General features: G+C 63.7%; 65 protein-coding genes, 1 tRNA gene and 2 pseudogenes (1 of these 68 only partly in view). 27 read left to right on the forward strand and 41 right to left on the reverse strand.

Annotated features, from left to right (window positions below; translation table 11 throughout):
- From HV742_RS19000 to HV742_RS19015, 4 genes are all read right to left on the reverse strand, one after another.
- A partial coding sequence (locus tag HV742_RS19000) for a hypothetical protein (RefSeq protein WP_175146131.1) occupies nt 1–406 on the reverse strand: 406 nt, incomplete at its 3' end.
- Entirely contained in the window at nt 396–1,037 is a 642-nt protein-coding gene (locus HV742_RS19005) for a hypothetical protein (protein ID WP_175146132.1), read from the reverse strand. The genes HV742_RS19000 and HV742_RS19005, both read right to left, overlap by 11 nt.
- Nucleotides 1,038–1,054: 17 nt before the next feature.
- Nucleotides 1,055–1,534 carry a hypothetical protein gene (locus tag HV742_RS19010; RefSeq protein ID WP_175146133.1) on the reverse strand — a complete coding sequence of 160 codons (480 nt, stop codon included), beginning with the start codon at nt 1,532–1,534 and terminating at the stop codon, nt 1,055–1,057.
- Nucleotides 1,531–2,640 (reverse strand): DUF1376 domain-containing protein, encoded by a 1,110-nt coding sequence (locus HV742_RS19015; protein ID WP_175146134.1) that lies wholly within the window; start codon nt 2,638–2,640, stop codon nt 1,531–1,533. The genes HV742_RS19010 and HV742_RS19015 overlap by 4 nt, the downstream gene beginning before the upstream one ends.
- A gap of 142 nt (nt 2,641–2,782) precedes the next feature.
- Between HV742_RS19015 and HV742_RS19020 the strand changes: the two genes are divergently transcribed.
- The 3 genes from HV742_RS19020 (at nt 2,783) to HV742_RS19030 (ending at nt 4,959) form a co-directional block, all read left to right on the forward strand.
- The gene (locus HV742_RS19020) at nt 2,783–3,787 is read left to right on the forward strand and encodes an HNH endonuclease (RefSeq protein WP_175146135.1); all 1,005 of its coding nucleotides are present in this window, start codon (nt 2,783–2,785) and stop codon (nt 3,785–3,787) included.
- 153 nt (nt 3,788–3,940) lie between these two features.
- On the forward strand, nt 3,941–4,432 hold the full coding sequence (locus HV742_RS19025; protein WP_175146136.1) for a hypothetical protein: 492 nt from the start codon (nt 3,941–3,943) through the stop codon (nt 4,430–4,432).
- 257 nt (nt 4,433–4,689) lie between these two features.
- Nucleotides 4,690–4,959: a hypothetical protein gene (locus HV742_RS19030; RefSeq protein ID WP_175146137.1), complete on the forward strand. Its 270-nt coding sequence runs from the start codon at nt 4,690–4,692 to the stop codon at nt 4,957–4,959.
- On the opposite strand, the gene HV742_RS19035 is transcribed toward HV742_RS19030, so the two are convergent.
- Entirely contained in the window at nt 4,925–5,266 is a 342-nt protein-coding gene (locus tag HV742_RS19035; RefSeq protein WP_175146138.1) for a hypothetical protein, read from the reverse strand. The two genes, HV742_RS19030 and HV742_RS19035, sit on opposite strands and share 35 nt — an antisense overlap.
- A gap of 89 nt (nt 5,267–5,355) precedes the next feature.
- Between HV742_RS19035 and HV742_RS19040 the strand changes: the two genes are divergently transcribed.
- From HV742_RS19040 to HV742_RS19085, 10 genes are all read left to right on the forward strand, one after another.
- Nucleotides 5,356–5,616, forward strand: coding sequence for a hypothetical protein (locus HV742_RS19040; protein ID WP_175146139.1), 261 nt, complete (start codon nt 5,356–5,358; stop codon nt 5,614–5,616).
- A 313-nt stretch (nt 5,617–5,929) separates the two neighbouring features.
- Nucleotides 5,930–6,301 (forward strand): helix-turn-helix domain-containing protein, encoded by a 372-nt coding sequence (locus HV742_RS19045; RefSeq protein WP_175146140.1) that lies wholly within the window; start codon nt 5,930–5,932, stop codon nt 6,299–6,301.
- 155 nt (nt 6,302–6,456) lie between these two features.
- A complete protein-coding gene (locus tag HV742_RS19050; protein ID WP_175146141.1) occupies nt 6,457–6,807 on the forward strand; it encodes a hypothetical protein in 351 nt (116 codons plus the stop codon).
- Between the two features lie 41 nt (nt 6,808–6,848).
- Nucleotides 6,849–7,196 (forward strand): hypothetical protein, encoded by a 348-nt coding sequence (locus HV742_RS19055; protein ID WP_175146142.1) that lies wholly within the window; start codon nt 6,849–6,851, stop codon nt 7,194–7,196.
- A 1-nt stretch (nt 7,197) separates the two neighbouring features.
- Nucleotides 7,198–7,575 carry a hypothetical protein gene (locus HV742_RS19060; RefSeq protein ID WP_175146143.1) on the forward strand — a complete coding sequence of 126 codons (378 nt, stop codon included), beginning with the start codon at nt 7,198–7,200 and terminating at the stop codon, nt 7,573–7,575.
- Between the two features lie 94 nt (nt 7,576–7,669).
- Nucleotides 7,670–7,867 (forward strand): hypothetical protein, encoded by a 198-nt coding sequence (locus tag HV742_RS19065; protein WP_150100115.1) that lies wholly within the window; start codon nt 7,670–7,672, stop codon nt 7,865–7,867.
- A gap of 2 nt (nt 7,868–7,869) precedes the next feature.
- Nucleotides 7,870–8,847, forward strand: coding sequence for a YqaJ viral recombinase family nuclease (locus tag HV742_RS19070; protein WP_175146144.1), 978 nt, complete (start codon nt 7,870–7,872; stop codon nt 8,845–8,847).
- The gene (locus tag HV742_RS19075) at nt 8,844–9,866 is read left to right on the forward strand and encodes a recombinase RecT (RefSeq protein ID WP_175146145.1); all 1,023 of its coding nucleotides are present in this window, start codon (nt 8,844–8,846) and stop codon (nt 9,864–9,866) included. The genes HV742_RS19070 and HV742_RS19075 overlap by 4 nt, the downstream gene beginning before the upstream one ends.
- Before the next feature lie 116 nt (nt 9,867–9,982).
- On the forward strand, nt 9,983–10,324 hold the full coding sequence (locus HV742_RS19080; RefSeq protein ID WP_254601182.1) for a hypothetical protein: 342 nt from the start codon (nt 9,983–9,985) through the stop codon (nt 10,322–10,324).
- Between the two features lie 37 nt (nt 10,325–10,361).
- Nucleotides 10,362–11,153, forward strand: a complete 792-nt coding sequence (locus HV742_RS19085) for a ParB/RepB/Spo0J family partition protein (protein ID WP_155868071.1) — start codon at nt 10,362–10,364, stop codon at nt 11,151–11,153.
- 86 nt (nt 11,154–11,239) lie between these two features.
- On the opposite strand, the gene HV742_RS19090 is transcribed toward HV742_RS19085, so the two are convergent.
- On the reverse strand, nt 11,240–11,545 hold the full coding sequence (locus HV742_RS19090) for a hypothetical protein (RefSeq protein WP_131728078.1): 306 nt from the start codon (nt 11,543–11,545) through the stop codon (nt 11,240–11,242).
- A gap of 63 nt (nt 11,546–11,608) precedes the next feature.
- Here HV742_RS19090 and HV742_RS32535 point away from each other — a divergent pair, with 63 nt between their 5' ends.
- The 3 genes from HV742_RS32535 to HV742_RS19105 all read left to right on the forward strand — a co-directional run bounded on the left by HV742_RS32535 (nt 11,609) and on the right by HV742_RS19105 (nt 14,491).
- On the forward strand, nt 11,609–11,839 hold the full coding sequence (locus tag HV742_RS32535) for a DUF4224 domain-containing protein (protein WP_080944967.1): 231 nt from the start codon (nt 11,609–11,611) through the stop codon (nt 11,837–11,839).
- Complete coding sequence (locus tag HV742_RS19100; RefSeq protein ID WP_254601184.1) at nt 11,805–12,734, forward strand: tyrosine-type recombinase/integrase; 930 nt, start codon at nt 11,805–11,807, stop codon at nt 12,732–12,734. The genes HV742_RS32535 and HV742_RS19100 overlap by 35 nt, the downstream gene beginning before the upstream one ends.
- Before the next feature lie 575 nt (nt 12,735–13,309).
- Complete coding sequence (locus tag HV742_RS19105; RefSeq protein WP_175146148.1) at nt 13,310–14,491, forward strand: acyltransferase family protein; 1,182 nt, start codon at nt 13,310–13,312, stop codon at nt 14,489–14,491.
- Nucleotides 14,492–14,496: 5 nt separating this feature from the next.
- Here the strand turns inward: HV742_RS19105 and HV742_RS19110 are convergent.
- Both HV742_RS19110 and HV742_RS19115 read right to left on the reverse strand, forming a co-directional pair.
- Nucleotides 14,497–15,642: pseudogene (locus HV742_RS19110) on the reverse strand (MFS transporter); the annotation flags it as partial.
- Nucleotides 15,643–15,879: 237 nt separating this feature from the next.
- Nucleotides 15,880–16,170 (reverse strand): hypothetical protein, encoded by a 291-nt coding sequence (locus HV742_RS19115; protein ID WP_068980501.1) that lies wholly within the window; start codon nt 16,168–16,170, stop codon nt 15,880–15,882.
- Nucleotides 16,171–16,330: 160 nt separating this feature from the next.
- Here HV742_RS19115 and HV742_RS32540 point away from each other — a divergent pair, with 160 nt between their 5' ends.
- Both HV742_RS32540 and HV742_RS19120 read left to right on the forward strand, forming a co-directional pair.
- Entirely contained in the window at nt 16,331–16,516 is a 186-nt protein-coding gene (locus tag HV742_RS32540; protein ID WP_367647952.1) for a CrpP-related protein, read from the forward strand.
- A gap of 121 nt (nt 16,517–16,637) precedes the next feature.
- Complete coding sequence (locus tag HV742_RS19120; protein WP_175146187.1) at nt 16,638–16,931, forward strand: hypothetical protein; 294 nt, start codon at nt 16,638–16,640, stop codon at nt 16,929–16,931.
- A 64-nt stretch (nt 16,932–16,995) separates the two neighbouring features.
- On the opposite strand, the gene HV742_RS19125 is transcribed toward HV742_RS19120, so the two are convergent.
- The 4 genes and pseudogenes from HV742_RS19125 to HV742_RS32305 form a co-directional block, all read right to left on the reverse strand.
- Nucleotides 16,996–17,214 carry a hypothetical protein gene (locus tag HV742_RS19125; protein ID WP_175146149.1) on the reverse strand — a complete coding sequence of 73 codons (219 nt, stop codon included), beginning with the start codon at nt 17,212–17,214 and terminating at the stop codon, nt 16,996–16,998.
- 144 nt (nt 17,215–17,358) lie between these two features.
- Nucleotides 17,359–17,517 (reverse strand): hypothetical protein, encoded by a 159-nt coding sequence (locus HV742_RS32595; protein WP_437340595.1) that lies wholly within the window; start codon nt 17,515–17,517, stop codon nt 17,359–17,361.
- The gene (locus HV742_RS19130) at nt 17,459–17,860 is read right to left on the reverse strand and encodes a hypothetical protein (protein WP_175146150.1); all 402 of its coding nucleotides are present in this window, start codon (nt 17,858–17,860) and stop codon (nt 17,459–17,461) included. Before HV742_RS19130 ends, HV742_RS32595 begins: the two co-directional genes overlap by 59 nt.
- A 9-nt stretch (nt 17,861–17,869) precedes the next feature.
- Nucleotides 17,870–18,165, reverse strand: a pseudogene (locus tag HV742_RS32305) (hypothetical protein); the annotation flags it as partial.
- A gap of 99 nt (nt 18,166–18,264) precedes the next feature.
- On the opposite strand from HV742_RS32305, the gene HV742_RS19135 reads away from it, so the two are divergent.
- The gene (locus tag HV742_RS19135) at nt 18,265–18,450 is read left to right on the forward strand and encodes a hypothetical protein (RefSeq protein WP_175146151.1); all 186 of its coding nucleotides are present in this window, start codon (nt 18,265–18,267) and stop codon (nt 18,448–18,450) included.
- Between the two features lie 2 nt (nt 18,451–18,452).
- Nucleotides 18,453–18,659, forward strand: a complete 207-nt coding sequence (locus HV742_RS19140) for a hypothetical protein (RefSeq protein ID WP_175146152.1) — start codon at nt 18,453–18,455, stop codon at nt 18,657–18,659.
- Between the two features lie 30 nt (nt 18,660–18,689).
- Here the strand turns inward: HV742_RS19140 and HV742_RS19145 are convergent, their stop codons facing one another.
- The gene (locus tag HV742_RS19145; protein ID WP_175146153.1) at nt 18,690–18,911 is read right to left on the reverse strand and encodes a hypothetical protein; all 222 of its coding nucleotides are present in this window, start codon (nt 18,909–18,911) and stop codon (nt 18,690–18,692) included.
- A gap of 185 nt (nt 18,912–19,096) precedes the next feature.
- Here HV742_RS19145 and HV742_RS19150 point away from each other — a divergent pair, with 185 nt between their 5' ends.
- Nucleotides 19,097–19,327, forward strand: a complete 231-nt coding sequence (locus HV742_RS19150) for a hypothetical protein (protein WP_175146154.1) — start codon at nt 19,097–19,099, stop codon at nt 19,325–19,327.
- Between the two features lie 42 nt (nt 19,328–19,369).
- Here the strand turns inward: HV742_RS19150 and HV742_RS19155 are convergent, their stop codons facing one another.
- Nucleotides 19,370–19,798: a hypothetical protein gene (locus HV742_RS19155; RefSeq protein ID WP_175146155.1), complete on the reverse strand. Its 429-nt coding sequence runs from the start codon at nt 19,796–19,798 to the stop codon at nt 19,370–19,372.
- Between the two features lie 220 nt (nt 19,799–20,018).
- Here HV742_RS19155 and HV742_RS32470 point away from each other — a divergent pair, with 220 nt between their 5' ends.
- Both HV742_RS32470 and HV742_RS19160 read left to right on the forward strand, forming a co-directional pair.
- Complete coding sequence (locus tag HV742_RS32470; protein ID WP_024069489.1) at nt 20,019–20,147, forward strand: hypothetical protein; 129 nt, start codon at nt 20,019–20,021, stop codon at nt 20,145–20,147.
- A complete protein-coding gene (locus HV742_RS19160; RefSeq protein WP_175146156.1) occupies nt 20,144–20,377 on the forward strand; it encodes a hypothetical protein in 234 nt (77 codons plus the stop codon). Before HV742_RS32470 ends, HV742_RS19160 begins: the two co-directional genes overlap by 4 nt.
- Before the next feature lie 245 nt (nt 20,378–20,622).
- Here HV742_RS19160 and HV742_RS19165 read toward each other — a convergent pair whose 3' ends face one another.
- Entirely contained in the window at nt 20,623–21,264 is a 642-nt protein-coding gene (locus HV742_RS19165; RefSeq protein ID WP_175146157.1) for a hypothetical protein, read from the reverse strand.
- A 244-nt stretch (nt 21,265–21,508) separates the two neighbouring features.
- Here HV742_RS19165 and HV742_RS19170 point away from each other — a divergent pair, with 244 nt between their 5' ends.
- Entirely contained in the window at nt 21,509–22,174 is a 666-nt protein-coding gene (locus tag HV742_RS19170; protein ID WP_254601185.1) for a ParB/RepB/Spo0J family partition protein, read from the forward strand.
- Nucleotides 22,175–22,207: 33 nt separating this feature from the next.
- On the opposite strand, the gene HV742_RS19175 is transcribed toward HV742_RS19170, so the two are convergent.
- Nucleotides 22,208–22,849, reverse strand: coding sequence for a hypothetical protein (locus tag HV742_RS19175; RefSeq protein WP_175146158.1), 642 nt, complete (start codon nt 22,847–22,849; stop codon nt 22,208–22,210).
- 70 nt (nt 22,850–22,919) lie between these two features.
- Here HV742_RS19175 and HV742_RS19180 point away from each other — a divergent pair, with 70 nt between their 5' ends.
- A complete protein-coding gene (locus HV742_RS19180) occupies nt 22,920–23,183 on the forward strand; it encodes a phage tail protein (RefSeq protein WP_175146159.1) in 264 nt (87 codons plus the stop codon).
- On the forward strand, nt 23,180–23,599 hold the full coding sequence (locus tag HV742_RS19185; protein WP_175146160.1) for a hypothetical protein: 420 nt from the start codon (nt 23,180–23,182) through the stop codon (nt 23,597–23,599). Before HV742_RS19180 ends, HV742_RS19185 begins: the two co-directional genes overlap by 4 nt.
- Before the next feature lie 225 nt (nt 23,600–23,824).
- Here HV742_RS19185 and HV742_RS19190 read toward each other — a convergent pair whose 3' ends face one another.
- From HV742_RS19190 to ndk, 21 genes are all read right to left on the reverse strand, one after another.
- Nucleotides 23,825–24,208 carry a site-specific integrase gene (locus HV742_RS19190; RefSeq protein ID WP_254601187.1) on the reverse strand — a complete coding sequence of 128 codons (384 nt, stop codon included), beginning with the start codon at nt 24,206–24,208 and terminating at the stop codon, nt 23,825–23,827.
- Between the two features lie 319 nt (nt 24,209–24,527).
- Nucleotides 24,528–24,606 (reverse strand) — tRNA-Ile (locus HV742_RS19195).
- A 7-nt stretch (nt 24,607–24,613) separates the two neighbouring features.
- The gene (gene rpoD, locus HV742_RS19200) at nt 24,614–26,881 is read right to left on the reverse strand and encodes an RNA polymerase sigma factor RpoD (RefSeq protein WP_049075163.1); all 2,268 of its coding nucleotides are present in this window, start codon (nt 26,879–26,881) and stop codon (nt 24,614–24,616) included.
- An 856-nt stretch (nt 26,882–27,737) separates the two neighbouring features.
- Nucleotides 27,738–29,801 (reverse strand): DNA primase, encoded by a 2,064-nt coding sequence (gene dnaG / locus HV742_RS19205; protein ID WP_175146161.1) that lies wholly within the window; start codon nt 29,799–29,801, stop codon nt 27,738–27,740.
- 19 nt (nt 29,802–29,820) lie between these two features.
- A complete protein-coding gene (gene rpsU / locus HV742_RS19210; protein WP_006218592.1) occupies nt 29,821–30,033 on the reverse strand; it encodes a 30S ribosomal protein S21 in 213 nt (70 codons plus the stop codon).
- Nucleotides 30,034–30,517: 484 nt separating this feature from the next.
- Nucleotides 30,518–31,060 carry a phosphoribosyltransferase gene (locus tag HV742_RS19215; RefSeq protein ID WP_006387865.1) on the reverse strand — a complete coding sequence of 181 codons (543 nt, stop codon included), beginning with the start codon at nt 31,058–31,060 and terminating at the stop codon, nt 30,518–30,520.
- A gap of 82 nt (nt 31,061–31,142) precedes the next feature.
- Complete coding sequence (locus HV742_RS19220) at nt 31,143–32,438, reverse strand: adenylosuccinate synthase (protein ID WP_049075168.1); 1,296 nt, start codon at nt 32,436–32,438, stop codon at nt 31,143–31,145.
- Between the two features lie 76 nt (nt 32,439–32,514).
- Nucleotides 32,515–33,672: an ATP phosphoribosyltransferase regulatory subunit gene (locus HV742_RS19225; RefSeq protein ID WP_049075169.1), complete on the reverse strand. Its 1,158-nt coding sequence runs from the start codon at nt 33,670–33,672 to the stop codon at nt 32,515–32,517.
- Nucleotides 33,673–33,941: 269 nt separating this feature from the next.
- Entirely contained in the window at nt 33,942–34,844 is a 903-nt protein-coding gene (gene hflC, locus HV742_RS19230) for a protease modulator HflC (protein WP_049075172.1), read from the reverse strand.
- 18 nt (nt 34,845–34,862) lie between these two features.
- The gene (hflK, locus tag HV742_RS19235; RefSeq protein WP_049075178.1) at nt 34,863–36,167 is read right to left on the reverse strand and encodes an FtsH protease activity modulator HflK; all 1,305 of its coding nucleotides are present in this window, start codon (nt 36,165–36,167) and stop codon (nt 34,863–34,865) included.
- Nucleotides 36,133–37,239 (reverse strand): GTPase HflX, encoded by a 1,107-nt coding sequence (gene hflX, locus HV742_RS19240; protein ID WP_049075180.1) that lies wholly within the window; start codon nt 37,237–37,239, stop codon nt 36,133–36,135. The genes hflK and hflX overlap by 35 nt, the downstream gene beginning before the upstream one ends.
- A gap of 84 nt (nt 37,240–37,323) precedes the next feature.
- Nucleotides 37,324–37,560, reverse strand: coding sequence for an RNA chaperone Hfq (hfq, locus tag HV742_RS19245; protein WP_006218585.1), 237 nt, complete (start codon nt 37,558–37,560; stop codon nt 37,324–37,326).
- Nucleotides 37,561–37,721: 161 nt separating this feature from the next.
- Nucleotides 37,722–38,789: a histidinol-phosphate transaminase gene (gene hisC, locus HV742_RS19250; protein ID WP_175146162.1), complete on the reverse strand. Its 1,068-nt coding sequence runs from the start codon at nt 38,787–38,789 to the stop codon at nt 37,722–37,724.
- Nucleotides 38,790–38,792: 3 nt separating this feature from the next.
- Nucleotides 38,793–40,148: a ribosome biogenesis GTPase Der gene (gene der, locus HV742_RS19255; RefSeq protein ID WP_054417793.1), complete on the reverse strand. Its 1,356-nt coding sequence runs from the start codon at nt 40,146–40,148 to the stop codon at nt 38,793–38,795.
- 25 nt (nt 40,149–40,173) lie between these two features.
- Nucleotides 40,174–41,331: an outer membrane protein assembly factor BamB gene (gene bamB / locus HV742_RS19260; RefSeq protein ID WP_049075185.1), complete on the reverse strand. Its 1,158-nt coding sequence runs from the start codon at nt 41,329–41,331 to the stop codon at nt 40,174–40,176.
- A gap of 5 nt (nt 41,332–41,336) precedes the next feature.
- Nucleotides 41,337–41,975, reverse strand: a complete 639-nt coding sequence (locus tag HV742_RS19265) for a YfgM family protein (protein ID WP_049075186.1) — start codon at nt 41,973–41,975, stop codon at nt 41,337–41,339.
- A gap of 1 nt (nt 41,976) precedes the next feature.
- Entirely contained in the window at nt 41,977–43,263 is a 1,287-nt protein-coding gene (gene hisS, locus HV742_RS19270) for a histidine--tRNA ligase (protein ID WP_100508805.1), read from the reverse strand.
- 56 nt (nt 43,264–43,319) lie between these two features.
- Nucleotides 43,320–44,606, reverse strand: coding sequence for a flavodoxin-dependent (E)-4-hydroxy-3-methylbut-2-enyl-diphosphate synthase (gene ispG, locus HV742_RS19275; protein WP_049075188.1), 1,287 nt, complete (start codon nt 44,604–44,606; stop codon nt 43,320–43,322).
- Nucleotides 44,607–44,621: 15 nt separating this feature from the next.
- Nucleotides 44,622–45,122, reverse strand: a complete 501-nt coding sequence (locus HV742_RS19280) for a helix-turn-helix domain-containing protein (RefSeq protein ID WP_024068348.1) — start codon at nt 45,120–45,122, stop codon at nt 44,622–44,624.
- The gene (rlmN, locus tag HV742_RS19285) at nt 45,119–46,273 is read right to left on the reverse strand and encodes a dual-specificity RNA methyltransferase RlmN (RefSeq protein WP_049075192.1); all 1,155 of its coding nucleotides are present in this window, start codon (nt 46,271–46,273) and stop codon (nt 45,119–45,121) included. Before rlmN ends, HV742_RS19280 begins: the two co-directional genes overlap by 4 nt.
- A gap of 41 nt (nt 46,274–46,314) precedes the next feature.
- The gene (ndk, locus tag HV742_RS19290) at nt 46,315–46,740 is read right to left on the reverse strand and encodes a nucleoside-diphosphate kinase (RefSeq protein WP_006387851.1); all 426 of its coding nucleotides are present in this window, start codon (nt 46,738–46,740) and stop codon (nt 46,315–46,317) included.
- A 411-nt stretch (nt 46,741–47,151) separates the two neighbouring features.
- Here ndk and HV742_RS19295 point away from each other — a divergent pair, with 411 nt between their 5' ends.
- Entirely contained in the window at nt 47,152–50,046 is a 2,895-nt protein-coding gene (locus tag HV742_RS19295) for a valine--tRNA ligase (RefSeq protein ID WP_175146163.1), read from the forward strand.
- 98 nt (nt 50,047–50,144) lie between these two features.
- Here HV742_RS19295 and HV742_RS19300 read toward each other — a convergent pair whose 3' ends face one another.
- From HV742_RS19300 to HV742_RS19315, 4 genes are all read right to left on the reverse strand, one after another.
- Nucleotides 50,145–51,434 (reverse strand): NAD(P)/FAD-dependent oxidoreductase, encoded by a 1,290-nt coding sequence (locus tag HV742_RS19300; protein ID WP_175146164.1) that lies wholly within the window; start codon nt 51,432–51,434, stop codon nt 50,145–50,147.
- Nucleotides 51,435–51,443: 9 nt separating this feature from the next.
- Nucleotides 51,444–52,175, reverse strand: a complete 732-nt coding sequence (locus HV742_RS19305; RefSeq protein ID WP_049075199.1) for an amino acid ABC transporter ATP-binding protein — start codon at nt 52,173–52,175, stop codon at nt 51,444–51,446.
- Nucleotides 52,172–52,825 (reverse strand): amino acid ABC transporter permease, encoded by a 654-nt coding sequence (locus HV742_RS19310; RefSeq protein WP_006393967.1) that lies wholly within the window; start codon nt 52,823–52,825, stop codon nt 52,172–52,174. The genes HV742_RS19305 and HV742_RS19310 overlap by 4 nt, the downstream gene beginning before the upstream one ends.
- A gap of 119 nt (nt 52,826–52,944) precedes the next feature.
- A protein-coding gene (locus tag HV742_RS19315; protein ID WP_024068344.1) for an ABC transporter substrate-binding protein crosses the window boundary here: on the reverse strand, nt 52,945–53,523 show its 3' portion. It continues 174 nt past the right edge of the window; only the last 579 of its 753 coding nucleotides appear in the window; its start codon lies off the right edge, out of view; the stop codon is at nt 52,945–52,947.

Consider the following 53,523-nt stretch of genomic DNA (forward strand, 5'->3'; position numbering starts at 1 on the left):
CCGACAGGTCACGAATACGCGGTCGACCTCGTAGTATCCGGCAAACAAGCATATCGGTCACCAAGCGCTCCCGCCCCTTGGCCGAGGGGTTAAGCCACTCGGAAACGGCGCGGGCGCTCTCGGCACCTTCCAGGCCCGTCCCATACTGCGTCCGCAAGATGTGGAAGCCCACGCTCTCGCCCAGCGTCCGCTCCATCAGCTTCACGATGAACACGGCCTGCGCATGCCACTCATGCGGCGTCAGCCCTGACAGCGCCTTCCGCTCGTACTCCGCATCGAAGCGCTCGCGCAGGGCCTCGCAGACCAACTGCGTCGGGTTCTTCGGCTCGATGGGCATGGCCAGCATCAGGTAGGCCACGGCGATCGCGTGCTCGGGGCACGAAAACGATCCGGCTTCACGCGGCATTCTTTACTCCTTTCAAATTCTCCAGCTCACAGCCTGGCTGTATCGGCCCGGTATAAGGCTGGCGCCCCGGCATGCGCATACCGGCTGGGAAAGCGTCGACGTCGACTAGGCGGTCCATGGTCATGGGCCGAGCTCCTTCTAATTCAGATGCGTTACGATCACCGCCATCACTTTCGGAGGAACAATGAGCACGTGGACCTACAAAACGAACAAATCCTTCTGTACTGACGTCAAGAAACAGTGGATAGGTTCCTTGACAATCTTTGCCCCAGACGGCTCCAACGATGGGCCCAGGTACACGACCGAAGGCTATGCCACCGAGGCGGAGGCTGACCGAGCTGCGGCGGATCTCGGCCAGACAGAGACAGACAAGCGCAATGCGAACCCCGGCCTCTATCCGGCCAAAGTCAAAGGGAAACCCTTCTAACACCCAAATCATGTTGCACGTCCCTGCTCGAGCCGGTTTTGTCGGAAACAGGGTCGAACGCCAGAATGCCGCGGCCCGCCGGAACGGCCACACGGGGTGCACAAAGCTGCCCGGGGCGCAGACAAGGCAGCCATCGCAGCCGCGGGCCTGGCACTGCATCACCATCCAGGCCAGCGTTTCGCCCATCGGGTCGTAGGTGCCCATGAGGTTCCGTGAAGTCTTCATGCCAGGTCACTCACCAAATCCACGGCCCTAAACCAACTCCCAAGGCCCGCACCGGCCGATGCTCCAGGCTGGTCTCCGCGCTGCTGCGGCGACGCGCATTCGTCGCCAAGCACCCGCAGCATCAACGCGCCCAGCGCCTGCGCGGTCACGTTCCCGCTCGCCGCTTCCGCGAAGTCCACGCGGTTGTGCCGGCGCAGCCAAGGAATCACGCTGTCAGGCACAGGCTGGCCAGGCAACGCCGCCTTCAGGCGCCCAGCCAGGATGAACAGGCTTCGGCGGTTGTGCATGCGAGCTGTGATGCCCGCCTGCTCCGCGTAGGCCGTGCCGTGGTGCAGATGGCAGTACCAGTCGGACACCCCCGTGGTGGTGTCAGCGATGGAGCCGGCCAGCATGCAGCCCCTGACGCAGCACATGCCGTAGCCCTGGACCGGGTGCTGGTGGCGGGTCACCGCTGCGGATGCTTCGGCGTAGCTCATGCGCCTCGCTCCTGCTCGTCACGCCGGCGACGCAGCTCGGCAAAGATCCGATCCTTGAAGGCCGGGTAGGACTCGCCGCCGCGGGCGAACATGCCCAGTTCACGGCCTTTGCGGTCGATACCACCGTCGGACGCCCACCACCGGTCCGCGTCCTGCGCGGGCTTGTCGGCAACCTTATCCGGCTTGGCGGGTACGGCCTGTGCGGCTTGGCGCGCTCTGGTCAGCACCTTGGCCAGGTACGGCCAGGGTATCGGCTCCGGGGCCGGCTTCGACTGTCGCGCAGCCTCGACAGCCGCCAACGCTTCGCCCTCGGTCAGACCTTTCTCGACCCATTCGCGGAAGTCGGGCCGACCTGGAGCGACGTCAACGCCCTCAGCGCGAAGTCGCTTGGCCAGGACGCCGCAGGGCGTCGGGTCCGGCAAGTAGCCGGGCGAGTTATCCACAGTCGGAGGCTCGCGCGCGCTACCCCCCCCTTCTTTTATATATGTCCCTGTCCCTGTCCCTGTCTTAGCCGTGACACCCCCGTGACTTTCCGTGTGACTTCCATGAGGTGTCACAGTGACAACCTTGTGTCCCTCCGTGACGACGATGGATATTCCGCGTGACGCCGCGACCTCGCGCAGATGTGACGTACTGGTTCCCTTAGCCGGCAGAATCAAGCCAACGTCACGTAGCGCCGCAAAGAGCAGCTTGCGGTCTTGGCGCTCCTCGCGCTTGCGTTCGTTATCGCCATCCTTCGCGGCCTGGTGCTCCTCCCGTTTCGCCATAGCCTTGATGGCCTCCTCCGCGATCACCGGGTGATAGAGCCGCCCGTCGGAGCACTTCACGAAGCCGCGCAAGGCCATGTCCTTCACCTTGCGCCAGGCGGACAACTCCTTGCCGGCCAGGTGGGCCAAAATCCTGTCGTCGTCAGGTAGCGATGCCGCGGGCTCCTGGTTCCAACTCTTGCACCACAGCCGCAAAGCCGTCTTGAACTCTTCGCCCGAGGAAAGCGCCATCATGTCGCTGTCCAGTAGGCGCTCGGTGTGCAGAGGCATGAACGGCAGGCCGCGCAGGTTGCAGTCTGGCGGTGTCAGGGGCGCAGGTAGCTGCTCAAAGTCTGTCATAGGTCACTCGCACACGTGTCGGGGGACACCGACCGAAAGGGGCCGTAGCCCTGCCGCTCCAACGCCATGAGCGCGGTGACAGTGCTATCCTTCCCGTCGAAGCGCGATACATCTCGCAACATCCCCTAAACCAGACCGCCCTATGTTGACGAAGACTGCGAAAAAAATTGCCAATTCGACGGACTTGCGTCGCTCGCAACGTCTGACGAGTTCGGATATATCGCCCAACTACTGGTGGGTGAGCCACAATCAAATGCATCGCCGAGAGCTCAGCGGCGGCTACATCTGGTGTCCCCAAACCAAGAAAGGCGGCGGGGCGAGAGAAACCTGGACCAACGTGTCCCGCGTGCGACGGGGAGACATCGTCTTTTCCTACGCAAAAACGAAGCTCCAAGCCGTTGGCGTTGCGCTTGGCGATGCACAGGAGGCAAGTGCCCCCAGCGAGGCGTATCACTCGTGGAACGATGCTGGATGGCGCGTGCAAATCCAGTGGGAATCCCTTGGATCCCCGTTGTCTCCCAAAGAGCATTGGGACGAAATCGGCGACCTTTTCCCTGCTGTCCATTCGCCACTGCGCGAGGATGGCGGCGGAAACATGACATACCTGGCGGCGCTGAGCGTGCCTCTGGGTTTGAAGCTGCTGGACCTGATCGGCATGACGGACGACGACGCCCTCGCGAACGTTGATCGCGAGATGGTCAAGGTGTCTGGCGTCGATAAGACCGAAGTTGAGCGGGTCTACCAGGCGCGTATAGGCCAAGGCACGTATAGAAAGAACGTCATGTCCGTCGAACGCTCCTGTCGCGTAACGGGTGTCAGCAATGTGGATCTGCTCATCGCGAGCCACATCAGGCCGTGGCGTCAAAGCTCGAACCAACAACGTCTCGACGGCAATAATGGCCTGCTTCTCTCGCCTCACGTCGATAAGTTGTTCGACTCGGCCTGGATATCGTTTTCCAATCAGGGAGAGATCCTGGTTGCCAGCGGCGAGGTTCGAGAAGTGCTCATCGCCTGGGGCATTGACCCAGACATGAACGTAGGACGATTCAATGAGGACCAAGAGAAGTACTTGGCCTACCATCGGGACGTCCTTTTCTCGGAAAAGGCTGAGCAACCAGCCCGGTCCCCCAGGCTTGGCAGCACTTGAACCGACGGGCCCATCCAGGCCAACGCCCGGTGTTGCGCTACTGTTATGCGTCTCAAAGAGACGCAGGCCGTCGACCAACATTCGCACCGTAGAGTAAAGACAATAGCTGCACTGAGAACAATCCAACCATCTCACGTAGATCCGCCACCAGCGATGAAACTCGACCGCGCCGTACAAAAAGTGATTCTGGATACACTCGCCTCGCGATATCCGGACTGGATGGGCCTTGACGCGCTGCTCTCCCATCTTGACTTCAACCTCGAGCACCAGCACAGGTTGGCCAACGTCTACTATTTGGAAGGTCACGGGCTTGTGGAAGCCAAAGGGAATCCCAAGGGAACGGAGGGCCAGGGCCTGCGCATCACCGCAAAAGGCCTCGATTTCCTTGAAGATGATGGCGGAATCAGTGCCATCCTTGGCGTGGTGACCATCAAGCTGCATGATGACACCATCAAGCATTTGATAGAGGCCAAGATCCTGGCATCCGATCTCCCTGCGGAGGAAAAAAAGCGATGGACCGATCAGCTTCGATCTCTGCCCGCCAAGACCATAGAGCACCTGGTCATGAAACTGGTTGATAGGGGCCTTGATTCGGGGTCCGGAGTGCTCGCTACCGTGGGCGCCTACCTCGGGATTTCCCAGTAAAACCCCAATCAACTCTTTCCGAACCGGCCCGATGGTCGGGGCAAACGCAACTTGAACATGCGCAAAAGAAACAATGGTGCGACTCACAAGCCCGATGCCAGAGTTGCAATTTCCGGCGTCAAGCATGTCCGCCCCATCCCTGGTCGAACACGTCGGGACAAATCCGCAACCTAGAATTGCCAACCAATTTGGCGGCCAGTTCCAGCCATATATGATCGGGATTCCCCAACCCCAACCATGTGTGGAAGGAACTGACCATGACGACACAAACAGGACTCCAACGCAGAATCCTCGACACGCTTGCACGCGTGAGAGTGGGTACACCGAGCGCTCCAGCCGATACCGAGACGGCATGGGAAGAAATACAAACGTTCGCAGGTGATGACGAGGTCATTACAGCTCTGCTGGAGCTGGAAGAGAAAGGCCTGATACGCAGCGGCGTAACGCGAGGAGTGGACGGCGAGTGCGCCATAAGTACGGGCGTGCTGGCCATCACGGATTACGGTCGCCAAAGTCTGGCGCGCTGAATTTCTTACCCCAGCCGATCACGAGGTAGCCAAATGGTCGGCTCCACTCCGTCACACCGGCTGGCGGGATCGCGCCAGGAATAATCTCGGCCAACTCATATGTGAATCGCCCTGCGGCATCGCCAACGGGCCGAAAGGTGGCATAACCAATGTGGTTGCCGGCGCCGTCACGTAGGCGCATGCCCAAGAGTGTCGGAGCTTCAGGGCGCATTTTCGGCCCCTCAAGCACCAGTCGAACGCCACCGCGGCCGGCAGGCTCGAGCCAGGTGTTGATATCGAGGTCAGCGTAGGTTTGGAATTCACGCATGGGAGGCTCCTTGCTGCGAATGGGCGCCCTGCCCCTCCCCCTTAAACTGGCTGCTCTCACACAAACCGTTCTTGGGAAAGGAGCAGGGCATGAAGGACCACAACGGCAACGACATAGACTTCAGCGACAAGGATTTCGGTATCACGCTCGATGCTCCTTTATCGGTTGGAATCGATCCGGAATCGGGCGCGCTTCGGCTCTCCGCGCCGCAGCTGCAAATGTTCGGCGCAACATTCCACGTTTCGCTCTCGCCGGGCGCCTCTGCTCAACTGGCGTCGACCCTGAAGCAAATCGAGTCCTGGCTGGGAAAGCCAATCGAGGATATTGCGAAGCCGGATTCCGTCCAGTGATGTCACGCATGGCTCGGCTCCTGCGGCGCGGCCGTGGCCAGCTCGGCCGGCGGCTCGAAGGCCCCGGGCCGCACAGCCTGCAGGTACATGCGGCGCGCAGGCGGTATTCCTTCCTTGCGCCAATCGGAGACCGATGGCGGCTTCACTCTGCACAGGCGGGCGACGGCTACGGTGCCACCCAGCGCGTCGATAATTTGGGAGTCGGGGTGTTTAGTGTTCACTCCACAATTATTAGGCTTGCCTTAAATATAGTCAAGACATGCCTAATGAAATTAAAAGGCATGCCTATTCATTTTCCACTTAGGATTGCCGAATGAGCACACTCGCACAACGTCTCAGAGAAGCAATGGACCAGACCGGCGTAAAGCAGGTGGACATTGCTCGCGCAGCGAACATCAAACCGCCCTCGGTGGCCGACTGGCTCAACGGAAAGACCAAGAACATTCGCGGTGCGAATTTGGTTAGCGTTGCACAGCTGCTCAATGTGAGTGAGGCTTGGCTGGCAGACGGCAAGCTGCCCAAAGAGCGAATGCTCGATTCAGATTGGCCATTTCCGCGAATCCCCAAAGAGCTGTATTACCAGCTCACCGTATCGCAGCGCGATGGGATTGAAGAATGGGTACTCAAGCAAGTCGAAGCTTACGTTGGAACGCCGTCCGCAGAATCGAAGGCACAGAGCGCATGAGCTATGCCTCATTTTTTGACTGGTAAGTAGACATAGCCACTTCTGAGTGGCTTTCTTTTCGTCTTAAAATTAGGCATGCCTATTGAATGGTTGTTAGGCTTGCCTTAATTTCTCCTCAACACCTCCCCACCCCGGGGAGGAATGGGAGAAACAGCATGGCAAGCAATCTGATCCTCACCACCGCCCAAGCCCAGGCCGTGTACAGCGCCATGTGCGCGCTGAATCAGGTCGGCGGCGGACAAGTTGAAGCCTACGTAGACGCCGCGTTCGCGTTGGTGCGCGAACACCTCTCGGGATGCGTGCGCGTCGTGTCCATCCGTGAGAACGACAAGCGCGAGGAATACGCCGATCAAGCCGCCTTCGCCGCCGCCTACGGCCTGCCCGTGGCCGCGCCGGATCTGGTTGCCGCGCTGCGCGTCGCCTACAGCGATATCCAGCGCCTGCCCGGACACACCATCGACATGCTCGGCCGTATCGAGGCCGCCATCGAGCAGGCCTCCGCCTGACCTTCCCCACCCGCCCCGGGTACCGGGGCAAGGAGACCACCATGGAAGTTACCCAAACCGTCAGCGCATGGCTGACGCCCACCAGCCTGATCTCGCCCGACGAGATCACCGATCCAAACAAGATCCGCCTCGGCGACCTGTCCTACACCAACCTGGACATGACCGAGTGCGGCTACACGCTGATTGGCAAGGCCCGCATCACCCTGGCACTGCCTGATCGCGAACGACTGATCGACTCCAAGGTGGCGTCGATGCGCGCGGAAGTAAAGAAGATCCGCGCCGAGGCCGAGGCGAAGGCCTGCCACATCGAAAACCAGATCAGCAACCTGCTGGCGATCGAGCTCAGCCCGTCGCCGGCATCGGAATCTGACCGCGCCGAGGGGAACTGACATGTCCAGCATGACGATTCCCACCCCGTGCGGCACGGCCGCGATTCTGCGCGTCTACAACGACGAGGAACGGCGCGCAGAGCTGATGCAAGACCTCGGCGGCGACGTGCATCTGGCACTGTGCCGCGATCAGGTGATCCACCGCGAATACGACTTCAGCCAGCGCGCCGCCGAAGCGCTCTATGCCGCAACCGAAGGCAATCAGTTGGCCGAGGATGCATTCGCGCTGGTGGTGCGCTCGGTCGTGGCGCGAGACCCGCTGGCGGTGGTGGGGCTTCTGTTTCGCCAGTGGCTTGATCTGGCGGTCCGGCAACTGACCGCCGATCTTGCGGACCGCTGCGAAGACGGCCAGCGCGTGACCTTCGGGGCCCGCCAATGACAGCCCTGCTCCTGTTCATCCTGGGCGGCCTGTGCGCCGCCTATCCCCTGGGCCTGCTCGGGGACGCCTGGATGGCCTACCGGCGGAGGTCTGCATGATCCGCCGGCTGCGCAACCTCTGGCACCGCGCCCGACTTTCCGGCCGAGACCTGGACTTCGCCGGCGTCGCCGCGATCTTCGCCGGCGCGGTGGTGCTGCTGGCCAGCGGCATGGTCGGCCCGACGCGGGATGCCCACTCCCCCACTCCCACCGCCCATGACGGGCGCCCGACGGCATACGCCGCTAAGGACTGATCGTGAACGCTATTTCTGAACCTATCGCCCTGGATCGCACACGCTTCCTCGGCGGCACCGACATGGCCGCGCTGTACGGCGTCAGCAAGTGGAAGACGCCCCTGCAGGTGTGGGCCGAAAAGACCCATCGTGATGCCTACCGCGAAGACGACCCGGCCAAGACGAAGGTGCTCAACCGCGGCAAACGCCTTGAACCAGTCGTGGTAGCGATGCTGCGCGAAGACTACGGCCTGGACGTTGTCGCCGTGAACGAACGCTACACGCACCCCGAGCACAGCTTCCTGTCGGTCGAAATCGACTTCGAGTGGCGTGTCACCGAGCAGGCCCTAGCAGCATTCCCCTGGCTCGCGCCGCTCGAACTGGGCTCGATCCAGAACGGCGAGGTCAAGACCGTGCATCCGTTCGTCGCCCACGAGTGGGGCGACATGGGCACCGATGACGTGCCGATTCACTATGCGGCGCAGTCCATGACCGGGTTGGCTGTCACCGGCCGCGAGGTGTGCCTTTACGCCACGCTGGTAGGCGTGGACGACCTGACCTTCTACGCGGTGCGTCGCGATCAGGAGACGATCGACGCGATGGTCGCCAAGGCCGTGGACTTCTGGACCAACCACGTCCTGACCGACATCCCGCCCGATCCCGAAACGTTCGACGACCTGAAGTTTCTCTACGCCCGCGACAACGGCCAAGCGATCGAGGCAACCGACGAGATCCTGGTCCAGCTTGCCGAGTTTCGCGAGCTCAGCGACCAGGCCAAGCGCATCGAGGAACGCCGCGACGAGCTCAAGTTCGGCATCCAGACGTTCATGGAGCCCAACGCCATTCTGACGGCCAAGGGCGAGCCGGTCGCCACCTGGAAAAGCCAGTCCGCCAGCCGCCTGGACGGCAAGGCCCTGGCGCTGGCTCGCCCCGATATCGCCGCCGCCTACCGCACCACTTCCGAAACCCGAGTCTTCCGCCTGAAAGGAGCGAAGAAATGAGCGCATCCAAATTGAAAGCCGTGGCCACCGGCCAGGCACAGTCCCAGCAGCTGGCCAGCATGAAGCCGAAGGACCAGATCGCCCACCTGCTGGAAAAGCGCAAGGGCGAGATCCAGAAGATGCTGCCCAAGCACCTTTCCGCCGACCGCCTGCTCAAGGTCGCGCAGATCGCCGCCACCACCACGCCGGCCCTGGCTGAATGCGACATCCCGTCGCTGGTGGGCGCCATCGGTCAATGCGCGCAAATGGGGTTGGAGCCGAACACCGTCCTCGGCCATGCCTACCTCGTTCCCTTCAACACCAAGCGCAAGGACGCCGGCGGCAATGAGCGCTGGGTGAAGTCGGTGCAGGTGATCGTTGGCTACAAGGGCCTGATCGACCTGGCCCGCCGCTCCGGACAGATCGTGAGCATTGCCGCCCACGAGGTCTGCGAGAACGACACCTTCGACCTGGTGTATGGCCTGGACGAGAAGCTGGAACACCGCCCGGCCATGGGCGAACGTGGCGCCGTCACCGGCTTCTATGCCGTGGCGAAGCTCGTTGGCGGCGGTCACGCCTTCGAATTCATGAGCCTGTACCAGATCGACCAGATCAAGGCGGCAACGCAAAGCAAGGGCGCCTACGGCCCCTGGAAGGACAACTTCGTGGAGATGGGCCGCAAGACCGTGATTCGCCGGCTGGCCAAGTACCTGCCGCTGTCCATCGAATTCCAGAAAGCGACGGCCCTCGACGAGATGGCCAGCAGCGGCCGCGACCAGCATCTGGACGACAACACGCTCGACGGCGATTTCATCTTCGCCCAGCCCGAGCCGGGGGCCGACCAGGCAGAGGAAGCCGCTGGCGCGCCGCAACAGCTTGCCTATGACCCGGCGCCTGTGCTGGCGCAGATCACGAGCGCCACAAACATCGACACCCTGGACCTGGTCGCGGACGGCTTCCGCGACGCGCCGGACGAGCACTACGACGCGCTCAAGAAGGCCTACGACGCCCGCCGAGCGGCGCTGGATCCGGCCGCTTAACCGCTCTCCCTGGGCGGCGCCTCACCAAATGGAGGCCCCCCTGGCGCCGCCCGCCCCATTACCCAGCGATATCAAAACCCATAGGTGAACACATGGGAGCATTTTGCGTATACGGAATGACCGAGCAGCTCGCGAAGAAAGCCGCCGAGCGGGCTTGGGAAAAATATAAGGAATCCATGACCGCGGATGTTCGCGCATGCCTGCGGCCATCCGACCAGGCCGACTGGATCAAGGTCAAGACGGAGTACCACCTGGCCAAGGGCAATCCTGTGCAGCTATCGGCACCGTTCGATGCGCCACAGTTCGCCCGCGAGTTCATCAAACTCACCGTGGCCACCGGCCGGACCTCCCGGCTGTGCATCATGCAGCGCGGCCCGAAGCTCGACAAGCACGGAGCGCCACGTATCAGCAAGGCCACCAAGCGCCCGATGATCACCTGGGTTCCATATCCGCGATAGCGCACACAACGTATCACCTATCCCTATCGGAGCCTACATGGCCAAGAAATCCAAAGACGTGTACGGCGCGGACGGCCAGAGCAATCTGCTCAATTTCGACCCCGCCAAGCTGACTCTCGTCACCGACGAATCCAGCCCACTCTATGACAAGCGCGTGCATCTGCCCGTGAACGAGGCGCTGGCGCGAAACATCGACTATCAGGGCGTGCTGGAGCCCGTGGCGGTTTCCAAGAACCCCGAGACGGGCGACACCGAGGTCGTGTTCGGCCGGCAGCGCGTGAAGGCCGCCGTGCTCGCCAACCAGTGGCGCCGAGAACGCGGTGTGCCGGAGCGACTGATTCCCGGCATCGTCTACACGGGCAAGCGCGAGAACGCCCTGGACGCGATCGTCAGCGAGAACGAAGCCCGCACCGCTGATACGCCGCTGGGGCGCGCCGAGAAGATGCGCCAGCACCTTGCCCTGGGCAAGGGAGAAGATCAGATTGCGGTCATTTACAACTGCACGGTCGCCACGGTCCGCGACACCCTGGCGCTGCTGGATAGCCCCAAGGCCGTGCAGAACGCCGTCGAAGCGGGTCAGATCACCCTGACCCATGCCAAGGCACTGGTGAAGCTCAAACCCGATGAACAGCGCGCCAAGGTGGCCGATCTGGTGCGGGCCGGCCAGGGCGCCAAGCCTCACGAGCGCAGCCGCAAGCAGGCCGCTGTGATGGGTGAACGCCCTCGCGTGAAATCCCGCAAGCAGATCCTGGCAGCGCTGGAACAGGCCCAAGGCGACTATGCCGCCGCCCTGCGTTGGGTTTTGGGCGAAGTAGAAGATGTCGCCTGATGAACAATCCAGCCCCGATATTGAGCACGACAAGGATGGCTACGCTCCCCCCAGCGAACCATTCTTCTCAAGCCACTTCTACTTGCTCAAGCAATTTTTCTAATGACTCGGATACCCGTGGGCGGACTCAGCACCTCTACCTCATAAATGCCCGAATAACCCGGGTAGCTTCGTATGAGCCCAGTCGCGCTGTACATCGCATCATCGGACTCCTGCACACGCTCGCCTCCAGCGATGATGCCTCCCATCTCAACAACAACATAAATCCCGGGCTGGAGATACGGTCCAAGATTGAGCACCTCTTTTTCTGTCAATGCACGGTCCGATAGCGCCATATCAATCTCACCTTTCAAAAAAATATGCGAAGGCCGAGTGTACTCGTAGGCGCCCACCAATCCGTTCGGTAACGCTCTCTTTAGCCCCGATATTGGAGTTATGCAAAAGGATCTCACGCAATGCTTACCCTATCAGCCAAAGAGCTCGTTGCGGTTACCGGTAAGTCCAGAAAGTCCGCACAAATTGTCGTCTTGAGGAATTTAAATGTTCCCTTCAAAATCAGGCCTGACGGTACCCCTGTCGTATTGCGGGCAGCGTTGGAGGCCGCGTTAGGCCATGCGCCCAAGAACCAAGGACCGACACCTCCCCGCGTGCGTGTACCAGAAGCACGGCGCGTACTGGTACGTTAAGGGCGGAAAGTGGCGCAAGATCGGCGCCGATCTACACAGCGCGTTGACCGAATATGCTCGTATCGTCTCCGCCCCAAAGGACGGCATGCCGGCATTGATCGATGACGCCCTTCCGATACTGACAAAAGACGTCGCCGCCTCGACTCGCAAGCAATACGAATACTGCGCAGCTCAGCTCAAAGAGGCTTTCGTCGACTTCTATCCGAACCAAGTGCGCCACGGCGACGTTGTGGAGCTGCTGGACGGCTACGCCGATCGAAGAGCCCTGGCCAATCGAATGCTGACCGTACTGAAGCTGGTCTTCCAGTGGGCCTTGGACCGCGGCCGGGTAGAAGCCAATCCATGCGTCAGCGTGAAGCGCTTCGTTCAGAAGCCGCGAGACCGGCTAATCACGCCCAAGGAATACGCAGCCATCTACGAGGGCTGCCCACCTTGGCTCCAATGCGTCATGGATCTTTGCTACTTGACCGGCCAGCGCATCGGCGACGTGCTGAAGATCGAGGATGGCCACCTTCGTGACGAGGGGCTGTACTTCGAACAGCAGAAGACGGGAAAGCGCCTGGTGGTCGCATGGACACCGGAATTGCGCGCAGCGGTGCATCGCGCCCAGGAGCTCCGCGTCGCCCCCACCAGAACGCCGTACGTCCTCGGCGGCCGCGGTGGCAATCTCCGACTCCATTCCAATGTCTGGCGCATCTTCAAGGACGCCGCGGTCAAAGCCAACGTCCCCGACGTAACCCTGCACGATTTGCGGGCAATGGCGGGCACAGATGCTGAATCCCAAGGTATAGACCCGAGCGCCCTGCTCGGCCACTCGGATCCCCGAACGACCCGGATCTACCTGCGGGACAAGCGCCCCAAACTCGTGAAAGGTCCAACCAGAAAGGCTGTATAGACACACAGTCCAGGGCGTCGAGTTTTAGACATCTAATTGACGACCGAGCGCAAAGCCTTTGTTTATGCGGTTCTCCGGTCTATAGATGTATTCCGTCATGCCCTGTCCGGCCTGACGCCTCAGATATCCCGACACTGCCGCTCTCCCCACAAGATGAAACGAGGATCCAGTGTCCGCGCTCCCACACCGCGCGCCAATTCGCGGATACCGAGCTGGATAAATGCGTCACATCACCTTGACGGCGGCCTCCCGGCATGGGCACGACACGATCCGCAAGCCCGGCACGCGGCACGGGAAAATGTTGTAACCCCCTAATATCTATCGGGTTTTCCCTATTGCCCGCCCTCTGGACCGGCAGTAGATTGGAATTGCCGGGCTGTCTGACACCCATCGCGTGCGAAGCCGGGCAGGAGCGCCTCAGACTCATCTAGAGCTGGGGCGCTCTTCCATTTTGCGACCCGCCAGGCACCGGCGCGGCGCGGTGGCGGCATTAACAAAATCCATACAGAGTCGCCCAATCCCCTCACAGCACGCTGGCTAGTATTGCGTCTTTCCGTGCCAGGACTGACCGACCCATGCTTGTCCAAGCCCAACCGCCGTGGGCCGCCCGCCCCGAGCAGGGCCCTGCCCATACTCCCGCCATCGACGCCCTGCGAGGACTGGCAATCTTGTGCGTCGTGCTGCTGCATGTGCAGATCCACATTCCCCAGGAACAGAGCCTCCTGGGCAAGGTGCTGCCCGCCGCCCTCTTCAATATCGTGTTTCGCAGCGGCTACTACGGCGTCATCATTTTCTTCGTGATTTCCGGGTTTCTGGTCACGCGCGCGTCCATCGTGCGTTGGGGCGCTCTCGAGGCCGTGCCCTGGCGCGCCTTCCTGCGGCGCCGCTTCGCCCGCATCTATCCCAGCCTGTTGCTAGTGGTGTCTCTGCTGGCCTGCCTGCATTGGGCCGGGGTGCCCGGCTTCGTCATCGACAACGCCAGCCTCGGACGCGCCGTGGCCGGCGCACTGGCGCTGCACCTGAACTGGCTGGAGGCGCAGGTCGGCTACCTGCCAGCGGCTTGGAACGTACTGTGGTCCCTGTCCATCGAAGAAGCGTTCTACCTGGCGTTCCCGCTGCTCTGCCTGCTGTCCTTGATGGCGGGCCGACGCGTCCTGGTCCTGGCCTTGTTGCTGTTCGTGGTGCTCGGACCGTTCGCACGCGTCGCCTTCAGCGACAACGAGATCTGGGCCGACCACGCCTACCTGTCCGGCATGGACGGCATCGCCATCGGCTGCCTGGCGGCGCTGTATGCCGCGCGCTCCACGCCCTCGCGCTCCCCGAGCCGTCCACTGCTGCTGGCGGGAACACTGCTCTTCGTGCTGGTGTTCTTCCTGCGCAAGGCCACTGCCATGCTGGGGCTGACGGCGTTGGGCCTGAACGTCACGCTGCTGGAGATCGGCGTGGCCTGCCTGCTGATCGGCTGGACCCGGCGCTCGCGTCCTCTACGCCAGACCCCGCTCCTGGCCGCATTGCGATGGGCCGGGCGCAACAGCTACGAAATCTACCTGACGCACATGTTCCCCGTGCTGCTGTTGGCCACGGCCTCCTGCCGTAATTCCGGCGGCGCGATATCGACCTGGTGGCGCGCGGGGGCATTGACCGCCGCCGGCGTGTTGACGATCCTGCTGTCCGTCATGCTGGGCGGACTGGTGGCCCGCTATTATTCAACGCCCATGCGGCGCTGGCTGGCGGGGCCGGGCCGAGCCCGCCGGTGATCGGGTCAGCCAGCCGCCGCGCGCCCGCTCGCGCCATTGAGGCGATCGGCATCCAGGCGCCGGAACACCAGCGCCGACAGCAAGGTAATGGCGCCGACGCACAGGAAGGTCAGCGTGAAAGCGAGGCCCGGCAGCGCGTTGTCGCCCCCCCCGAACACGCCGACCAGCCCGCCGCCGATGGTCACGCCCAGGCCAATGGCCAGCATCTGCACCATGGAGAACAGGCTGTTGCCGCTGCCGGCGTCGCGCGTGCTCAAGCCTTTGAGGGTGACGCTGTTCATGGCCGCGAACTGCATCGAGTTGGCCACGCCGAACACCGCCAATTGCGCGATCTGCCAAGACAGCGGCCAACCGTGCCCGATCACCGCGAACGACATGATGGCGGCACCCACCAGAACCGTATTGGCCAACAGGAACGTGTCGTAGCCAAACCGCCGCACCAGCGGCGCGATCCAGGGCTTGGAGATCGTGCCCGCGATCGCGGCGGGGAGCATCATCAGCCCCGATTGCAGCGGCGTGTAGCCCAGCCGCAGTTGCAGCAACAGCGGCAGCAGGAACGGCACCGCGCTGCTGCCGACGCGGCACACCAGGTTACCGACCAGGCCAACGCTGAAATTCGGTTCACGGAACAGCCGCAGCTGGAACAAGGGGTTCTCGCGCCACCGCGCATGCACAACATACAGCAGCACCGTCAACCCGCTCAGCGCGAACAAGGCGGCCGACCAGGCCATGCGCCCCTCGCCAGCGGGCAGATCCAGCGCCAGCGAGAACGCCACCATGCACAGCGACAGCAGCCCACAGCCGAGCACATCGAACGGCGCGACATCGGCCAGCGCATCCTCGGGCAGATAGCGACGCACGGCAAACAGGCCCGCCAGGCCGATCGGCACGTTGATCATGAAGATCCAATGCCAGCTGGCCGCCTGTACCAGCAGGCCGCCCAGCGTCGGCCCGAAGATCGGCCCGACCTGGCCCGCGATGGAGACAAACGCCAGCGCGGAAATGTACTGGTCGCCCGGCACCCGCCGCAGCACCGCGAGGCGTCCGATCGGCAGCAGCATCGAGCCCCCCACGCCCTGCACCACGCGTGCAATCGTCAACTGCGTCAGACTCTGCGCCAACCCGCAGAAGATCGATCCCAACGCAGATACCGCATCTGTATGTGCCCCGAACAGGCGCCTTAAACGATGAAGATGAACGACGGCCGGACGCCGCGCGCGGGCGTTCAGAGCGCGGCCACGCGGCCCAAAATGGCAAAAAGGGGAAAGGGCTAAGGCGCGGACTGCAGGGTTGCTCAGATCGACAGGCACTTCATATCAGAACCTGTAGCCGAACATCAGGACCCGCAGCCAAACAGGCGATCCGCCGCAATCAGGAAGAGGCCCTGCTCAGAACAGACAGGCCTTCTGCGAACACTCGATCAGGAAAAGCGCCACCCTGGCAGCCGGATACAACACGACCGCCGCCGTCAGCAACACCCACCAGCGCCGGTGGCGGCGAACGGCAAGCACGACGCTGACGAACCACACCAGCACCAAGGCCCAATAAGCAGGAAAAACCGGCCCCAGCCCCACCGTCAGCCAGTCGTTCCACAGCAACAGCAACGCCACGGCAAGCAGAATCCCGAGGATGAGCAGGGTCGATCGGTTGTCGGCGCGCGCGGGTACGGCGGTGGGCATGGATGGAAAGAGAATCCGTGAGGGATAAGAAGTCGCATCACCGCAGGCGATGACCGCGTAGAGGCGGTCAATCTCCTGCCGCGGACCATTCTACCTGCGGGCAGGAACACAAGCGCGAATTCACCAGAATAACGAGAGGCTCAGCTTTTGGGAGGATCCAATGTATGACGATATCCGGCAAGAAGGCAGGCTAGCGGCAGCACAAGGTATCTGGAAGCTAGGTTGCCCGTATCTTCGAAGGGACAAACTGCCCACCTATACCCACGAACCGCTGGGGCGTTGGTTGGCCAACGTGCGGGCGTGGGAGGATGGCTGGAAGGCTGGCCAACTGCCCCTACAGCATTAGCGCCGTCACCAAGGCCCCGAATGGGGCGATATCTTTGTAGCGTCCCCGAATGGCGAAATCCGGGCCGAATTGCGCGAAATCCAGGTTTGATTAAACTGTATTTTAATACAGTATTTTAGCCATACCTTTCCGCAACCCTCTCTCCGCCGAGCGGCTGCGCGCCATCCGCGAGCGCCAGCCCTGGAACCCCGATGTGATCGCCCTGCTGTGGGAGGTCAAGCGCCTGCGCTCGGTGCTGCTGCGCCTGCATCAGGTATCAGGCGACCTGAAGCGGCCGCCCAGCCTGATGGGCCAGATCTACGACGACCTGATGGAAGGCCTGGCCGCCGAGCCCTGTGTGATCGAGCGCGACCGAGACACGGCCGAGCTGCTGGAAGAGCCGCGCAAGCTGCGCAAGGGCATGGCGCCGAGGTAGACGGCGCCGTCGCACTAATGCGGTGGGGCGATACGCGGTATGCGCCCCACCGCAGCCAGTCGGCTTAAGTGTTCAGCGATGGAAAGTCTTGCTGAAACCTGGCCAGAATGTCGGCCTTGATCTGACCGAGCGTCAGCGCATCAGCCGCCACTTCCGAGGGATACCCCGCCGGGACAGTGAACTTCGCGCCGGTACCGTTCAGATAGTTCACCATCGTGCCCGACACGCGGTAGCCTTCCGGGGCCCCGGGGTCAAACGAGATTTCGGTCAATTGCAGTGCCATGGAAAGTATCCTCAATCTACATAGTTATGGAAACTTCATGGTATCGACGGCCGCGCCTCGGGTCGATTCTGCCGTGTCGCAGGACGTTGGATCGCTGCACAGGATGTAGCAAAAGGCTTTCAATGCGCGCGCAACCTACTCGTTTTAGGGCTTGGGCCATCCCTCGACTGTGGCAAGGTGCCGCGCCGCGCACTGCCCATACTGCACCGTGAGCGCCATGTAGCTGCGGGCAAAGTCGTCCCAGCTAACGCTGGTCACCTCTGGCACCGGCGGGCACGGCTGGGCCAGGTTGGCCGGCAGAATTGGCCACGCGGCCGGCTTCGTTGATGTGCTGCAGCCGGCCAGCGTCAATACGACAGCCAGCAGGCAAAGGGCTTTGGACTTCGACACGGGTGTACCTCTCGATAACCTTGGGCTCGGCGCGGCGCAGCTCAGCGACGCTCGCCTCGAACGTGGTGGCGATGCCGGCCAGCCGGCCGGTCTGAGTCTTGAACTCGTTGAGCTCGGCCAGCGCGTGATCGGCGTTGGTCTTGTCCACGCCGGCGTCATAGCGACTGGATCCGTACAGCAAAACGCCAGCGCCGATCGCCATCAGCACCGCCGCGCCGCCGATCCAGGGCGCGGCCATCTTCCAGAAAGGGTTCATGGCCGCACCTGCGACGGCCTGGCGGTAGAGAACCGGCCAGCTATCGGGCTTGGGCTTGCCCGGCCGCCAGGTGCGCAGGTACAGCGCCCAGCCGGCGTCTGCATCACCGACCGGCGGCAGCGCCTTCGGGTCCGTCCAGAGCAGTAGCGCGCCACACCGGCCGCCAGCACGTCGTCATACTCCAGCGCCGCGTAGATCGCATCCGGGTCGCAGGACACACTGCGGGCCTTGCAAATGGCCGCCAGGCGGTCCTTGCTGGCCGGGTGCAGGAACACGCCCCACACGCCGCCGCGGCTGGCGTGCGTGACTGCCCGCGCCTATGCCGACCAACACGTAGGCTGGACGTTCAAGACCCCCGCCTGACCTTCCCCACCGGCCCCGGGTGCCGGGGCAAGGAGACCACCATGGAGAACACCGAAGCCCTGTCCCGGGCAATCTCCGTACAACTCGCCGCCGCCGTCGCCATCAACACCAGCCACGGCGATATCCCCCTCGATGACGAAATGCGCGTCGCAGTCGACAACGCAGTCCGGCCCATCCTCAAGCGCCGCTTGAATGCGCGCCTCGCCGACAACACCCCGAAGGAATGACCATGCCCGTAAAGAAGCGTGAAGCCATGCGACAAGCGATTCTCAACGCCGCCGCGCTGGTTGAAGCGATGGATCTGGAACAGTTGTTCGGCGAGTTCTACGCCGAAGTGGGAGGCGATGCGAACGCAGAGCAAGCTTTAACGGAAGCGCAATCCAAGTTGGTAGGCCGGATTCGCGCACTTGATCGCAAACCAGCACCGGGCCGCTGAGGCTCAGCGGCCCAGAGATCTGGGCTGGTGTTACTTCACCTTAACTTGGCGCCCTTCAGACTCCATCAGCTCCGCGAACTTTTCCCACGACATGCGGCGCTTGTTGACGGAGTTGCCCGCAGGAAGCCATTCCACATTGCCCTTACTGACCAACACGGTTCCCAACTTCTTTTTATCTTTGCGAACCTCAATTTCCACATCTTTGTGCAAGACAAGCTTGTCATTGATGTTCATGCTGACTTCATGGGCCATCTCATAACTCCAGAATTAAGAGGGGGAGATGTAAATGTAACTTATGAATCAAAGTTGTACTAAATAAATCCGGAGTTCTCATGATCAAGTTCATCGAGGCCCTGCTCGACATCCTCGCGCCCATTCTCAGCGTGCTGGACCGCAACGGGAAGCTGTAATTCCCTCGATATTGGAAGAACACAACCATGGAAGAAGTGACCATTCACGAAGCGGGCGCGCTACTCGCCGCCACCGGCCGCATCATGATGCGCCACGGTGTGCATTTCGACGTTCTGATCGGTGACTGCCGCGACGATTGCAGCGATAGCGACTTGCTGGAAATTATGGGCAATGCAGGCGTGCCGGAAGAACGGGCCCGCGAACTGCTTCGCATGGACCTCAGCGACGTTGTCGCCGATCTGCACTTCGGCACCTGACAGCCCCGGCTCATGCCCAGCGCGCAGCGCCGACTACCAGCATTACGAGACCGACGCCAGGCATTGCTTGCCAAGCTCTTCCATCCGCCTGGCGACGGCCTGAAGCGATTGCCATTCGATAGGAAGCTCGCAGAACCAGCGAAAGCTGACAACGTTGAAACCGCTAGTGAATTCCAGAGAATAGGTCTCGCCGTCGACGCCCGCGACGACAGGCGACACTACTTGCACGGATGCCTTTGCCAATAGTTCGTAAAGCTCAAGCCCGGAAGCAAGCTCAAGGTCGATAGTTGGGAATGCCTGTCCCGGCGTGCCCCATGGATCGGGCTGCATCCAATCACCGATTAGAAGCTGCGCTGAAACCCGGCAGACGGACGGATGTGCGGCAAATGGTCCCATGAGCTGGGCAGCGACTCCTTCGCCCATCGCACGATTTACGGAGAAATTGAGCAACCAGTTTTCGGGTGTCTTCATATGAGAACAAAATCGAAGCCGGTTTTGCCCAGCGATTTCCACTATGGAAGAGTGCGGGCAAGTATAGCTTTGCCAGTCCCCGCACGCTGGGGCGGCTTCGGAGAGCAGGCCGGCGCCGCTTCGCCACCGGCGCAAAAAGTGACCTTCCCCTGGAAGTGAACTGATCGGGCCTCCGGCCTGCTCTCCGAGGCCTCACCACCGCGCATTCGCGCAAATCCCCATGACCTACATCGAAACCCTCGCCTGGGGCCTGGGCCTGTTCGCGTTCGCGCGGCTGGTGCTGGCGCCCCTCGGCGACTACCTCTCACGCCGCTACGTCGCGGCCGATCCCTGGAGCGCTACCCAATGAACACCATCAGCGCAAGCGCGCCCCCGGCGCGCATCCGCCCCCTGCGCATCGCCGCCAAGGCGCCCCGCAAGCTGGGCGACCTCATCGCACCGCGGGACCACGCCGGCAAAGGCAACTGGAGCCAGGATGCGGATATCCCGTGGTGGGCATGGCCCGCCGCCGCGGTCTTGGCCGCGTTCTTCCTCTTCGGCCCGCAGCCGTTGGGCTGGATCCTGCGCAGCGTCTTATGAACGGAATTGACTCATCCCGCGTGACCGCGCTGGGTGGATTCCGCCCGTGCCATTGCCTCGGCGTCGGGCACAGTGGGAAGACCCAAAGGCCGAACCGGCGGTACAGGCCGAGAAAATCGGGATTTTCCAGACCACACGCGGGCGACCGGCCACTTACGACCTGGCCAATGCTACGGCGTGTCTCCGCAGACCATTAGCAATATATGGCGCCGCCAGGGGACCATGCCCAATGAACCTTGAACTACTCAGATAGGTAACTTCGGCCTTTCGCCGCGCTCGATTGACGTGAGAGCGTGCCGAAAGATTTGCAGCGTTTGGGCGACAGATTCCTTCGCCAACTTTGCCGCGAGTAGCTCATGGCGCCACTTAGTACCCTGCAGATCGTTGCGCCACCTATTAGCAGCGTGACGCAGTTGAACCTCCATCTTCCGCAATACACGGCATACGTCGATGAAGTATGCACAGAGATATCCAGTGGGTAGCTGATGAACGTTGACACGGTCCATAGCACCCAGCAGTGCGCCCACGTCATCAATGATCACGTCCGTTCGCAAGACCTCTTCAGCAGGCACATAGCCATCAAGGACATCTTGTATGTAAGCCATCAACCAATGCGCTTGGCCGATGAGGCTGCAAATCGGCTCGAAAGCGTCAATTCGCTCCTCAATCCTAATCTGTGAGTCGCGCCTCATTTGCAAAGTGTGCTGCCACAGGACAAAGCCCGCTCCCGACACAATTGCCACGACTGAGAAGATGGCCTGAATCCATGCTGGCGCTCCCTCACTATGAAACAGAGCTTGACCCCATGGGGAAAGCGCGCCACCGATAAGGAGCATTCCCATCAGTAAGGCAAGTATTGCCCACTCATACCACTTGAAGTTCTTCAATTGCAGCTCCCGTTGGAATTCTGCCGCGCATCGTATCCCAACCCTCCAAGGGTGTCAGCCGTCCCGCCCCGGGCGGCCCGCTCCCCTTTGTCCACTCACTTCAATCTGAACAGACCATGGCAAAAAATCGAAAGACGTTTATGACGCAGAAGGCCAAAGCAACCTCCTCAACTTCGACCCCGCCAAGCTGACCCTCGTCACCGACGAAAATGGCCCGCTCCACGACGCACGTGTCCATCTGCCGGTGGACGAAGCGCTGGCCCGCAATATCGACTACCAAGGCGTGCAGGAACCCATCGCAGTCTCCAAGAATCCCGAGACCGGCGAAACCGAGGTGGTGTTCGGGCGCCAACGCGTCAAGGCTGCCCGACTTGCCAACGAATGGCGGCACCACCGCGGCGAGCCCGAGCGACAAATTCCGGCAGTCGTGTACCCAGGGAAGTGGCAATCAGCTCTGGACGCCATCGCCAGCGAGAACGAAGCCCGCACGGCCGACAGTCCGCTCGGCCGCGCCGAGAAAATGCGTCGGCACCTGGCACTGGGCAAAGGTGAAGACCAGATTGCCGTCATCTACAACTGCAGCGTCGCCACGGTACGCGACACGCTGGTCCTGCTGGATAGCCCCAAGGTCGTGCAGGATGCCATCGAGGCCGGGCAAATCACCCTTACCCATGCCAAAGCCCTGGCGAAGCTCAATCCAGAAGATCAGCGCGCCAAGGTGGCCGAACTGGTCGCAGCTGGCAAGGACGCGACGCCCCACCAGCGCAACCGCCAGCAGGCCGCAGTCATGGGCGAGCGCCCCCGCGTGAAATCCCGCAAACAAATCCTGGCGGCGCTGGAGCTGGCGCAGGGAGACTACGCTGCGGCTTTGCGCTGGGTGCTAGGGGCAGAAGACGGTGCCATAGCATAATCCCTGTTCGCTGGCACCCATATCCCGTAGGGATTAGGCAGTGGAGCTGACCTCTCGCTTTAGCAACTGATAGCCGCTCTCCGATAACGACTCAATCAGCGGCATTGCAACTTTAATTCCCTGTTGCATGAATTGGACAACCTCAAGTCGCCCCGCCCGAGTCTCTAGCGCTTCATCCACCGCAAAGCTCACCATTGGGTGCAATTGCGAAATAACAAGTGCCATTTCGTGGGCAAGCGATTCCCTTAGTGGAAGGAGTTGTTTGGGCGCGGGCAAGTCTGCCATTCGGTAAGCGTCCTGAATATCGGATATGACTGCCCTTATGTCTTTGACACTCAGATCAACTTTTTCCACACCATCGATGGTGTTGGAACATTCGATGAGCACGGCATGGAAGCCTGCCAATCTTGGATAGGCCTCGCCAATCACAAGTACAGCCTCCGCGTATCGCTCCATACGCTGCGTCCGATACTGCCAACTAGCAATGGCGACGGCGGCGACCGTGGCTCCGACAGTACCAATCGCGGTCATAGCCGCAAGCAAGCTGACGTTTGCCAGCGCCCCGGTTCTATCGCGCCAACTCCAGCCAAATACAAACCCAGCAATTGCAGTTGCTGCTGCCACGGCTACCCAGAAGACCGTTAATCGCCAGTCTTCGAACTTCACATCTTTCATATCGCCCCCCCTCGCGGGCGCCCTCTCTGGCGCAATCGCGATCGTATCTCATTGAGCAGGAGCCATTTATATGAACCGTAGCCGCAACATCGGCGGTGTGGCCAAGGGAATCAAGGAGTATTCCCTGCGCGTGACCGTGCCGATTCCCTTTGACGATGACATCAAGTGGGCCGAAATCTTCGGCGCGACCATCACGGTGTTTCCGTCCTCGCCCGGCGGCAAGCGCGAAACCTACCTGGACTGCTGCACGTCCGAAGTTGGCAAGCAATACACGGTCGACAACGAAGCGCGCCGTACCCTCACCATGTTCGCCGTCAAGAAGGTGGATGAATGACCAATGCCAACCATCAAGCGCAGACGCGCGCTGTCACGCAACCGGACAAGGAAGTCCTGGCTACCGGCACGCTGGTCTACGGCGTGCCGTACCAAGGCCGCCGGCACTACAACTTCGCTATGCGCCTGCCGACCATGGGCGACAACATCGACGCGCTGGAGACCCACCCGGACGCATCGGTCGCGCGCATCGACTTGGCCATGTTCGCCGCGTGCATGCAGCGCCTGGGTGACATCCCCGAGGATGACATCACCTTTGAGCTGCTGGCCACGATGGTCCCCACGGACCTGGACGTGATCTATGCGGAGATGAGCGAGGCAAAAAAAAGCTGCTGTTGCCGAACGTCGCCTGCGAACCTTCCGAAAACTCATCCTCGTCCTCGGAAAACACGGCATCTCAGAGGACCGCGTCCGTAGCCTGACCTTTGAACAGGTGCAAGGCTACCTGGAATCCCAGGCTGAACTGAACGGGACAGCCAGGGATTCCGGCAATTCGACCACTCGCCGCATCGTCAGCCAGCGGCGTATCAAACCCAAGAAGCGGGGCAGACCGACGCACGCCGCCAGGTCGTCGTCGCAGACCATGTAGCAAGAGGTCCACCGTGTCCAATACCAACATGAAGGCTGCCCTTGAGATCGTCGTCAGCGACCGGGGCAGCCGTGACGCCGCTCAGGCTGTATCCGCTGTTGCGCAGAAGAAGCAGGAGGCTGGTCGAAACCCCAGTCCTTGCGAATCACCTTGTAGACATGTGACAGGAAGGCCATGCGCCGCGCCACGGTGGCCGGCGCTCGGTCCTTGAGCCATTCGTCGCGCAACTCCGTCAGGTCGGAGCTACGGATGCGGTCGACCGGGCGGATGGCCAGGCGCGTGGCGCGCCAGATACGCGCGATGGATTTACGCGCGATGGATTGTTCGGAGACGTGGCCCTTCTTGGTGGCGGAAACCTCGGCCAGATAGCACGTGAGCGCGTCGGCAAGGGTCGGGGCGGGCTTTCGGCGAGGCTGACGGCGGGACCAGGGTTTCATGGCTCGGCAGGGGCGTTATAACCGGGCAGTATCCCCGATTTACCGCCCCAGCCGCAGGCCGGGTTGAGGGCCAAGGTGGTGGGGGGATGCCTGCCTTGCCCCCTGATCGCGCGTCCTGGGGCGTTTTGGCGGGTCTCAGCGGTATCAAATGACGCACCGATCCGTCTCAAACGACGCGCCGCGCTACAGTACGCCCACCTTGCCCCGACGCACCTGGCCGCACACGCTGAGACGGTCACGTTTTGGTCACAGCGGGCGGCAGAAACGAAACAGCCGCCATTGCTGGCGGCTGTAAATACCTGATTTACCGGGTATTTTTTGGTAGGCCCCCCGAGAGTCGAACTCGGCACCAACGGATTATGAGTCCGCTGCTCTAACCAGGCATGAGCTAGAGGCCCAGGAAACTTATTGCCCTTCCAGGAAGCTCTTCAGCTTGTCGGCCCGGCTCGGGTGACGCAGCTTGCGCAGCGCTTTAGCCTCTATTTGGCGGATGCGCTCACGCGTGACGTCGAACTGCTTGCCCACTTCTTCCAGGGTCTGGTCGGTGCTCATTTCGATACCGAAACGCATGCGCAGCACCTTGGCTTCCCGCGGGGTCAGGGAGTCTAGCACTTCCTTGACCACGTCGCGCATGGAACCATGCAGCGCGGCGTCCGAAGGCGCCAGGGTCGAGGTGTCCTCGATGAAATCGCCCAGGTGCGAGTCGTCGTCGTCGCCGATCGGCGTTTCCATGGAGATCGGCTCCTTGGCGATCTTCAGGATCTTGCGGATCTTGTCCTCGGGCATGTCCATCTTCTGCGCCAGGGTCGCGGGATCCGGCTCGGCGCCGGTTTCCTGCAGGATCTGGCGGCTGATCCGGTTCATCTTGTTGATCGTTTCGATCATGTGGACCGGAATACGGATGGTGCGCGCCTGGTCGGCGATGGAGCGGGTGATGGCCTGACGGATCCACCACGTCGCGTAGGTCGAGAACTTGTAGCCGCGACGGTACTCGAACTTGTCCACCGCCTTCATCAGGCCGATGTTGCCTTCCTGGATCAGGTCCAGGAACTGCAGGCCACGGTTCGTGTACTTCTTGGCGATCGAGATCACCAGGCGCAGGTTGGCCTCGGTCATTTCGCGCTTGGCCTTGCGGGCCTTGGCTTCGCCAGTGGCCATGCGCTTGTTGACGTCCTTGAGGTCCTTGAGCGGCAGCACCACGCGGGTCTGCAGGTCGATCAGCTTCTGCTGCAGTTCCTGCACGGCGGGGATCTGGCGCTCCAGCGTTTCGGCGTACGGATGGCCGGCGGCCACTTCGTCGACGACCCACTGCAGATTGGTTTCGTTGCCCGGGAACACCTTGATGAAATGCGTGCGCGGCATGCCGGCACGGTCCACACACGTGTGCAGGACGGCGCGCTCGAGCTGGCGCACTTCTTCCACCTGGTTGCGCAGCGTGTCGGCCAGCTTCTCGACCATCTTGGCGGTGAAGCGGATGCCCATCAGTTCGTTCTGGATCGACTCCTGCGCGCGCACGTAGACGTCCGACTTGTAGCCGTCCTTTTCGTACGACAGGCGCATCTTGTCGAACTGCTTGCCGACCTCGTCGAATTTGGCCAACGCCTTCACGCGCAGGTCTTCCAGCTGCTTGCTGGACATGCCGCCAGCGGGGCCGTCATCGCTCTCGTCTTCATCGGCGGTGACGCCGGCGCCGGCATACTCTTCGCCGTCTTCCGGATCGACCAGGCCGTCGACCACTTCGTCGATCTGCGCCTGGCCTTCACGCACGCGCATGACGTGAGCGAGGATTTCGTTGATGGTGGTCGGGCAGGCCGAGATGGCCATGACCATGTGCTTCAGGCCGTCTTCGATGCGCTTGGCGATCTCGATTTCGCCCTCGCGCGTCAGCAGTTCCACCGAGCCCATTTCGCGCATGTACATACGCACGGGGTCGGTGGTGCGGCCGAAGTCGGAGTCCACGGTGGTCAGCGCGGCTTCGGCTTCGTCTTCGACGTCATCGTCGTTGGACGCAACCGGCGCGTTTTCGCTCATCAGCAGCGTTTCGGCATCGGGCGCCTGGTCATAGACCGCGATGCCCATGTCGCTGAACGTGCTGATGATGCCGTCGATGGCTTCGGCGTCGACCAGGTCATCAGGCAGATGGTCGTTGATTTCGCCGTAGGTCAGGTAGCCGCGATCCTTGCCCAGCTTGATCAGCTGCTTGAGGCGGTTGCGGCGGGCTTCGTATTCTTCGGCCGAGACGGGGCCGCGGGCGATCAGATCCTTGGGATCCGCCTTGCCGCGCTTGCCACCGCGCTTGGGCGGCTTCAGGTCCGGCAGGACCTCGCCTTCGCCGTCCATGGTGTCGTCGAAACCGTCGGAATCGTTGTTGGCGTTCTTGGCCGGGCGACCCGGGCGGCGGCCGCTGGGGGCCGGACGCGCGCTGCCGACCAGATCGGCCAGCTTGTCCTCGGCCTTCTTGGCACGCGCCTTGGTCACCTTCTCGGGCTTGTCTGCCGCCGCCGTCTTGGCAGCCGCCTTCTTGGCGGCCGTCTTAGCGGCAGGCTTGGCGACCTTCACCGCCGTCTTGGCGGGCGCTTTTTCCGCCGCCATGCTGACGACACGCTTGGCCTTGGTGGCCTGGGTGTCGGTCGCATCAATTGCAGAGGAGGATTTGCCGGTGGATTTGGTCATAGTCGCTTCCGTGGTCGTCGCAACCCGTTCGGGCATGTGCACCGCATGAAACCGCTGCCGGGCAAAGGCCCATCGCGGCATCCATGCGGGTAAAACTGGTGAATCGGCGGAAGCCCTGCGGCTGCGTTGTTCGCGGCACAAGCTCTTGCGAGCCCGCCTGGCGTCATTGCGGTCCGTGACCGGCTGAACGCCTGGCGTGCATGGTTTCATCCAGCCGCGGACTCCCGGCATCGAGGGGGGCTGTCTGCCTATAAATAGGCGTTGCTTGCCTGGCGGGCCTTGCCCTTGGCAGCTAAATAGACACAGCACCCAAACCTCAGACGCGACGCGAAGATAACCGCCGCCGAACTGCGTGATTCACCACTCAGCTATAGTAATTAACTATGTAACAAATTTGATGCGCACGTCCGCTTTTTTTCGCGCTGGCGCTCGGGGCTTATCCACCCCAGACCGACCCGTTCAACCGGTATCCGCCTTGCCCGCCAGCCCGGCATCGCTTCAGCCGACCTGCCCATCAAACCCTAAAACTATTAGATTCCAGCAGCGGAAATAGATTCCGTCCGCCGTTCTTTTTCCTGCCGCTTGCGCAATCGTTTTCGCGCAACCGTGCCCCAACACTGGCGCGATAACGAAGGATTCATCGCAATACCGCGCCTGCGCGCCTACAAATACCGCGCCTACGCGCCCTGCATCCCGCCGGCACAGATTCAAGGCCGATTCATTCAACCGGCTTTCAGCCTGCATTCAACATCGCGGGATCCTGGCGCCGACAGGTCATCGCCATACAGCCAACAACTACCGCCACAAAACGGTTTGCGGCAATGCCGCGGCGGGAAAACCCTTGATTTTACCGCATTTAGCGTATGCCGGCACCTTTGAGCACCAGCATCCGGCTCGACAGCTCCAGGTAGCGCTTGCGCGCCTCCTCGGTTGCCAGGCCGGCCGCGGCCAGCTTGGCCATTTCCGCCTTCGCCGAATCGAATTCGATGCGCCGCAGCGCATCGTCCCATTCGGTTTGCGGATCCGGCAGATCTTCCTGGGACAAAATGTCGACCCGCAGCCCCTTGAGCACTGTCGCAAGATCCGAGTCCGGCTCGGCCGCTTCCAGCAGGGCGCCCACATGGCGCGCACCGCTGGATTGGGCCAGCATGATCAGATCCCTTACCAGTCCTAGATGGGGGCCGTGGTCGATGACTTCAAGCTGCTGGTCGCCCATCGAGTCGACCAGTTCCGGGTGGGCCAGCAACAGACTCAACAGGCGCTTGGCCAGCGAAGGCATGGTGCGGCGCCCTTCGAAGCCGCCGACGTCATCGCGCCTGCCCTTCCAGTTGCCCTTGCCGCCTTTCCAGTCGCTTTTGCCCTTCCAGTCGCTCTTGCCCTTCCAATCGCCCTTGCCTTTCCAGTCCTGCTTGCCACCGCCGCCACTCCAGCCGCCCGATTCGCCGCCTGGCGACGAGAATTGGCCATAGTCCACGTACTCGCCATCGTCGGCGGGAATGTCGTGGAAATCGTGGCCTGCGAAGTCGTAGCCGCCTTCGTGTGGCACGCTACCCTCTTGCGGCGCCGGTGCGCCGGCGATGCCCGCCTCGCCCGCGGCCGGCTTGGCCGGCGCGCCGAACGGCTTGGCGGGTTGCTGCGCCAGCACCTGCGCCATTTCCTCCGGCGTCAGCTGCACCAGCTTGGCCATCTCGCGTTCGATCTGCACGCGCAGCGCGCATTCCGGAATCGACGCCAGCAGGGGCTTGGCCTCATGCAGGCAGCTGGCGCGCCCTTCGGCTTCGTCCATGTTATGGCGCGATGCCAGCTCGTCCAGCAGGAAGCGCGACAACGCCACCGCCTCGCCCAGGCAAGCACGGAACGCTTCGGCGCCCAGTTCGCGCACATACGAATCCGGGTCATGCTCGGTTGGCAGGAACAGGAAGCGGATGGCGATGTCGTCGCGCAGCACCGGCAGGCACGCCTGCAGCGCGCGCCACGCGGCCCGGCGGCCGGCGCCATCACCGTCGAAGCTGAAGATCACCTTGTCGCTGGTGCGCAGCAGCTTCTTGACGTGATCCGGGGTGGTCGCGGTGCCTAGCGTGGCAACGGCATTGGCGATACCCTGCTGCGCCAGGCCGACCACATCCATGTAGCCTTCGACCACGATGACCTGACCTTCCTGGCGGATCGCCTGACGCGCTTCCCACAGCCCGTACAGCTCCTGACCCTTGGAAAACAGCGGGGTCTCGGGCGAATTCAGGTACTTGGGCTCGCCCTTGCCGATGATGCGGCCGCCAAAGCCGATCAGGCTGCCGCGCGCATTGCGGATCGGGAACATGATCCGTTCGCGGAAGCGGTCGTAGCGCCGGCCGTCCTCGGACTCGATGACCAGGCCCGACTCCACCAGGGTCGGATCTTCGTAATTCGGAAAAACCTGCGACAGCCCATGCCGGTCCGTGCCGGACCAGCCCAGGCCGAAATGCGCCGCGATCTCGCCGGTCAGGCCACGTTGCTTCAGATAGCGGATCGCGGCGGGCGATGCGCGCAACTGCTTCAGATAATGGGCTTGAGCGGCGTCCAGCACCTGCGTATGGCGGGACTCCTCGGCCTTGCGGCGCGCGGTTTCCTGCTGCTGGCGGGGACTGCGATTTTCTTCGGGGACCGTCATTCCCGCCGAAGCCGCGAGCGTGCGCACGGCCTCGGGGAAACTGGCGCCCGTATGTTCCATCAGGAAGGTGATGGCACTGCCGTGGGCGCCGCAACCGAAGCAGTGATAGAACTGCTTGGTGGGACTGACAGTGAACGACGGACTTTTTTCGTTATGAAAGGGGCACAGGCCAAGCAAGTTGGCCCCACCCTTTCGCAACTGCACGTATCGCCCGACAACATCGACAACGTCGACCCGGGCGAGTAGTTCCTGGATGAATGATTCTGGAATCAATAGATTCGGGAATCAGAAATCAATACAGGCGCGGGGGCAGTTGCTGGCTACGGATGCGCTTGTAGTGGCGCTTCACAGCGGCGGCGTGCTTGCGCTTGCGCTCGGCCGTGGGCTTCTCATAGAACTCGCGCGAGCGCAGTTCGGTGAGCAAACCGGTCTTTTCGATGGTGCGCTTGAAGCGACGCAGAGCGGCTTCAAACGGTTCGTTTTCCTTCAGTCGAACGATAGGCATAAAGTGATTGGCCTGCTTGTAGGGTAACAAAAGTTGATGACAAACCTGGCTTGCTTACCAGCAACGCCACGTGGTTCCGGACGGCGAACCGCCTGTAAGCTCAGGCCGCAGACTACGCACGCAACAATAGTAATCGCGCATGCTGTCCGGACCAAGAGTTCAAGAGCCCCGCGCACAGGATTCCCTGCCCGCCGACCCCTTCGCTTCCAGGCGCCAGCGCCAAGAGCCTTGCAGCGCTAAAGTCCTAAAATCGGCTGGCTCTAGGGCCGGCTGGCTGCTGACTGGCAAAAGTCTCCAGGGCCGGTTGCGTTACCCAAAGACTACCTAAAGAGTAACAAGCCAAGTTCGGTTTAGCGATAACCAGCGATTCTAGCATGGTCATGGCTATTTTGACTACCGGGGGAACAGTCTGGCACCCTGCCCTCGCACGATCGTGCCGCGCATGGGCGGCGGGGATCGCCAGACCATCCGTCCCCCTATGATTTCAGCCCTTCGAACCCTTGCGGATCCAGGCTTCCAGCTGGTGCGGACGCAGGCTGTCGTAATCCTCGAACGGCTGATGGATCCAGGGGTTGGTCGGCAACTTGTCGACGTAATAATCGGGCTGCGCCTGGGAATGCCCCTTCCACCACAGCACGGCGCTGCGCAATTCGGTGATGTCGGCGAACTGGCTCTTGAGGTGGTCGTACACCTTCATGAACGTCTTGCCGGTATCCACCATGTCGTCCACCAGCAACACCCGCCCGGACAGCGTGCCGCGCGTGATGGTGATGAACTGCGCGATATCCATATCGCCCTGCTTGGTGCCCGCGGCTTCGCGGTAGCTGCTGGTCGCCAGAATGCCCAACGGCACATCAAAAATACGGGACATAACGTCGCCAACGCGCATGCCGCCACGCGCCAGGCACAAAATCTTGTCGAACTCCCAACCGGACTGATGCACCTGCAAGGCCAGGCGCTCGATCAAGCGGTTGTAGTCGTCCCACGTCACCCACAGATGGCTATCGTCACTGGTTGGCGCGCTCATAGGCAAGGATCTCCTGCGTGAAAATACGAAAAGGCCGCCGCCGGTATGAGCCGGCGGCGGCCTTGCGAATGATAACCCGATGTCAGCCCTTCAGGGGATGACGCAGCACAATGGTTTCGTTGCGGTCGGGACCGGTGGACACCAGGTCGATCGGCACGCCGCAGACTTCGGCCACGCGCTCCAGGTAGCGACGGGCGGCCTCGGGCAGCTTGTCGTACTCGGTGATGCCGACGGTGGATTCGCTCCAGCCAGGTAGCTCTTCCAGCACCGGCTGCGCTTGCGCCACGGCATGGGCGCCGTAGGGCAGCACGTCGCGGAATTCACCGTTGACGCGGTAGCCCACGCCCAACTGGATGGTTTCCAGGCCGTCGAGCACGTCCAGCTTGGTGATGCACAGGCCGGTGATGCCGTTCAGGCGGACCGAGCGCTTGAGCGCGGCGCCGTCGAACCAGCCGCAGCGGCGCGGACGGCCGGTGACCGAGCCGAATTCCTTGCCGATGGTGGCCAGGCGGGTGCCGATCTCGTCGACCAGTTCCGTGGGGAACGGGCCCGAGCCGACGCGCGTGGTGTAGGCCTTGGTGATGCCCAGAACGTAGTCCAGCGACTGCGGACCGACGCCCGCGCCCGCCGAAGCGGCGCCGGCGACGCAGTTGCTGCTGGTGACGAACGGATAGGTGCCGTGATCGACGTCCAGCAGCGCGCCCTGCGCGCCTTCGAACAGCAGGCGCTTGCCTTCCTGCTGCATGGTGAACAGCGTGCTGGAGACGTCCGCGACCATCGGGGCGATCGCCGGCGCCAGCGCCATGGCCTGATCACGCACTTCGTTGGCCGAAACGGCTTCGGCGCCCAGGTACTGGGTCAGCACGAAGTTGTGGTAGTCCAGCACTTCGGCGAGCTTTTCGTCGAACAACGCGGGGTTGAACAGATCCTGCACACGCAGCGCGCGGCGCGCGACCTTGTCTTCGTAGGCCGGGCCGATGCCGCGGCCGGTCGTGCCGATCTTGCCATCGCCCTTGCGCGCTTCGCGGGCCTTGTCGACGGCCACGTGGTACGGCAGGATCAGCGGGCAGATCTCGGAAATGCGCAGACGCGAGCGCACGTCCAGGCCGGCGGCCTCGAGCTCTTCGATTTCCTTGAGCAGGGCCTCCGGCGACAGCACCACGCCGTTGCCGATGAAGCAGGTGACGCCGGGATGCATGATGCCCGACGGGATCAGGCGAAGAATGGTCTTCTTGCCATTGATCCACAGCGTGTGGCCGGCGTTGTGGCCGCCCTGGAAGCGGACCACGCCCTGGACGGATTCCGCCAGCCAATCGACGATCTTACCCTTGCCCTCGTCACCCCACTGGGTGCCGATTACGACTACGTTCTTGCTCATGTTACGAATCAATATCGAGTTTCTCGGGAAATCCGGAAATCTCCCCGCGGCCCTCTCGTTGCCGAGAGGGAGTTAGTCACAGCGTTCTGACCGTCCAGGCGCCATCCTGCAGCGCCAGCTCGCGATCGCAAACGAATTCGTCCTGATCCTGCTCGTGACCGGGCAATACCTGAACGACGATTTCCCCTGACCGGCGCAGGCGGCGGACCGCCTCGACCAGGGCGGGGGCTTGCCCCCAGGGCGCGCGAACCGCACGCGCCCGTTCCGCCGGCGGCAAACCCGCCGCCAGCTTGCGTAAATCCAGACTGAAGCCGGTGGCCGGACGGGCGCGCCCGAACGCCAGGCTGACGTCGTCATAGCGGCCGCCGCGCACCAGCGCGTCACGCCAGCCTTCGGCGTACAGCGCGAACTTGATGCCGGAGTGGTAGCCGTAGCCGTCCACATCCGCCAGGTCGACACCGAAGTCAACGTTCGGCTGGCCATCCACCAGCACCTGCAGCGCATCCAGCGCGGCGACGACGCCAGGCAGCAGCGGCAGATCGTGGCGGGCCCGCTTCAGCACCTCGGGACCGCCGTAAAGCTTGGGCAGCAGCTGCAACGCCTTGAGCGTTTCAGCGCGCATGCCGGGGGTGCGCGCGGCCAGTTCGGTCAGGCCAGGCACGTCTTTCTCGCGCATCAGGCGGATGACGTCCTGCGAGACCGCGGCAGCGGCCGGATCGGCTTCGACGATGCCGCGCAGCACGCCCGGATGGCACAACACCAGGCGCGGATTGCGCACGCCGGCAATGGCCACGGTTTCCAGCACCAGCTGGATGATCTCGAGGTCGGCCTCGAAACCGGCATGACCGTAGATTTCGGCGCCGATCTGCAGCAGCTCGCGGCTGGACAGCAGGTCCGCCGGGCGCGCATGCAGCACGTTGCCGCAGTAACACAGGCGGGTTACGCCAGCGCGGTTCAACAAGTGCGCGTCGATGCGCGTGACCTGGGGCGTCATGTCGGCACGCACGCCCAGCGTGCGGCCCGACAATTGATCCACCAGCTTGCAGGTACGCAGATCCAGATCGCTGCCGGTGCCGGACAGCAATGAATCGATGTATTCGACCAACGGCGGCGCGACCAGCTCGAAACCGTAAGTGCGGTACAGATCGAGAAGTTCGCGGCGCACTTCCTCGATGCGCCGGGCCTCTGCCGGGAGTACGTCGGCAAGGCTCTCGGGCAGCAACCAGTTACCCATGAATGTTTACCTGAATAACGCCTAGAGATGCGTGGGCGTCGCCCAAACGAAAAAGCGGCTGAGGGGGCGTAAGCCCGCTCAGCCGCTGCGGAATGTTTTCTAGCTTACGGGGTATTGTACATGGTTCAGCCGACAGCGCCAGCCGGGAAAGCCAGCGGCGCAACACCGTCCCCGATTGCCGAACCACCGCGGGCGACCCGGCCTGGCCGCCAGGAAAAAGCCCCTTGGCGCAGGCCAAGGGGCTTGGGGATACCGCCTGCGGCGCCGCCTTATTTGGCGGGCACGGTCACCGGGGCCAGGGCCTGACCGGTGGGGTCCTTCATGAACTGGAAGAAGCTGGAACTGGGGTCCACCACCAGCACGTCGCCCGGCTTCGAGAACGAAGCGCGGTAGGCCTCCAGGCTCTTGTAGTACGTGTAGAACTGCGGGTTCTTGCCGTAGGCCTGCGAATAGATCGCGGCGGCCGCAGCATCGCCCTCACCCATGATCGTCTGGGCCTTGGCATAGGCCTGGGCCACGATCACTTCGCGTTGGCGATCGGCTTCGGCGCGGATCTTCTCGCCCTCGGCGGCACCGATCGAGCGCAGCTCGTTGGCGACGCGGGTACGTTCGGCTTCCATGCGGCGATACACCGACTCCGAGATCTCGGGCGCGAACTCGATGCGGCGCAGACGCACGTCGACGATCTGCACGCCCAACGGCTCGGCGCGCTTGGCGACGTTGGTCAGGATTTCGGCCATGATCTTGTCGCGTTCGGTCGAGACCACGTCGCGAACCGTGCGCACGTTGACCGAGGCGTTGAGCGCATCGCGGATCAAGGCCTGCAGGCGCTCCTGCGCCACGCGTTCATTGCCGCCGGTCGACACGTAGTACTGGCGCGGATCGGCAATGCGCCACTTGACGTACGAATCGATCAGCAGGTTCTTCTTTTCGGAAGTCTGGATGCGCTCGGCTTCGTTGGTTTCGATGGTCAGGATGCGCTTGTCCAGCGTCACCACGTTCTGGAACGGCGGCGGCGCCTTGAAGTACAGGCCGGGCTCGTTGATGACCTTGCGCACTTCACCCAGTGAGAACACCAGGGCGTAGTCGCGCTCGCGCACCACGAACACGCAGGAAGAAAGGGCAGCCAGCACGATGAGCAGGCCGACCAGGATGGGCATAAGACGTTGCATGATCAAGAATCCTCCGGGTTAGCGCGACTGGCGGTCGCGGGGCAGCGCGTTGCTATTGCTGCTGCCGGAGGGTTGCGGGGCCGGCGCCACGTTGCCGCGGAGCGGCGTCTGGGCGGGCGGATTGATCAGGGTCGACGAACCGGCGCTGCCGGCCGTGGACTTGCTGGCGTCTTGCGCGGCCAGATGCATGATCTTGTCCAAGGGCAGGTACAACATGTTGTTGTTGCTCTTGGTGTCGACCATGACCTTGCTGGCACGGGTGAAGATCTCCTGCATGCTTTCGAGATACATGCGCTGGCGCATCACCTGCGGGGACTTCTCGTATTCGCCCAGGATGCTGGTGAAGCGCGCCGTATTACCCTGCGCGTCGCCCACCACCTTGGCGCGGTAGCCTTCGGCCTGCTCGGTCATGCGCGAGGCCTGACCGCTGGCGAGCGGCACGACCTGGTTGGCATAGGCCTGGCCCTCGTTGATCTGGCGTTCGCGATCCTGGCCCGCCTTGACGGCATCGTCGAACGCGGCCTGCACCTGCTCGGGCGGCTGCACGTTCTGGATGGCGACGGTACTGACCTGCACACCGGTCTGGTAGCGGTCGAGGATCTGCTGCATCAGCGTCTGGACCTGGCTGGCGACGGCGGTACGGCCCTCGTACAGCACGAAGTCCATGGACTGCTTGCCCACCACTTCCCGCATGGCGGTTTCGGATGCCTGGCGCACGGAATCGTCAGGGTCGCGGGTCATGAAGAGGTAGTCCGGCGCGCCGTCGGCACGCAGGCGGTACTGCACGACGAACTGCATGTCGACGATGTTCTCGTCCGTCGTGAGCATCAGCGCCTCGGGCAGCACCTTGTTGCGGGCGCCGCCACGGAAACCGACTTCGAACGTGCGCAGTTGCGACACGTTGACCATTTCATGGCTCTGGATGGGGTACGGCAGGCGCCACTGGAAGCCGGCTTGCGATGTGCTCTTGTATTTGCCGAACTGCGTGACAACCGCGACCTGGCCTTCCTGGACGATATAGAAGCCGCTGGCCGCCCAGATGCCGACCGCGACCAGGGCGATCACCCCCAGTCCGATGCGGGCGCCGCGCGGCGACGGCGGCGTCATGCCGCCGCGATTGCCGCCGGGGCGGTTGTTGCCCCCCCCGCCCTTGCGGCCGAACAACGATCCGATGCGATTATTGAAATCGCGCCAGACCTCGTCGAGGTCGGGCGGACCGTCTCCGTTGCCTTGGGGCCGCTTGGGCGGCGGCTCGGAGCCATTATTGTTTCCACGACCCCAGCCGGGGTCATTCAGATTGAAGAGTTTGATAATTCGCGGCATTGTTTCCCACAATCTGTCCGGTCTCCGCAATTGCCCCGCGCAACGCGTCCAAACCGGCGCGCTCGGTGGCGCTTACAAATACTCGCGCAATCGTACCATGGGCGTCGCGCTCCGCCCGGGGTTCCAGGCCAGCGCGGTCGATCTTGTTGTATACCAGAATGGTGGGAATCGCGGCGGCCCCGATTTCCGCCAACACCTTATTGACCTCGAAGATCTGCTCGTCGCGCTGCGGACTGGCGGCGTCGACCACATGCAGCAGCAGGTCGGCATGCACGGTCTCTTCGAGCGTGGCGCGGAACGCCGCGATCAGGTCGTGAGGCAGGTCGCGGATGAAGCCAACGGTATCCGACACCACGACATTGCCCGCGCCTTCGATCCAGATACGGCGGGTGGTGGTGTCAAGCGTGGCGAACAACTGGTCCGCCGCGTAGGTATCGGCGCGGGTCAAGGCGTTGAACAGCGTCGACTTGCCGGCGTTGGTATACCCCACCAGCGACACCGACAAGGCGCCGCCGCGAGCCCGCGCGCGCCGTTGCGTGACGCGCTGGCGCTCGACCCGGTCAAGGCGCTCGCGCAGCGTCTTGACCTTGGCGCCGATCATGCGACGGTCCATTTCGAGCTGCGATTCGCCGGGGCCGCGCATGCCAATGCCGCCGCGCTGGCGCTCCAGGTGGCTCCACATGCGGGTCAGGCGCGTGGCCAGGTGCTGCAACTGGGCCAGTTCGACCTGCAGCTTGCCTTCGTGGCTCTTGGCGCGCAGCGCGAAGATGTCCAGGATCAACGCCACGCGATCCACCACGCGCAGGTTGAAGACCCGTTCCAGGTTGCGCTGCTGGGCCGGCGACAGCGGCTGGTCGAACAGCACGATGTCGGCCAGCAGCGCCTGCGCCATGCCCACGCCTTCGTCGGCCTTACCGGAACCGATGAAGAACTTGGCGTCGGGCCGGTCGCGGCGGGCCGTGAGCGTGCCAACGATTTCCGCGCCGGCGCCCTTGGCCAGCATGGCGAATTCCTCCGCGTGGGCGGCGAAGTCGGGATCACCCAGATCCACGCTGATGATCAGTGCGCGCATACATGCACCATTTTGGAGCCAAAGCGAAAATGCCCGCCGACGTAGACCGTTCGGCGGGCAATAAAAGGTACTGCGGGAGCGAGATTACTCAGCAGGGACTTCCACCTGGAAATTCACGGCGCGCGCGGGAACGACGGTGGAAATGGCGTGCTTGTAGACCATTTGCGTGACCGTGTTACGCAGCAGCACCACGTATTGGTCGAAAGATTCGATTTGCCCTTGAAGCTTGATACCGTTCACCAGGTAGATCGACACCGGCACATGATCCTTGCGCAGCGTGTTCAGGAACGGATCTTGCAGAGTTTGCCCTTTATTGCTCATTGGCCAGGCTCCATTTGTTTGTTATTGAGTGGTGACGCGCTTTTTACAGGTGGGGCACGCCGAAACATGTACTCTACAGGGTTTTCCCGGCCCGTGCTACTTGTGTCGGATGCAAAAGATGACACCAGAGTTTTCCGCCGGAAAGGCCCTTCAGCTGGGGTTCAGACGACCTCGGCAAGCGCTTTCAGAAGCAGGTCGCACTGCGCGTCCGTGCCCACTGTAATACGCAGAAACTGGTCGATGCGCGGCAGGCGGAAATGGCGCACGATGATGCTGCGTTCGCGCAGGCCGGCCGCCAGTTCACCGGCATCGCGCGACGGGTGCCGGACGAACACGAAGTTGGCGCTGGACGGCAGCACCTCGAAGCCCAGGGCCTGCAGGCCGGCGGTCATCCGACCGCGAGTCTGGATCACTGCCTGGCGGGTCTGTTCGAAATACTCGACGTCCTCGAGCGCGGCGACCGCGCCGGCCGAGGCCAGGCGATCCACGGGGTAGGAATTGAAGCTGTTCTTGACGCGCTCCAGGCCATCGATCAGTTCTGGACTGCCAACCGCGAAACCGACCCGCAGGCCTGCCAGGGAACGCGACTTGGACAGCGTATGGATGACCAGCAGGTTGTCGTGGCGCTCGGTCAGCGCAATCACGGATTCGGCGCCGAAGTCGACATAGGCCTCGTCAACCACCACCACGGTGTCCGGATTGCCGGCCACGATGCGCTCGATTTCGGCCACGCTCAAGGCGCGGCCCGTGGGCGCGTTCGGATTGGGGAAGATGATGGCGCCGGCCTGACCATGACGGCCCGGCAGGTAGTCTTCGACGTCGATGCGGAAATCTTCCGTCAGTGGCAGGGTCTCGTAATCGATGCCGTACAGGCCGCAATAGACCGGATAGAAGCTGTAGGTGATGTCCGGAAAGCGCAGCGGACGCTCATGCTTGAGCAGGGCCAGGAAGGCATGCGCCAGCACTTCGTCCGAGCCATTGCCCACGAACACGCGGGCCGGCGCCACGCCGACGGCCGTCGCCACCGCCTGGCGCAGCCTGTCGGACGACGGATCCGGATAGAGCTTGAGCGTGTCGTCGCACGCCGCGCGGATCGCTTCGAGCACCTTGGGCGACGGCCCGTAGGGGTGCTCGTTGGTGTTCAGCTTGACCAGGTTCTGAAGCTTGGGCTGCTCGCCCGGCACATACGGACTGAGCGTCCCGACCACGGGACTCCAGAAACGGCTCATGGATCAGCTTTCCTGCGCGTAGGGGTTGTGCGAAGACTTGAATTCGATCCGCAACGGCGTGCCGGCCAGATCGAAAGCGTTGCGGAAACGGGTTTCCAGGTAGCGGCGGTACGAATCGGGCACCGCGTCCAGCGCGTTGCCGTGGATCACCACCAAGGGGGGGTTCTGCCCGCCCTGGTGCGCATAGCGCATCTTGGGACGGAAGATGCCCTTGCGGGGCGGCGGCTGCTGCTCGACGGCGGCCTGCAGCTCTCGCGTCAGCTTGGGCGTGGACAGCTTGGCGAAGGCGGCGGCGTGGGCGGCGTTGACCGACTTGAGCAGCGGCTTGATGCCCTGGCCGCGCAAGGCCGAGATGGTGTGCACGCGGGCGAACGACAGGAAGCGCAGCTTGCGCATGAATTCGCGTTCGATGCGTTCCTTTTCCTCGCCGTCCAGGCCATCCCACTTGTTGACGGCAACAACCACGGCGCGGCCGGTTTCCAGCACGAAGCCGGCGATGTGGGCGTCCTGCTCGGAGATTTCGGTCTGCGCGTCCAGCATCAGCAGCACGACGTTGCTGGCCTCGATGGCCTGCAGCGTCTTGATGACCGAGAACTTCTCGACCGCCTCGAACACCTTGCCGCGCTTGCGCAGGCCGGCGGTGTCGATCAGCGTGTAGCGGCGGCCATCGCGTTCGAAGTCGATCTCGATGGCGTCGCGGGTGGTGCCGGGCATGTCGAACGCGATCACGCGCTCTTCGCCCATCAGCGTGTTGATCAGCGTCGACTTGCCGACGTTGGGGCGGCCGACGATGGCCAGCTTGATGCGGTGGTCGTGCTCGCCCTCTTCGGCCGGTTCCTCTTCCTCGGCGGGCGGCTCGGCCAGGTCCTGCAGCGCGAGTTCGATCAGGTCGACGATGCCGTCGCCGTGCGCCGCCGAGATGGGATAGGGTTGCCCCAGACCCAGCTCGTGGAATTCGGCGATGGCGGCGCCCGCCCCCATGCCTTCGGCCTTGTTCACCGCGAGCAGCACGCGCTGCTGTCCCGACTTGCGCAGCAGCGTGGCGATCTCGTGGTCATGCGCGTTCAGGCCGGCGCGGGCGTCCACCAGGAACACCACCACGTCCGCCTCGGCGATGGCCTGCCGGGTCTGGCGGGCCATTTCCAGCAGGATGCCATCCTTGGCGACCGGCTCGAAACCGCCCGTGTCGATGACGATGAAGGGGATATCGCCCACCCTGCCCTCGCCGTAGTGGCGATCGCGGGTCAGGCCGGAAAAATCGGCCACCAGCGCGGCGCGCGATCGCGTCAGGCGATTGAAAAGGGTCGATTTCCCCACATTGGGGCGGCCGACCAGGGCAACGACAGGCTTGAAGGACACGGTGTAAGGCTTTGTTCTTGAGGGTTTAGTTGGTGCCGATCAGGACGAGATTGCCATTGCCCGTCTGAACCAGCACACCTTGGGAAGTCGTCTGCGGCGGCGACACGACAGCGCCCCCCCCGACGGACAGGCGCGCCATCAGGCTGCCATCGCTGCGCGACAGGAAATGCACGTAACCGTCCAGGTCGCCGACGGCGAGCGCGCCGCCCAGCAGGGCCGGCGAGGTCAGCTGGCGGTTCTTCAGCGCGGCCTGCTTCCAGACGTTGCCGCCGTTGTCCAGCGCGAAGGCGTTGACCACGCTGTTCTGGTCGGCCGAGTAGGCGAAGCGCTGGTCCAGGGTCATGCCGCTGACGCTGGAGAAGTCCTTGGCCCAGATCGGACGGCCGCCGGCCGTGACGTCAAAGCATACGATACGCCCTTGGTAGGCCACCGCGCAAAGCAGGTTGCCCGCGATCTGCGGGGCGCCGACCACGTCGGTCAGGCGCTCCAGGTCGCTGGCGCCGCGCGGGGTGGCGACAGTGCCTTCCCATTGCACGTTGCCGCTGTCGGAGGCGATGGCCATCAGCTTGCCGCCCGGCAGGCCGGTGATGACAAGGCCTTCGGCCAGCACCATTTGCGCGGCGCTGCGCAGGGCCAGCGCCGGGCCGGGACGCTGCACGCTCCAGAGGCGCTCGCCGTTGTTGGCGTCGAAGGCCTGGATGCGGTAGTCGCCGCTGCGGACCACGACGATGCCATAGCCCACCACCGGCGGGATATTGACGTCGCTGGTGGCGCGCACTTTCCACTTGACCTTGCCGCTATCGTCGAACGCGACCACGTCGCCGTCGGGCGAAGCCACCGCGGTGGTGGTGCCGTCGCTGCCGGCGCCCGCCGTCAGCTTCACGCCCGCCTGCGACTTCCAGATGGGACGGCCGCTTTGCAGGTCGAACTTGCCGACCGAACCGTCGGGCGTGGCGGCGTAGACCGCGTTGTTCAGCACGGTGGGCGCGAAGCCCAGGCCGGAACCGCTGCCGATCGACGTCGACCAGACCTGGCGCACCGACATGCCGGCCTTGTATTCGGTCAGGGGAGCGGGGTCGTAACGGCCATCGTCATGGGAAAACAGGCCGCAGCCTCCCAGGGCCAGCAGGCCCGTCAGGCAAACCGCGCCACGCCACGTACGGCCAAAGGCAAATTTACGCATTCCAGTCACGCTCCGCTCAGGGCATCCAGTTTCAGTTGCACGACCTGGGTCAGCGGATTCGCCGTGCCCAGACCATCGATGGCGCTTTGCCATGCGGCACGCGCCTCATCGCGCTTGCCTTGCGCCGCGAGGATATCGCCACGGCGGTCGGCGAACAAGGCGGCGAAGGCGGCCGGCGCATTGTTCAGCTGCCCCAGGGCGGCGTCGTACTGCTTCTGGTCGAGCAGCAGGCCCGCCAGGCGCAGCCGGGCCACGGCCTGCATCGAGGGATTCTTGGACTGGCCGGCCAGCCATTCGAGCTGCTGGCGGGCGCCATCGACATCATTCTGGGCCTGCAGCGCCTGGGCCGCCACCAGCGCGCCACGGGCGGCGTAGCCGGTCGAACCGTACTGGTCGCGCAGCGTCGCCGCCGCGGCCTTGATGCGCACGGAGGAATCGGCGCCGCCCAGCCGGGCCGCGTCTTCGAGCGCTTCGAAATAACCCATGGCCTGGTTCGCCTTGTGCGATTGGTAGGCCTTGGCGCCCCACCAGCCGCCCCAGGCCAGCGCCACGGCCGCCACCAGCGCCGCCACCAGAGTGCCGTAGCGGGCCCACCACGCCTTGATCGCGTCGAGTTTTTCCTGTTCTTCCAGATCGTATGCCATGCTAACCCTTGAGATTCAATACGTCGGCCAAGCCCGCCAACGGGACTTGCTGCTGCGCGGCGTCGCCTTGGGCGTCGGCGCGCAGGAATTTGATGCTGGCGGTCTGCGAAGCCACTTCATCGGCGCCAAGGATAACCGCAACCCGGGCGCCGCTGGCGTCCGCGCGCTTGAATTGGGACTTGAAGCTGGCGGCGCCGGCATGCACCACCACCGCCAGGCCGGCGTCGCGCAGGTCTTCGCCGACCCGGGCGGCCAGGCGCTGCGCCGCTTCGCCCTGGTGCACGACGTAGACCTCGCATTCGGCCGGCGCCTCGACCTGCACGCTTTGCTCCCACAGGTCCAGCAGGCGTTCCATGCCGATGGCGAAACCGACGGCCGGCGCGGGCTTGCCGCCCAGCAGTTCGATCAGGCCGTCGTAGCGGCCACCGCCGCACACCGTGCCCTGGGAGCCGAGGCGGTCGGTCACCCATTCGAAGACGGTCAGGTTGTAGTAGTCCAGCCCGCGCACCAGGCGCGGGTTGAGGCGGTATTCGATGCCGGCGTCGGTCAGGCGCTGGCACACGCCCTCGAAGTGCGCGCGCGATTCTTCGCCCAGGAAGTCGAACAGGCGCGGGGCGCTGTCGGCCATTTCCTGCATGGCGGGGTTCTTGGTGTCCAGCACGCGCAGCGGATTGGTATACAGGCGGCGCTTGCCATCCTCGTCGAGGATGTCGACGTGCTTTTCCAGGTGCGCGATCAGGGCGGCGCGGTGCGCGGCGCGCTCGGCCGGCTGGCCCAGAGAATTCAGTTCGAGGCGCACGTCGGTCAGGCCCAGCAGCTTCCACAGGCGGGCCAGCATGACGATCAGTTCGGCGTCCACATCGGGACCGGCGAAACCCAGCGCCTCGACGTCGATCTGGTGGAACTGGCGGTAGCGGCCGCGCTGCGGGCGCTCGTGGCGGAACACCGGGCCGATCGAGTAGACGCGCTGCGGGCGGTCGTACAGCAGGTTGTGCTCGATCGAGGCGCGCACGATGCCGGCGGTCATCTCGGGCCGCATGGTCAGCGATTCGCCGTTGAGCGCGTCGGTGAACGTGTACATCTCTTTTTCGACGATGTCGGTCACTTCGCCGATGCCGCGCGTGAACAGGCGCGTATGCTCAAGCACGGGCGTACGCACGTTGCGATAGCCGTAGCCGCGCAGCCAGCCGCGCACGATTTCCTCGAATTGCTCCCAGCGGGCGCTGGCCCCTGGCAACAGGTCATTCATGCCGCGGATGGCGGCGACTTTCTGGAAAGCTTGAGTCATCTTGATCATGCCGCCCCGCGCGCCGGCAAGCGCGCCTCGCGGCCACACCCTTTCTTTTAATGAGAGGCGAGCGCGCCGTAGCGACGCGCAACGTAGTCTTCAACGATGGCCTGGAATTCTTCGGCGATGTGGTCGCCCTTCAGGGTGACCGTGCGCTCGCCGTCGACGAACACCGGCGCGGCCGGCACCTCGCCGGTGCCCGGCAGGCTGATGCCGATGTCCGCGTGGCGGCTTTCGCCAGGCCCGTTGACCACACAGCCCATGACCGCGACGTTCATGCTTTCGACGCCGGGGTACTGGGCGCGCCACACCGGCATCTGCCGGCGCAGGTAGGACTGGATGCTATCGGCCAGTTCCTGGAAGAACGTGCTGCTGGTGCGGCCGCAACCGGGGCAGGCCACCACCATGGGCGTGAACGCGCGCAGGCCCATGGTCTGCAGGATCTCCTGCGCCACCACGGCCTCGCGACCGCGGTCGCCGCCCGGTTCCGGCGTCAGCGAGATGCGGATGGTGTCGCCAATGCCCTGCTGCAGCAGCACGGCCAGCGCGGCGGTCGAGGCGACGATGCCCTTGCTGCCCATGCCGGCTTCGGTCAGGCCCAGGTGCAGCGGATAGTCGCAACGCGCCGACAGGTCGCGGTAGACCGCGATCAGGTCCTGCACGTGGCTGACCTTGCACGACAGGATGATGGCATCGCGGCGCAGGCCGAGTTCCTCGGCGCGCTGGGCGTTGCTGATGGCGGACACCACCAGCGCGTCGCGCATCACCGCCTGCGCTTCCCAGGGCTGGGCGCGGCGGCTGTTTTCGTCCATCTTGCGCGCCATCAGCTCGTGATCCAGGCTGCCCCAGTTCACGCCGATGCGCACCGGCTTGTCGTAGCGGCACGCCACTTCGATCATCTGGGCGAAATTGTCGTCACGGCGCTTGCCGCCGCCCATGTTGCCGGGATTGATGCGGTACTTGGACAGCGCCTGGGCGCAGTCCGGGAATTGCGTCAGCAGCTTGTGGCCGTTGTAGTGAAAGTCGCCCACCAGCGGCACGTCCACGCCCATGCGGTCGAGCTGCTCGCGGATCGCCATGACTTCCTTGGCGGCTTCGGGCGTGTTGACGGTGATGCGCACCATCTCGGAGCCGGCCAGCGCCAATTCCTTGACCTGGATCGCCGTGGCGATGGCATCGGCGGTGTCGGTGTTGGTCATGGACTGGACCACCACCGGCGCGTCGCCGCCGATCATGACCGTGCGGTCGCCCCACTTCACCGCCACCGAACGCGTGGCGCGGCGGGGAGCCGCGCCCACGGCGGGCGGCGGCGCATCCTGGCAAGGCAGAGAGGAATCTTGCATCGGCGAAACCGGTATTTACTTGGACAGCTTGGGAAGCCAGTCGAACGCCAGCCACTGCTGCGGCAGCCAGCCCTGCCAGAAGGCATAGGCGACACCGGCGGCAAGCACCAGCACGATGGCGATCAGCCAGCCCCAGGAGGTCGAGGACGCGCGATCATCGTCGGCGCCGGACTGGGGAATGGAATGGGCCGAATGCAGCGCTCCCGGACTCAGCTTGACCGGGCCGGTGACGCGGGCCTTGGGGTCGAGCGAATCAACGATCGCCTGCGAATCGGCGCCCAGCATGCGGGCGTAGTTGCGGATCAGGCCGCGCAGCGAGACGCCGGTGGGCAGATCGCCCCACTGTTCGTTCTCGAGGGCCTCGATCTGCTTGGCCGAAAACTTGATGCGGCTGGACACTTCGTCGAGCGACCAGCCCTTGGATTGGCGCAGCGTGCGCAACGCCGAGCCCACATTGCCCGAACCGCCCGCGCTCGCGGGCGTCTCTGAAACTGCAGAAGCGATATCCTGCGTCATGCATGCACCTGTCTAATTGGTATGGTCTGGCGCTGCGCGGCGTTCCGTTCGGTGATCCGGGTACGGTCGCGCACTTCTCCGGCCAGTTGACCACAAGCGGCATCGATATCGTCCCCCCGGGTCTTGCGCACCGTCGTGATGATGCCGGCGTCCATCAGGCGCTGGGCGAACACCTTGACGCGGGCCGAAGGCGAACGCTTCAGGCCGGACGCGGGGAAGGGATTGAACGGGATCAGATTGAGCTTGCAGCGGATCTGGCGTGCAATGTGTATCAATTCCTTGGCATGCTGGTCGGTATCGTTGATGCCATCCAGCATGCAGTATTCAAACGTGATGAAGTCGCGCGGCGCGAAAGCCAGGTAGCGTTCGCACGCGGCCAGCAACTCCTTCAACGGGTATTTCTTGTTCAGCGGCACCAGCTCGTCGCGCAGCGCATCGTTGGGCGCATGCAGCGACACGGCCAGCGCCACCGGACAGTCCTGAGACAGGCGGTCCATCATGGGCACCACGCCCGACGTGGACACGGTGACGCGGCGACGCGACAGGCCATAGGCGTTGTCGTCGAGCATCAGGCGCAGGGCCGGCAGCACCTGGTCGTAGTTGAGCAGGGGCTCGCCCATGCCCATCATGACCACGTTGCTGATGACGCGGGTGTCTTCGGTGGCGCGGGCGCCTTCCAGGCGCGCGGTGCCGACGTCGGCTTCCAGCACGCGCTTGGCCCACCACAGCTGGCCGATGATCTCGCTGGTCTTGAGGTTGCGGTTGAACCCCTGGTGGCCGGTCGAGCAGAAACGGCAGTTCACCACGCAGCCCGCCTGGCTGGAGATGCACAGCGTGCCGCGGTCGTCCTCGGGGATGAACACGGTTTCGATGGCGTTGCCCTGCCCCACGTCGAACAGCCACTTGCGGGTGCCATCCGACGAGCGCTGCTCGGTGTTGACCGCCAGCGCCTCGATGACGCAACGGGACGCCAGCTGGCCGCGGAAATCGCGGGCCAGGTCGGTCATGGCGTCGAACGAATCGGCGCCGCGCTGGTGCATCCAGCGCTGCAACTGGCGGGCGCGAAACGGCTTGCCGCCCCACTGCCCGACGAGTTCGGACAGGGCGGAGCCATCCAGCCCCAACAGGTTGATTCGTTCGACGGATTCCATGACCAGGGTATTGCTATGACGCTAAAGGAATTTCCGGGAAATCAACGGCTGTGGATGTTGATTTCGGGGAAGAAGAAAGCCACTTCGACAGCGGCCGTTTCCGGCGCGTCCGAGCCGTGCACGGCGTTGGCGTCGATGCTGTCGGCGAAGTCGGCGCGGATGGTGCCCGGGGCGGCCTTCTTGGGATCGGTGGCGCCCATCAGGTCGCGGTTCTTCTGGATGGCGTCTTCGCCTTCCAGCACTTGCACGAACACGGGGCCCGAGACCATGAAGTCAACCAGGTCCTTGAAGAAGGGGCGCTCTTTGTGGACGGCGTAGAAACGCTCGGCGTCGGCGCGCGACAGCTGGGCCAGGCGGGCGGCGATGACCTTCAGGCCGGCTTGCTCGAAGCGGGCGACGATCTGGCCGATGACGTTCTTGGCGACGGCGTCGGGCTTGATGATCGAGAGAGTGCGTTGGACGGACATGAGAACTCCAAAAACGGATACTGACTGGTTTCTATGATTGCCTGGCGTGGCCTGCGCTTGTTGGTGTCACCCTTCAAGCGGCAGCGCGCCATGGGCGCGCAAGCGACTCGGACCCGCTGCGTCACGACAGCGTGTTCCGGGCCGTCCCGGCCGCCTGTGCCAAGGCGGGGATTCGACACTGACAACCCTTCGGAGTGATCCCGCATTGAATGTTCGCTCGGTTCATTGTGCTGAAATCCTCAGCGTTTTTTCAATGAACTTTTGGCGAAATCCCAATGAATTCAGGGACTTCTAAAAGGTTTACAGTAACCCGGTATTCTAACACGCCGATACGACCGCATTACATCTTAAAATGAGCGGTTTGCTTGCCCGTTTCCATCGACCGGGCGCCCTGTCTGCCGGAACCCTGTAATGACTCAAGCCGCTCCCCCGAACGCCGCGTCCGCCGCGACCGACTCCCCGGAACTCTCCAAGAGCTTCGAACCCGCCGAACTCGAATCCCGCTGGTACGCCGAGTGGGAAAAGCGCGGCTACTTCGCCGCGGGGTCGCACGTAAAAACGGGGACCGAAGGCCAGCCTTACGTCATCCAGTTCCCGCCGCCCAACGTGACGGGCACGCTGCACATGGGTCATGCGTTCAACCAGACCATCATGGATGGCCTGATCCGCTACCACCGCATGCTGGGCGACGACACTGTCTTCATTCCGGGGACGGACCACGCCGGCATCGCCACGCAGATCGTGGTTGAAAGACAGCTCGACGCGCAGAAGGTTTCGCGCCACGACCTCGGCCGCGAGAAATTCGTCGAGAAAGTGTGGGAATGGAAGGAAAAGTCGGGCAACGCCATCACCGGCCAGGTGCGCCGCCTGGGCGCCTCGGCCGACTGGCCGCGCGAATACTTCACCATGGACGACCGCATGTCGCGCGGCGTGGTGGAGACCTTCGTGCGCCTGCATAAACAGGGCCTGATCTACCGCGGCAAGCGCCTGGTCAACTGGGATCCCAAGCTGCTGACGGCCGTGTCCGACCTGGAAGTCCAGTCGGAAGAGACCGACGGCCACATGTGGCACATCCTCTACCCCTTCGTCGACGGTCCGCAGACCATCGTCGACAAGGACGGCCAGACGGTCACCCTGCGCGGCATGACCATCGCCACCACCCGCCCCGAGACCATGCTGGCCGACGGCGCGCTGTGCGTGCACCCCGAAGACCCGCGCTACAAGCACCTGGTCGGCAAGGAAGTCGAACTGCCGCTGTGCGACCGCAACATCCCCATCATCGCGGATGACTTCGTCGACCCCGAATTCGGCACCGGTTGCGTCAAGATCACCGGCGCGCACGACTTCAACGACTACGCCTGCGCGATGCGTCACGACCTGCCGCTGATCGTGATCTTCACGCTCGACGCGCACATCAACGAGAACGGCCCCAAGCAGTTCCAGGGCATGGAGCGCTACGAGGCCCGCAAGGCCGTGGTGGCCCAGCTGGAAGCCGAGGGCTACCTGGTCAAGGTCGAACCGCACAAGATGATGCAGCCCAAGGGCGACCGCACCGGCGTCGTGCTCGAGCCCATGCTGACCGACCAGTGGTTCGTCGCCATGAGCAAGCCGGCCCCCGAGGGCACGCTCAACCCGGGCAAGAGCATCACCGAAGTGGCGCTGGAGGTCGTCGCCGACGGCCGCATCCAGTTCTACCCGGACAACTGGACCACCATCTACAACCAGTGGCTCAACAACATCCAGGACTGGTGCATTTCGCGCCAGCTGTGGTGGGGCCACCAGATTCCCGCCTGGTACTCGGATGACGGTCAGGTGTTCGTCGCCCACGATGAGGCCGAAGCCATCCAGCAGGCCCGCGCCGCCGGCGTCACCGGCGAACTCAAGCGCGATCCGGACGTGCTCGACACGTGGTTCTCGTCGGGCCTGGTGCCCTTCACCACGCTCGGCTGGCCCGACAAGACGGCCGACCTGGAACGCTACCTGCCGTCCAGCGTGCTGGTCACCGGTTTCGACATCATCTTCTTCTGGGTCGCGCGCATGGTCATGCTGACCACGCACCTGACCGGCCAGATCCCGTTCAAGCACGTCTACGTGCACGGCCTGATCCGCGACGCCGACGGCCAGAAGATGAGCAAGTCCAAGGGCAACACGCTGGATCCGGTCGACCTGATCGACGGCATCGACCTGGACGGCCTGGTGGCCAAGCGCACCTACGGCCTGATGAACCCCAAGCAGGCCGGCGCCATCGAGAAGGCCACGCGCCGCCAGTACCCGGATGGCATCCCCGCCTTCGGCACCGACGCGCTGCGCTTCACCATGGCCGCCTACGCGACCCTGGGCCGCAACATCAACTTCGACCTGAAGCGCTGCGAGGGCTATCGCAACTTCTGCAACAAGCTCTGGAACGCCACCCGTTTCGTGCTGATGAACACCGAAGGCCACGACCTGACCGGTCCGGACGCGGGCGAAACCTCGTTCGTCGACCGCTGGATCGTCAGCCAGCTGCAGGCGCTGGAAGCCGACGTGGCGCGCGGCTTTGCCGACTACCGCTTCGACAACATCGCCAATGCGCTGTACCGCTACGTCTGGGACGAATACTGCGACTGGTACCTGGAACTGGCCAAGGTGCAGATCCAGACCGGCACGCCGGCCCAGCAGCTGGGCACGCGCCGCACGCTGATCCGCGTGCTCGAAGGCGTGCTGCGCCTGGCCCACCCGATCATTCCGTTCATCACGGAAGAACTGTGGCAGAAGGTCTCGGTGGTGGCCGGCAAGCGCCAGCAAGGCGTGGCCGACAGCGTCAGCGTGCAGCCCTACCCGCAGGCCAACCCGGCCGCCGTGGACGCCGCCGCCGAAGCCGACGTGGCCGAACTGAAGGCCCAGGTCGAGGCCGTGCGCGCCCTGCGCGGCGAGATGAATCTGTCGCCGGCGCAGAAAGTGCCGCTGTGCGCCCAGGGCGACGCGCCCACGCTGACGCGCAACGCGCCCTACCTGGCCGCGCTGGCCAAGCTCAGCCAGGTCGACGTGCTGGACGCCCTGCCCGACGCTGGCGCGCCGGTGCAGGTGGTGGGCACCAGCCGGCTGATGCTGCGCGTCGAGATCGACGTGGCTGCCGAGCGCGTGCGCCTGGACAAGGAAATCGCCCGCCTGGAAGGCGAGATCGCCAAGGCCAACGGCAAGCTGTCCAACGCCAGTTTCGTCGAACGCGCTCCGGCCGCCGTGGTCGAGCAGGAAAAGGCCCGCGTGGCGCAATTCGGCGAGACGCTGCGGACGGTGCGCGAACAGCGCGGCAAGCTGGGCAACTGATCGCCTGACCCGCCGCGCGCAAAGCCCCGGACCCGTCCGGGGCTTTTTTTCGCGGGTATCTTGCCGATGCCTGCCGCGTCCGCGGATGGGGCGCCGGCCTACACGCCGCCGTCCGTCATGCGGTACCACGTGACCACCGCATTGACGTACAGGCGCCGCAGCCCATAAAGCGGGAACGACTTCACCGGCGACAGCGGCACCGGCAGCGCCTGTGCGTCGCCGCTGACGAGGTACTGCGCCATGGCGCGACCCATGCTGGTCTGCAGGCCCACGCCGCGCCCCTGGCAGCCGATATCCACCAGCAGGCCGGGCTGCGGCTCGTGCAGGTGCGGCAGATAGTCGCGGGTGATGGCCACGCGGCCGCACCAGCGGTACTCGAACGGCGTGCCGGTCACCTGCGGGAACATCTTCACCATCACCCGTTCCAGGTGGGCCCAGTCCTGCGGCCCCTTGGGCTCTCGGAACGGCCCGCGCCCGCCCATCAGCAGGCGGCCCTGGTGGTCCAGCCGGAAATAGAGCAGCAAATTGCGGGTATCGGAGGTGACCTGCCCTTCCGGAAAGATGCCTGCGCGCAGGCGCTCCGGCAGCGGCGCGGTGGCGACCTGGAAGGTATTGGCGTCGATGATCGAGGTCTTCAGGCCCGGCAGCAGATCGGCGCCGTAGGCGTTGGTGCACATCACCACGCGGTCGGCAGTCACGCTGGCGCCGCCGGCGGTCGTGGCGGTCCACTTGCCGCCGTCGCGCTTGAGCCCGGTGACGGGCGTGTCGGTATGGATCACCGCCCCCGCATTCAGGGCGGCCCGCGCCAGGCCGCGCGCATAGCTCAGCGGCTGCACCGCGCCCGCGCGCCGGTCGATCCAGCCGCCCAGATAACGATCGGTGCCGATCAGGCGCGCCACCTGCGCCTTGTCCAGCGGCTGTGCGTCGGCGCCGTGGCGCGCCCATTGCGCGGCGCGGGCGTGCGCCAGTTCCAGCGCCGCGGGGGTGTGGGCGCCCTGGATCCAGCCGCTGCGCACGTGCGGCACGTCCATCGCGTGCCGCTCGATCAGGTTGAACACCGAATCGGCGGTGGCGCCGGCGAAGCGCACCAGGCGTTCACCGCGCTCGCCGCCGAACATCGAGACCAGCGCATCGGGATCGTACTTGAGGCCCGGAATGACCTGCCCCCCGTTGCGCCCTGAACCGCCGAAACCGATCTCGCGCGCCTCCAGCACCACCACCCGCACGCCCTGCTCGGCCAGGTGCAGCGCGGTGCTCAGGCCGGCATAGCCGCCGCCCACTACCAGCACGTCGGCCTGCGCGGACTGCGTCAGCGGCTGCGTGTCCGGCGGCGGCGCCGCGGTGGCGGCCCAGAGCGACGGGGAAAGTGGAAACGGCGTCTGCGACATGATGGTTCCTCACATGGGATGCAGCACGCGGCGCAGGAAATCCTGCGTGCGCGGGTGCCGCGGGTGATTCAGCACTTCACGGGCGGCGCCCTGCTCCACCATCACGCCGCCGTCAAAGAACATGACGCGGTCGGCAACCTCGCGCGCGAAGCTCATCTCGTGCGTCACGACGACCATGGTCATGCCGGCCTCGGCCAGCTTGCGCATCACGCCCAGCACGTCGCCCACCAGTTCGGGGTCGAGCGCCGAGGTCGGTTCGTCGAACAGGATCGCCTTGGGCTGCATGGCCAGGGCCCGCGCGATCGCCACGCGCTGCTGCTGGCCGCCGGACAGCTGTGGTGGATGGGCGTCGGCCTTGTCGGCCAGGCCGACGCTGGCGAGCAGTTCGCGGCCGCGCTCCAGCGCCTGCGCGCGCGGCTCGCCCTTCACGTAGATCGGCCCTTCCACCACGTTCTCCAGCGCGGTGCGATGGGGAAACAGGTTGAAGCGCTGGAACACCATCGCCACCTGTGTGCGGATGGAAACAATGGACGCCGCATCGCAGTCCACCAGCTCGCCATCCACGGTGATGCGGCCGGCGTTGTAGCGCTCCAGCCCGTTGATGCAGCGCAGGATGGTGGACTTGCCCGAGCCGGACGGCCCGATCACGCACACGACTTCCCCCTTGCTGACCTCGGCATCGATGCCCTTGAGCACTTCCAGCGACCCAAAGCTCTTGCGCACGCCCTTGAGTTCGATCATTTGGCGGCACTCCTCTTTTCCAGATGCCGCACCAGCAGGATCAGCGGCACGCACATCACCAGGTACATCAGCGCCACCAGCGAGAACACGGTGGCGTTCTTGAACGTCGACACGGCGATCAGCTTGCCCTGCAGGGCGAGCTCGGCCACCGTGATGGTGGACGCCTGCGACGAGTCCTTGAGCATCATGATCATGATGTTGCCGTAGGGCGGCAGCACGATCTTGACGGCCTGCGGCAGCACCACGCGGCGCATGGTCATGCTCCAGCTCATGCCCATCGCCATGGCCGCTTCGATCTGGCCGCGGTCGATGGCTTCAATCCCCGCGCGGAAGTTCTCGGCCTGGTAGGCCGAGTAGGCAATGCCCAGCCCGATGATGGCCGCCTGCACCGCCGTCAGCGCGATGCCCATGTCCGGCATCACGAAGTAGATGTAGAACAGCAGCACGATGATCGGGATGCCGCGCAGCAGGTTGATCACACCCGCGCTGAACTTGGACAGGTACTTGTTGCCGGAGACCCGCATCAGCGCCCACACCAGTCCCAGCAGCGTGGACAGGACCAGCGACCCAAGCGTCACCAGGATGGTGAGCTTGGCGCCCTGCAACAGGATCGGCAGATATTCCGCCGCGTCTTTGAAGAATTCCGTCATGACTCGATTCACCCCAACTGGGCCGCATCCGGGAAGCCCGGTCGCGGCCGGTCCGCGCGCCAGGGCGCGCAGTCCGGGCGGACACCTGCCGTGGCGCCGCGCCCGCCATCAAACGGGCGTCAGCCGCCCAGCCCCCACTTCTTCAGGATCTGGTCGATGGCGCCATCGGCCTTGAGCTTGGCCAGCGCCTTGTTGATGCGTTCGAGCAAGGCGGTGTCGTCCTTGCGCGTGGCCAGGCCCAGGCTGCCCATGACGGTGGGCTGGTAGGACTGCGCCATCTTCAAGTTGGGATAGTTGCCCTGGGTCAGGATGTAGGCGGCGATGGGATAGTCCATGAACCCGCCCTGGATGCGGCCGGCGTTGGCGTCGCGCATCATGTCCGGCGGATTGTCGTAGAGCTTCACCTCCTTGAACACGCCGCTCTTCTGGATCGGCTCGACGAAGGCGGTGCCGACCTGCACCCCCACCGTCATGCCCTTCATGTCGGCGAATGACTTGTATTCCTTGTTGTCGCTCTTGAGCACCATCAGGCCTTCGCCATAGCGATAGACCGGCTCCGAGAAACTCACCACCTGCTGGCGCTGCGGCGTGATGAACATGGCCGCCGAGACGATGTCGATGCGCTTGGAAGTCAGCGAACCGATCAGCGCCGAAAACGCCATGGGCTCGATCTGCACCTCGAAGCCAGCCTCCTTGCC

It is taken from the genome of Achromobacter ruhlandii, assembly GCF_902859695.1.
In the GTDB taxonomy this organism is placed as follows: Bacteria; Pseudomonadota; Gammaproteobacteria; order Burkholderiales; family Burkholderiaceae_B; genus Achromobacter; species Achromobacter ruhlandii.

Excerpts from the sequence above, each read along its gene's own strand:
- HV742_RS19005 (WP_175146132.1), bottom strand. The coding sequence starts at position 1,037 with ATGGGCACCTACGACCCGATGGGCGAAACGCTGGCCTGGATGGTGATG.
- HV742_RS19010 (WP_175146133.1), bottom strand. The coding sequence starts at position 1,534 with ATGAGCTACGCCGAAGCATCCGCAGCGGTGACCCGCCACCAGCACCCG.
- HV742_RS19015 (WP_175146134.1), bottom strand. The coding sequence starts at position 2,640 with ATGACAGACTTTGAGCAGCTACCTGCGCCCCTGACACCGCCAGACTGC.
- HV742_RS19020 (WP_175146135.1), top strand. The coding sequence starts at position 2,783 with ATGTTGACGAAGACTGCGAAAAAAATTGCCAATTCGACGGACTTGCGT.
- HV742_RS19025 (WP_175146136.1), top strand. The coding sequence starts at position 3,941 with ATGAAACTCGACCGCGCCGTACAAAAAGTGATTCTGGATACACTCGCC.
- HV742_RS19030 (WP_175146137.1), top strand. The coding sequence starts at position 4,690 with ATGACGACACAAACAGGACTCCAACGCAGAATCCTCGACACGCTTGCA.
- HV742_RS19035 (WP_175146138.1), bottom strand. The coding sequence starts at position 5,266 with ATGCGTGAATTCCAAACCTACGCTGACCTCGATATCAACACCTGGCTC.
- HV742_RS19040 (WP_175146139.1), top strand. The coding sequence starts at position 5,356 with ATGAAGGACCACAACGGCAACGACATAGACTTCAGCGACAAGGATTTC.
- HV742_RS19045 (WP_175146140.1), top strand. The coding sequence starts at position 5,930 with ATGAGCACACTCGCACAACGTCTCAGAGAAGCAATGGACCAGACCGGC.
- HV742_RS19050 (WP_175146141.1), top strand. The coding sequence starts at position 6,457 with ATGGCAAGCAATCTGATCCTCACCACCGCCCAAGCCCAGGCCGTGTAC.
- HV742_RS19055 (WP_175146142.1), top strand. The coding sequence starts at position 6,849 with ATGGAAGTTACCCAAACCGTCAGCGCATGGCTGACGCCCACCAGCCTG.
- HV742_RS19060 (WP_175146143.1), top strand. The coding sequence starts at position 7,198 with ATGTCCAGCATGACGATTCCCACCCCGTGCGGCACGGCCGCGATTCTG.
- HV742_RS19065 (WP_150100115.1), top strand. The coding sequence starts at position 7,670 with ATGATCCGCCGGCTGCGCAACCTCTGGCACCGCGCCCGACTTTCCGGC.
- HV742_RS19075 (WP_175146145.1), top strand. The coding sequence starts at position 8,844 with ATGAGCGCATCCAAATTGAAAGCCGTGGCCACCGGCCAGGCACAGTCC.
- HV742_RS19080 (WP_254601182.1), top strand. The coding sequence starts at position 9,983 with ATGACCGAGCAGCTCGCGAAGAAAGCCGCCGAGCGGGCTTGGGAAAAA.
- HV742_RS19085 (WP_155868071.1), top strand. The coding sequence starts at position 10,362 with ATGGCCAAGAAATCCAAAGACGTGTACGGCGCGGACGGCCAGAGCAAT.
- HV742_RS32535 (WP_080944967.1), top strand. The coding sequence starts at position 11,609 with ATGCTTACCCTATCAGCCAAAGAGCTCGTTGCGGTTACCGGTAAGTCC.
- HV742_RS19105 (WP_175146148.1), top strand. The coding sequence starts at position 13,310 with ATGCTTGTCCAAGCCCAACCGCCGTGGGCCGCCCGCCCCGAGCAGGGC.
- HV742_RS19115 (WP_068980501.1), bottom strand. The coding sequence starts at position 16,170 with ATGCCCACCGCCGTACCCGCGCGCGCCGACAACCGATCGACCCTGCTC.
- HV742_RS32540 (WP_367647952.1), top strand. The coding sequence starts at position 16,331 with ATGTATGACGATATCCGGCAAGAAGGCAGGCTAGCGGCAGCACAAGGT.
- HV742_RS19125 (WP_175146149.1), bottom strand. The coding sequence starts at position 17,214 with ATGGCACTGCAATTGACCGAAATCTCGTTTGACCCCGGGGCCCCGGAA.
- HV742_RS19130 (WP_175146150.1), bottom strand. The coding sequence starts at position 17,860 with ATGAACCCTTTCTGGAAGATGGCCGCGCCCTGGATCGGCGGCGCGGCG.
- HV742_RS19135 (WP_175146151.1), top strand. The coding sequence starts at position 18,265 with ATGGAGAACACCGAAGCCCTGTCCCGGGCAATCTCCGTACAACTCGCC.
- HV742_RS19140 (WP_175146152.1), top strand. The coding sequence starts at position 18,453 with ATGCCCGTAAAGAAGCGTGAAGCCATGCGACAAGCGATTCTCAACGCC.
- HV742_RS19145 (WP_175146153.1), bottom strand. The coding sequence starts at position 18,911 with ATGGCCCATGAAGTCAGCATGAACATCAATGACAAGCTTGTCTTGCAC.
- HV742_RS19150 (WP_175146154.1), top strand. The coding sequence starts at position 19,097 with ATGGAAGAAGTGACCATTCACGAAGCGGGCGCGCTACTCGCCGCCACC.
- HV742_RS19155 (WP_175146155.1), bottom strand. The coding sequence starts at position 19,798 with ATGAAGACACCCGAAAACTGGTTGCTCAATTTCTCCGTAAATCGTGCG.
- HV742_RS32470 (WP_024069489.1), top strand. The coding sequence starts at position 20,019 with ATGACCTACATCGAAACCCTCGCCTGGGGCCTGGGCCTGTTCGCGTTC.
- HV742_RS19160 (WP_175146156.1), top strand. The coding sequence starts at position 20,144 with ATGAACACCATCAGCGCAAGCGCGCCCCCGGCGCGCATCCGCCCCCTG.
- HV742_RS19175 (WP_175146158.1), bottom strand. The coding sequence starts at position 22,849 with ATGAAAGATGTGAAGTTCGAAGACTGGCGATTAACGGTCTTCTGGGTA.
- HV742_RS19180 (WP_175146159.1), top strand. The coding sequence starts at position 22,920 with ATGAACCGTAGCCGCAACATCGGCGGTGTGGCCAAGGGAATCAAGGAG.
- HV742_RS19185 (WP_175146160.1), top strand. The coding sequence starts at position 23,180 with ATGACCAATGCCAACCATCAAGCGCAGACGCGCGCTGTCACGCAACCG.
- HV742_RS19190 (WP_254601187.1), bottom strand. The coding sequence starts at position 24,208 with ATGAAACCCTGGTCCCGCCGTCAGCCTCGCCGAAAGCCCGCCCCGACC.
- rpoD (WP_049075163.1), bottom strand. The coding sequence starts at position 26,881 with ATGACCAAATCCACCGGCAAATCCTCCTCTGCAATTGATGCGACCGAC.
- rpsU (WP_006218592.1), bottom strand. The coding sequence starts at position 30,033 with ATGCCTATCGTTCGACTGAAGGAAAACGAACCGTTTGAAGCCGCTCTG.
- HV742_RS19215 (WP_006387865.1), bottom strand. The coding sequence starts at position 31,060 with ATGAGCGCGCCAACCAGTGACGATAGCCATCTGTGGGTGACGTGGGAC.
- HV742_RS19220 (WP_049075168.1), bottom strand. The coding sequence starts at position 32,438 with ATGAGCAAGAACGTAGTCGTAATCGGCACCCAGTGGGGTGACGAGGGC.
- HV742_RS19225 (WP_049075169.1), bottom strand. The coding sequence starts at position 33,672 with ATGGGTAACTGGTTGCTGCCCGAGAGCCTTGCCGACGTACTCCCGGCA.
- hflC (WP_049075172.1), bottom strand. The coding sequence starts at position 34,844 with ATGCAACGTCTTATGCCCATCCTGGTCGGCCTGCTCATCGTGCTGGCT.
- hflK (WP_049075178.1), bottom strand. The coding sequence starts at position 36,167 with ATGCCGCGAATTATCAAACTCTTCAATCTGAATGACCCCGGCTGGGGT.
- hflX (WP_049075180.1), bottom strand. The coding sequence starts at position 37,239 with ATGCGCGCACTGATCATCAGCGTGGATCTGGGTGATCCCGACTTCGCC.
- hfq (WP_006218585.1), bottom strand. The coding sequence starts at position 37,560 with ATGAGCAATAAAGGGCAAACTCTGCAAGATCCGTTCCTGAACACGCTG.
- hisC (WP_175146162.1), bottom strand. The coding sequence starts at position 38,789 with ATGAGCCGTTTCTGGAGTCCCGTGGTCGGGACGCTCAGTCCGTATGTG.
- bamB (WP_049075185.1), bottom strand. The coding sequence starts at position 41,331 with ATGCGTAAATTTGCCTTTGGCCGTACGTGGCGTGGCGCGGTTTGCCTG.
- HV742_RS19265 (WP_049075186.1), bottom strand. The coding sequence starts at position 41,975 with ATGGCATACGATCTGGAAGAACAGGAAAAACTCGACGCGATCAAGGCG.
- hisS (WP_100508805.1), bottom strand. The coding sequence starts at position 43,263 with ATGACTCAAGCTTTCCAGAAAGTCGCCGCCATCCGCGGCATGAATGAC.
- ispG (WP_049075188.1), bottom strand. The coding sequence starts at position 44,606 with ATGCAAGATTCCTCTCTGCCTTGCCAGGATGCGCCGCCGCCCGCCGTG.
- HV742_RS19280 (WP_024068348.1), bottom strand. The coding sequence starts at position 45,122 with ATGACGCAGGATATCGCTTCTGCAGTTTCAGAGACGCCCGCGAGCGCG.
- rlmN (WP_049075192.1), bottom strand. The coding sequence starts at position 46,273 with ATGGAATCCGTCGAACGAATCAACCTGTTGGGGCTGGATGGCTCCGCC.
- ndk (WP_006387851.1), bottom strand. The coding sequence starts at position 46,740 with ATGTCCGTCCAACGCACTCTCTCGATCATCAAGCCCGACGCCGTCGCC.
- HV742_RS19295 (WP_175146163.1), top strand. The coding sequence starts at position 47,152 with ATGACTCAAGCCGCTCCCCCGAACGCCGCGTCCGCCGCGACCGACTCC.
- HV742_RS19300 (WP_175146164.1), bottom strand. The coding sequence starts at position 51,434 with ATGTCGCAGACGCCGTTTCCACTTTCCCCGTCGCTCTGGGCCGCCACC.
- HV742_RS19305 (WP_049075199.1), bottom strand. The coding sequence starts at position 52,175 with ATGATCGAACTCAAGGGCGTGCGCAAGAGCTTTGGGTCGCTGGAAGTG.
- HV742_RS19310 (WP_006393967.1), bottom strand. The coding sequence starts at position 52,825 with ATGACGGAATTCTTCAAAGACGCGGCGGAATATCTGCCGATCCTGTTG.